The sequence below is a fragment of the Halobacillus sp. KGW1 genome, from assembly GCF_001592845.1.
Taxonomy (GTDB): Bacteria; Bacillota; Bacilli; order Bacillales; family Halobacillaceae; genus Halobacillus.
Genome location: NZ_LSOC01000004.1, coordinates 488,781 through 534,668 on the forward strand (window position 1 = coordinate 488,781; position 45,888 = coordinate 534,668).

At 45.2% G+C, this 45,888-nt stretch carries 39 protein-coding genes, 2 tRNA genes, 1 rRNA gene and 1 pseudogene (1 of these 43 cut by a window edge); 15 read left to right on the top strand and 28 right to left on the bottom strand.

Annotated features, from left to right (window positions below):
• On the bottom strand, positions 1–1,095 hold the 5' portion of the coding sequence (locus AXG56_RS17185) for a BglG family transcription antiterminator (RefSeq protein ID WP_062515668.1). It extends 951 nt beyond the left edge of the window; only the first 1,095 of its 2,046 coding nucleotides appear in the window; the start codon lies at positions 1,093–1,095; its stop codon lies beyond the left edge, outside the window.
• A 239-nt stretch (positions 1,096–1,334) separates the two neighbouring features.
• Here AXG56_RS17185 and AXG56_RS17190 point away from each other — a divergent pair, with 239 nt between their 5' ends.
• Positions 1,335–3,869, top strand: a complete 2,535-nt coding sequence (locus tag AXG56_RS17190) for a right-handed parallel beta-helix repeat-containing protein (RefSeq protein WP_062515669.1) — start codon at positions 1,335–1,337, stop codon at positions 3,867–3,869.
• 49 nt (positions 3,870–3,918) lie between these two features.
• Here AXG56_RS17190 and AXG56_RS17195 read toward each other — a convergent pair whose 3' ends face one another.
• The 3 genes from AXG56_RS17195 to betB all read right to left on the bottom strand — a co-directional run bounded on the left by AXG56_RS17195 (position 3,919) and on the right by betB (position 8,135).
• Positions 3,919–4,719 (bottom strand): metallophosphoesterase, encoded by an 801-nt coding sequence (locus tag AXG56_RS17195; RefSeq protein WP_062515670.1) that lies wholly within the window; start codon positions 4,717–4,719, stop codon positions 3,919–3,921.
• A 137-nt stretch (positions 4,720–4,856) separates the two neighbouring features.
• Positions 4,857–6,536 (bottom strand): choline dehydrogenase, encoded by a 1,680-nt coding sequence (betA, locus tag AXG56_RS17200; protein WP_008638953.1) that lies wholly within the window; start codon positions 6,534–6,536, stop codon positions 4,857–4,859.
• A 120-nt stretch (positions 6,537–6,656) separates the two neighbouring features.
• Positions 6,657–8,135: a betaine-aldehyde dehydrogenase gene (betB, locus tag AXG56_RS17205; protein WP_026578823.1), complete on the bottom strand. Its 1,479-nt coding sequence runs from the start codon at positions 8,133–8,135 to the stop codon at positions 6,657–6,659.
• A 286-nt stretch (positions 8,136–8,421) separates the two neighbouring features.
• On the opposite strand from betB, the gene AXG56_RS17210 reads away from it, so the two are divergent.
• The 3 genes from AXG56_RS17210 to AXG56_RS17220 all read left to right on the top strand — a co-directional run bounded on the left by AXG56_RS17210 (position 8,422) and on the right by AXG56_RS17220 (position 11,615).
• Positions 8,422–8,973 (top strand): GbsR/MarR family transcriptional regulator, encoded by a 552-nt coding sequence (locus tag AXG56_RS17210; RefSeq protein ID WP_008639647.1) that lies wholly within the window; start codon positions 8,422–8,424, stop codon positions 8,971–8,973.
• 257 nt (positions 8,974–9,230) lie between these two features.
• Entirely contained in the window at positions 9,231–10,559 is a 1,329-nt protein-coding gene (locus AXG56_RS17215; RefSeq protein WP_062515671.1) for an Nramp family divalent metal transporter, read from the top strand.
• 24 nt (positions 10,560–10,583) lie between these two features.
• On the top strand, positions 10,584–11,615 hold the full coding sequence (locus AXG56_RS17220) for an AraC family transcriptional regulator (RefSeq protein WP_062515672.1): 1,032 nt from the start codon (positions 10,584–10,586) through the stop codon (positions 11,613–11,615).
• Between the two features lies 1 nt (position 11,616).
• On the opposite strand, the gene AXG56_RS17225 is transcribed toward AXG56_RS17220, so the two are convergent.
• The 3 genes from AXG56_RS17225 to AXG56_RS17235 all read right to left on the bottom strand — a co-directional run bounded on the left by AXG56_RS17225 (position 11,617) and on the right by AXG56_RS17235 (position 14,442).
• Positions 11,617–12,402, bottom strand: coding sequence for a sugar phosphate isomerase/epimerase (locus AXG56_RS17225; protein ID WP_062515673.1), 786 nt, complete (start codon positions 12,400–12,402; stop codon positions 11,617–11,619).
• A 69-nt stretch (positions 12,403–12,471) separates the two neighbouring features.
• Positions 12,472–13,299, bottom strand: a complete 828-nt coding sequence (locus AXG56_RS17230) for a phytanoyl-CoA dioxygenase family protein (RefSeq protein ID WP_062515674.1) — start codon at positions 13,297–13,299, stop codon at positions 12,472–12,474.
• A 195-nt stretch (positions 13,300–13,494) separates the two neighbouring features.
• Complete coding sequence (locus AXG56_RS17235) at positions 13,495–14,442, bottom strand: LysR family transcriptional regulator (protein ID WP_062515675.1); 948 nt, start codon at positions 14,440–14,442, stop codon at positions 13,495–13,497.
• A gap of 257 nt (positions 14,443–14,699) precedes the next feature.
• On the opposite strand from AXG56_RS17235, the gene AXG56_RS17240 reads away from it, so the two are divergent.
• Genes AXG56_RS17240 through AXG56_RS17250 form a run of 3 tightly spaced genes read left to right on the top strand, consistent with a single transcriptional unit; the run spans position 14,700 to position 18,439 of the window.
• Complete coding sequence (locus AXG56_RS17240; protein WP_304439401.1) at positions 14,700–15,908, top strand: M20 family metallopeptidase; 1,209 nt, start codon at positions 14,700–14,702, stop codon at positions 15,906–15,908.
• 40 nt (positions 15,909–15,948) lie between these two features.
• On the top strand, positions 15,949–17,148 hold the full coding sequence (locus AXG56_RS17245) for a hypothetical protein (protein ID WP_062515676.1): 1,200 nt from the start codon (positions 15,949–15,951) through the stop codon (positions 17,146–17,148).
• A 16-nt stretch (positions 17,149–17,164) separates the two neighbouring features.
• Positions 17,165–18,439, top strand: coding sequence for an amidohydrolase family protein (locus AXG56_RS17250; RefSeq protein ID WP_062515677.1), 1,275 nt, complete (start codon positions 17,165–17,167; stop codon positions 18,437–18,439).
• A 169-nt stretch (positions 18,440–18,608) separates the two neighbouring features.
• Here AXG56_RS17250 and AXG56_RS17255 read toward each other — a convergent pair whose 3' ends face one another.
• The 4 genes from AXG56_RS17255 to AXG56_RS17270 form a co-directional block, all read right to left on the bottom strand.
• The gene (locus AXG56_RS17255; protein WP_062515678.1) at positions 18,609–18,899 is read right to left on the bottom strand and encodes a hypothetical protein; all 291 of its coding nucleotides are present in this window, start codon (positions 18,897–18,899) and stop codon (positions 18,609–18,611) included.
• A gap of 240 nt (positions 18,900–19,139) precedes the next feature.
• The gene (locus AXG56_RS17260; RefSeq protein WP_062515679.1) at positions 19,140–19,355 is read right to left on the bottom strand and encodes a hypothetical protein; all 216 of its coding nucleotides are present in this window, start codon (positions 19,353–19,355) and stop codon (positions 19,140–19,142) included.
• A 205-nt stretch (positions 19,356–19,560) separates the two neighbouring features.
• A complete protein-coding gene (locus AXG56_RS17265) occupies positions 19,561–20,313 on the bottom strand; it encodes an Ltp family lipoprotein (protein WP_062515680.1) in 753 nt (250 codons plus the stop codon).
• A gap of 489 nt (positions 20,314–20,802) precedes the next feature.
• Complete coding sequence (locus tag AXG56_RS17270) at positions 20,803–21,462, bottom strand: DUF1643 domain-containing protein (RefSeq protein WP_082794508.1); 660 nt, start codon at positions 21,460–21,462, stop codon at positions 20,803–20,805.
• 121 nt (positions 21,463–21,583) lie between these two features.
• Between AXG56_RS17270 and AXG56_RS17275 the strand changes: the two genes are divergently transcribed.
• From AXG56_RS17275 to AXG56_RS17285, 3 genes are read left to right on the top strand one after another with little or no spacing between them, the layout of a single operon-like run.
• Complete coding sequence (locus AXG56_RS17275) at positions 21,584–22,057, top strand: hypothetical protein (protein WP_062515682.1); 474 nt, start codon at positions 21,584–21,586, stop codon at positions 22,055–22,057.
• Between the two features lie 12 nt (positions 22,058–22,069).
• Positions 22,070–23,122 (top strand): serine/threonine-protein kinase, encoded by a 1,053-nt coding sequence (locus AXG56_RS17280; RefSeq protein WP_062515683.1) that lies wholly within the window; start codon positions 22,070–22,072, stop codon positions 23,120–23,122.
• A 22-nt stretch (positions 23,123–23,144) separates the two neighbouring features.
• A complete protein-coding gene (locus tag AXG56_RS17285; protein WP_062515684.1) occupies positions 23,145–23,330 on the top strand; it encodes a hypothetical protein in 186 nt (61 codons plus the stop codon).
• A 220-nt stretch (positions 23,331–23,550) separates the two neighbouring features.
• On the opposite strand, the gene AXG56_RS17290 is transcribed toward AXG56_RS17285, so the two are convergent.
• The 4 genes from AXG56_RS17290 to AXG56_RS17305 all read right to left on the bottom strand — a co-directional run bounded on the left by AXG56_RS17290 (position 23,551) and on the right by AXG56_RS17305 (position 30,897).
• A complete protein-coding gene (locus AXG56_RS17290) occupies positions 23,551–26,301 on the bottom strand; it encodes a site-specific DNA-methyltransferase (protein ID WP_062515685.1) in 2,751 nt (916 codons plus the stop codon).
• Between the two features lie 26 nt (positions 26,302–26,327).
• Complete coding sequence (locus tag AXG56_RS17295) at positions 26,328–29,315, bottom strand: BPTD_3080 family restriction endonuclease (protein ID WP_062515686.1); 2,988 nt, start codon at positions 29,313–29,315, stop codon at positions 26,328–26,330.
• Between the two features lie 464 nt (positions 29,316–29,779).
• Positions 29,780–30,394, bottom strand: coding sequence for a hypothetical protein (locus tag AXG56_RS17300; RefSeq protein ID WP_062515687.1), 615 nt, complete (start codon positions 30,392–30,394; stop codon positions 29,780–29,782).
• A gap of 11 nt (positions 30,395–30,405) precedes the next feature.
• Entirely contained in the window at positions 30,406–30,897 is a 492-nt protein-coding gene (locus tag AXG56_RS17305) for a DnaD domain protein (protein WP_153017448.1), read from the bottom strand.
• Positions 30,898–31,069: 172 nt separating this feature from the next.
• Here AXG56_RS17305 and AXG56_RS17310 point away from each other — a divergent pair.
• Positions 31,070–32,282 (top strand): annotated as a pseudogene (locus tag AXG56_RS17310) (tyrosine-type recombinase/integrase).
• A 96-nt stretch (positions 32,283–32,378) separates the two neighbouring features.
• Here the strand turns inward: AXG56_RS17310 and groL are convergent.
• Positions 32,379–34,010: a chaperonin GroEL gene (gene groL / locus AXG56_RS17315; RefSeq protein WP_026578832.1), complete on the bottom strand. Its 1,632-nt coding sequence runs from the start codon at positions 34,008–34,010 to the stop codon at positions 32,379–32,381.
• A gap of 57 nt (positions 34,011–34,067) precedes the next feature.
• Positions 34,068–34,352, bottom strand: coding sequence for a co-chaperone GroES (gene groES, locus AXG56_RS17320; protein WP_008637806.1), 285 nt, complete (start codon positions 34,350–34,352; stop codon positions 34,068–34,070).
• Between the two features lie 285 nt (positions 34,353–34,637).
• On the opposite strand from groES, the gene AXG56_RS17325 reads away from it, so the two are divergent.
• Positions 34,638–35,348 carry a CPBP family intramembrane glutamic endopeptidase gene (locus AXG56_RS17325; RefSeq protein WP_008637807.1) on the top strand — a complete coding sequence of 237 codons (711 nt, stop codon included), beginning with the start codon at positions 34,638–34,640 and terminating at the stop codon, positions 35,346–35,348.
• 2 nt (positions 35,349–35,350) lie between these two features.
• Positions 35,351–35,557, top strand: a complete 207-nt coding sequence (locus tag AXG56_RS17330; protein WP_026578833.1) for a YdiK family protein — start codon at positions 35,351–35,353, stop codon at positions 35,555–35,557.
• Positions 35,558–35,732: 175 nt separating this feature from the next.
• Here the strand turns inward: AXG56_RS17330 and AXG56_RS17335 are convergent, their stop codons facing one another.
• Positions 35,733–37,136: an MDR family MFS transporter gene (locus AXG56_RS17335; protein WP_062515689.1), complete on the bottom strand. Its 1,404-nt coding sequence runs from the start codon at positions 37,134–37,136 to the stop codon at positions 35,733–35,735.
• A 185-nt stretch (positions 37,137–37,321) separates the two neighbouring features.
• Between AXG56_RS17335 and AXG56_RS17340 the strand changes: the two genes are divergently transcribed.
• Positions 37,322–38,143: an SDR family oxidoreductase gene (locus AXG56_RS17340; RefSeq protein ID WP_008637812.1), complete on the top strand. Its 822-nt coding sequence runs from the start codon at positions 37,322–37,324 to the stop codon at positions 38,141–38,143.
• A gap of 38 nt (positions 38,144–38,181) precedes the next feature.
• Here the strand turns inward: AXG56_RS17340 and AXG56_RS17345 are convergent, their stop codons facing one another.
• Positions 38,182–38,832, bottom strand: coding sequence for a redox-sensing transcriptional repressor Rex (locus AXG56_RS17345; protein ID WP_008637814.1), 651 nt, complete (start codon positions 38,830–38,832; stop codon positions 38,182–38,184).
• 18 nt (positions 38,833–38,850) lie between these two features.
• The gene (gene moaC, locus AXG56_RS17350; RefSeq protein ID WP_008637816.1) at positions 38,851–39,336 is read right to left on the bottom strand and encodes a cyclic pyranopterin monophosphate synthase MoaC; all 486 of its coding nucleotides are present in this window, start codon (positions 39,334–39,336) and stop codon (positions 38,851–38,853) included.
• Positions 39,337–39,503: 167 nt separating this feature from the next.
• Here moaC and AXG56_RS17355 point away from each other — a divergent pair, with 167 nt between their 5' ends.
• Positions 39,504–41,441 (top strand): ABC-F family ATP-binding cassette domain-containing protein, encoded by a 1,938-nt coding sequence (locus AXG56_RS17355; protein ID WP_062515690.1) that lies wholly within the window; start codon positions 39,504–39,506, stop codon positions 41,439–41,441.
• 269 nt (positions 41,442–41,710) lie between these two features.
• Here the strand turns inward: AXG56_RS17355 and tsaD are convergent, their stop codons facing one another.
• From tsaD to rrf, 8 genes are all read right to left on the bottom strand, one after another.
• Positions 41,711–42,742, bottom strand: a complete 1,032-nt coding sequence (tsaD, locus tag AXG56_RS17360) for a tRNA (adenosine(37)-N6)-threonylcarbamoyltransferase complex transferase subunit TsaD (protein ID WP_062515691.1) — start codon at positions 42,740–42,742, stop codon at positions 41,711–41,713.
• The gene (gene rimI, locus AXG56_RS17365; protein ID WP_062515692.1) at positions 42,739–43,182 is read right to left on the bottom strand and encodes a ribosomal protein S18-alanine N-acetyltransferase; all 444 of its coding nucleotides are present in this window, start codon (positions 43,180–43,182) and stop codon (positions 42,739–42,741) included. Before rimI ends, tsaD begins: the two co-directional genes overlap by 4 nt.
• Before the next feature lies 1 nt (position 43,183).
• Positions 43,184–43,870 (bottom strand): tRNA (adenosine(37)-N6)-threonylcarbamoyltransferase complex dimerization subunit type 1 TsaB, encoded by a 687-nt coding sequence (gene tsaB, locus AXG56_RS17370; protein WP_062515693.1) that lies wholly within the window; start codon positions 43,868–43,870, stop codon positions 43,184–43,186.
• A complete protein-coding gene (gene tsaE, locus AXG56_RS17375) occupies positions 43,867–44,322 on the bottom strand; it encodes a tRNA (adenosine(37)-N6)-threonylcarbamoyltransferase complex ATPase subunit type 1 TsaE (RefSeq protein ID WP_062515694.1) in 456 nt (151 codons plus the stop codon). The genes tsaB and tsaE overlap by 4 nt, the downstream gene beginning before the upstream one ends.
• Before the next feature lie 4 nt (positions 44,323–44,326).
• The gene (thiL, locus tag AXG56_RS17380) at positions 44,327–45,307 is read right to left on the bottom strand and encodes a thiamine-phosphate kinase (RefSeq protein ID WP_008637825.1); all 981 of its coding nucleotides are present in this window, start codon (positions 45,305–45,307) and stop codon (positions 44,327–44,329) included.
• A gap of 126 nt (positions 45,308–45,433) precedes the next feature.
• A tRNA-Asp gene (locus AXG56_RS17385) sits at positions 45,434–45,510 on the bottom strand.
• 47 nt (positions 45,511–45,557) lie between these two features.
• A tRNA-Met gene (locus AXG56_RS17390) sits at positions 45,558–45,634 on the bottom strand.
• A gap of 41 nt (positions 45,635–45,675) precedes the next feature.
• A 5S ribosomal RNA gene (gene rrf, locus AXG56_RS17395) occupies positions 45,676–45,789 on the bottom strand.
• Positions 45,790–45,888: the final 99 nt, after the last annotated feature.

A 45,888-nucleotide genomic window follows, 5' to 3' on the forward strand; every position in this document is an offset into this window, starting at 1 on the left:
TTCCGCCAGAGGCTTCAGCGACCTTCTCACAAACTGGAACAGCTCCCCATACTCCCCCTTGATCACTTCTTTCATCGGGTTGATCAACGGAATATCGAACATTAGGCGGTAATAGGTCGGGACAAGGTGGTTGAACAGGCTTTGAATCAGGCTCGCTTTATTCTCGATGGGAAGAAGCGTATTCTTCTCAAATGCTGCAACGATTTTCTTTCCCATCTCCATGAGCAGCGGATGCGCATCACTGTTCACTTCTCCTTGTGAGGTCAACAGCTGAACAGCTGTAAAATAAACATCCTCCCCTGGACCTTCCGGAAACAGCTCAAAGGCTAACTCTTCCGCGGCCGGGTAAATATGCTCCTCTTCCAGCACCCTTTTTTCTTCGGACGTATAGAGAAGGTCGTCTTTCCGGCTTCGAGTCCGCATGAACACGAGATGATACACCATCTCCACCTTCCTGCTCCTCACAAGCCGGATTGTCTGCCAGCGGTCTAAAAACGCTTCCATGATTGAAGTCGTTTCTTCGACCATCTCCTCCTTATGCCAGGCACCCAGAGTCCGGTCGATGATTTCTCTACCGAGCGGCTGAGAAAGTAAGTAATCCAGACAGTAGAGGGCGAAGCGCCGCTTGTCCATCTCGGCCCCTTGGAGATGATACCCCTCCATCCGCTTGTAAACGAACTCCACATTCCATTCCAGGCACCATTCCCGAGCCTTCTTCACGTCGGCTAATGCCGTGTTTTTACTTACATTCAACAACAGTTGAAAATGGTAGCCGGATATCGGTTCCTGTTTGATGAACGTATAAAGATAGATCATCAGCGGACGATTCTCCTCTGAAATTATGAGATCGTTCCCATTAATATCCAACGGACCCCCGGAAGCTACGAATTCCTTCACCCTCTCATCCGCGACGATCCACTGATTTTCCATTTGTAGAGGCGGCAGATCCACGAAGGCCAGACTGTTATTCACTTTTTCTAAAAGGTAGTCGAATCTTCTTTCTGTCAAATCCAGTTCCAACATCATTTCAGGCTTTGTAATTTGCTTATACTTCATGATTCTCTCCAGAAACTGATAGGTTTTTTGATCAAGCAAAGCAAGTACCTCCGTTTCTAATTTAAATTATAAAACGCTTACATTATGATAACAACGCTATTCGAGCCCAACCTTTGTAGGAAGACTCCACACAGATTGGACTCTTCCACATAGTCATCCCCTCTATCTGCCTATTCTCATTCCTTTCACCCATTTTACCAGACGCCCTCCCCACCCTATCCAACTCCGCATATGGATACTATATCGATATCTATATAGATGATAAAAGGAGGAACGACATGGTACGAAGAGTAAGCCGATACAGGGCGTCCCTGCGGCAGCAAGCAGAGGAAGGACCTTCCTGTATGGTGACTGATTTGAATTATGTAGAAATCCCCCAGCCCGGCGGAAGAGAAGAAAGAGTGTTCACACTCCCGGATGGCACCCAACTGGTCCTTCAACGCGTAAACATACGCATCACAGGGACCGTGACTGTCCTTTTGGAAACGGGAACGACGGATTCTACCGACTTTACGATTTGTGAAAGCTACTACTTGTGTGCGCCTACAGGAACCGACATTGAAGTCCGGGCCGCAGAAGCAGGCTGTCGGATTTGTACGGTTTCGACAAGCGAGGAAGGAACAGAGGTGACCATCACCATCGATCTCTGCCAGGATGTGCAGTCCGTCGCTTCTGTCGTTGTAGACTTAGAGGCAGGTTTCTGCAATCCGAGACAGCAGGAAGTGGAGCGCACGTGCCTCCCCCCTGTCCGTCCAAGGCAGTGCCCTGCCGTCTTCGGCGAAGAAGAGACGGATCCGGAACCAGAAACGTTTCCGACCCTTCAGTCGAGCTGCGTGGAAATACAACCTCAACAGGAGGAGAACCTCTGCATCCGCACGAACAGCGTTTATGATTGGATCAGAAGCAGAGTGGACGCGGAATTCACCGTCCTCTTCCCGCCGGTGTTCTGCCTTTATACCGTGACAGATACGGAAGGGGATTGTGGAGGAATCGTCGTCGGGGACACCATCTGTTATCCATGTGAAACCCCTTGTCCCCAAACGCTGCAATGCTCGAACGGTGTTTGCTCCTTGCTGCTTGAACTGACCGATGACGGATGTGTGACTTGTCCACCGGAAGCTGTAACCTTCCCGGCAGGATTCGCTTGTGAAGTACCCGGCCTTTCGTGTATTTATGTAGTGACAGAAGCGGACGGCGATTGCGGAGACCTTGTTGTCGGGGATTTGATCTGCCTGCCATGCGAGGCAGCCTGCGAGGATATCCTGCAATGCTCGAACGGGGATTGCACACTGATCTTATCCTTAACAGACGAAACATGTACCGTCTGCCCACTGGATGCCGTCCCGCTTCCTGCAGGGTTCGCATGTGAAGTACCTGTCCTTTCCTGCGTCTATGAAGTGACAGAGGTCGAAGGAGACTGCGCAGAAATCGTGGTCGGAGACGTACTTTGTTTCCCTTGTGAGGAGCCGTGTGAGGAAGTACTGCAGTGTACCAACGGCGTTTGCACACTTGTACTGAGCAGAACGGAAGAAACATGTGTATTCTGTCCACCGAATGCTGTGACCCTCCCCGAAGGCTTCTTCTGCGGCGTACCTTCCTGCGTGTATGCGGTCGGACTTATCGAAGGGGATTGCGGAGGTCTGGAAGAAGGCGATTTAATTTGTTTCCCTTGTGAGGAACCTTGTGCAGAAACGCTGATTTGCGGAAGCCAAACGTGCAGCCTCACATTGAATAGGACATCCGAAGAATGTGTACCTTGCCCTGCCGATGCGGTTCCGCTCCCTGCAGGAATTACCTGCAGCATTCAAGCAGGCCGCATTTACAATGTGAATCAACAGACGTTCTATGACTTGATCGCCGTCGCCGTTGCAGATGCGAACGACGGAGATACGTTGATTGTTACACCTGGAACCTACACCCAGACGGCTGCGCTTACCATCGATAAACCGTTGACCATCCGCGGCTTTTCCGCAGGCAGTACACTCGTAGACTTCCCAGCACCCTTTACCGCTGAAACAGCCGTTTTCCTGCAGGCAGATGCGATTACACTGGAAAATCTCAGCTTCACTCGTACGTTCAGTGATGTGACTGGTGATGAAACGTTAATCCGAATTCCTCCGCAAGGCGTCGGCGACTATTACAGCGGCATTGTCATCCGGGATTCCAACTTGACCGGCGGGGAACGGACGCTGATTGTAAACGTCGATGATTTCACGTTGGAGAACAATACCATCACCCACACAGGTGATGAGCAGTCCCTTGATATACGTGGAACGTCCGGGAATATTACTATTACTGGAAACTCTTTCATCGGAAACAATGCAAGCCTTGCCGCCATTCGTTTCCAACCTAATACTCCTACAGACGCATTAAGTGGAAATTTCTTCGTGGATGATAATACCATGCAAAGGCACACCCAGTTCGTATTCTTCTCGACAGCCGCTTTTACTAATGTAAACATTTTTGTACGTCGCAATGTAATCAATCACTTAAATCGTGCAGGAAGTTCTATCATCTTTGAACCCTTTAATTTCCCTGGAGTCGGGACAATTCTTATTGAAGAAAACGACATTACCAATATTAACACCCAACGTTTAGCCGTGTATGTCGACTACAGGGATGGAGGTACCACTGCTCCTACCGCAGGGCAGATCCAAGTGGTACGTAATACGTTGGCAGTCGCCTTGCCGTGGGGAAGAGCCTTCGATACCGTTTCTCCCGATGCGCCTGTTGGTTTCACTACCATCGGCATCCCATTCGGAATGTCGCTCACAGCCTTTGATTTAGTTGATAATACCATTATTCCTATTTAAGAAAAAAGAACTGTTAAATAATGAAAAAAAGGATGAACATTAAATACGTTCATCCTTTTTCTATATTCCCACCATAAGAAGATACATAGGCAGCAGGCGGCTTGCTGCTTAGAAACGTCTGGACAATGAAATCCCGCTTGGGCACTTCTAAACGGTAGAGCGCCTCCACAACTTTCCCTTTATCATATGGTATTTCTCTTAGCTCGACCGACGCCTGCCCTTCCCCCAAATGAATCAGCGCGTAACGAGCCAGCGGCTTATGGTAACAACCAAGCGCCCCCGGATTGAAATACATCCGCTTCTCCGTTTGAAAAAGATGCACCGGATGATGATGCCCGAAACAGACAATATCCCAAACGCCTGCCCTTCCCTCATAAAAATCATCCAGCTTCCGGGCGGTCGGATGATAGTCCACCGGTTCAAAAGGATTCCGCCATATAGGGAATTCCCGTCTCGTTTCCTTCATATGATAATGCTGAAGAAGGATGTTGACCCCTTCTCGTTCCAGCGTGAGCTGCCTTGGTAGGGCGGTGAGCCAAGGGATGTAGGCGTCATCCAGGGATGCTGCCACCCATTCGTGATGAGCCCTGATGGTCTCACTCCGCTTCGGATACGCCTCTCCATGGATCAAAGCCAGCACCGCTTCTTCATGATTTCCACTTACGACCTGGACGTTCTCTCTTGCACAGATACAGGCCAGCACTTCATTCGGATGTGGACCAATGCCGATCAAATCGCCCAGGCAGAAGATTTCCGTAACGTCCGCGTGCTGCTCCATGTCTGCAAATACAGCCTCCAGCGCCTCCAAATTCCCGTGAATATCTGCAAGCACAGCGATTGTTTTCCTCATGGACAACCTCCATTTTCCGTATAGGACCTACCTCCATTATATTTGCCGGGAAGTAAGATTATGTAAACACAATGATCTGAACACTTTTTCCCCATAAAAAAAGAAGGCCTCCGAAGAGACCTTCCATCATAAAGTATTTATTCTACTGTACCAGCATCGGCAGGGTGTACACCATGACGATAGAAGTCAGCATCGATTGGATCAAGCGGCTTACGGCCAAGGATAAGGTCCGCAGCTTTTTCAGCCAGCATCAATACTGGAGCGTGGATGTTACCGTTGGTTACGTAAGGCATAGCAGATGCATCGACAACGCGTACGTTATCAAGACCGTGAACTTTCATTGTGTTCGGGTCAACAACAGCCATCGGATCGGAAGCTGGTCCCATTTTCGCCGTACAAGACGGGTGAAGGGCCGTTTCCGCATCTTCACGTACCCAATCCAGGATTTCTTCATCAGATGTGACAGTTGGTCCTGGAGAGATTTCTCCGGCATTGTATTTCTTCATAGCAGGTTGCTGCATGATTTCACGAGTGATGCGGATCGCTTCGATCCACTCACGCTTATCTTGTTCTGTAGAAAGGTAGTTGTACACCATGCTTGGGTGTTCTTTCGGATCTTTGGAACGGATCTTCAAGGAACCACGTGCATCGGAGTACATTGGTCCGATGTGGACTTGGAAACCGTGATCTGTCGGTGCTTTTTGTCCGTCGTAACGTACGGCAACCGGCAGGAAGTGGAACATCAAGTTCGGATAGTCGACTTCGTCGTTGGAACGTACGAATCCGCCACCTTCGAAGTGGTTCGTCGCAGCTGGACCTGTGCGTCCAAGCATCCACTGAAGACCGATCCATGGGAACTTCTTGATATCAAGGTTCGGCTGTTCAGAAACAGGAACCGGGCAAGCGTGCTGTACGTACACTTCCAAGTGGTCCTGAAGGTTTTCACCGACACCAGGAAGGTCTACGACCGGCTTAATGCCAAGAGACTTCAGGTGTTCCGCATCACCGACACCGGAAAGTTGAAGCAGTTGTGGTGTATTGATCGCACCACCGGCAAGCACGATTTCTCCTGCTTTGACCGTATGCATCTTACCGTTACGCTTATACGTCAATCCTTTCGCCTTCGTACCATCGAAGTCGATGCTTGTAACGAATGCACGAGTCTTAACTGTAAGGTTCTCGCGGTCCATTACAGGGTGTAGATAAGCGCGGGAAGCAGATAGACGCTGTCCTTTGTACACGTGCTTATCGAACGGTCCGAATCCTTCTTGACGGAAGCCGTTTACATCTGGAGTTTTGTTATAACCAGCTTCTACAGCTGAGTTAAAGAAGGCTTGGAATAGAGGGTTTTTAGCTGGTCCGCGCTCCAATTTAATTGGACCGTCGTGGCCGCGAAGTTCATCATCCGGTGATCCTAGAGCATTTTCCAGACGTTTGAAGTATGGCAGGCAGTGTTTCCAATCCCAGTTCTCCATACCTTCATCAGCGCCCCAGCGCTCATAGTCCATCGGGTTACCACGTTGGTAGATCATACCGTTGATGGAGCTGGATCCACCCAGTACTTTACCGCGGGCGTGCTTGATGCGACGACCGTTCATGTGTGGTTCAGGATCTGATTCATATTTCCAGTCATAGAGGCTCTTACCTGCAGGGAACGGCAGGGCAGCTGGCATTTGGATCAACAGGTCCCAGTTATAGTCACTGCGTCCAGCCTCAAGAACGAGTACATTTTTAGTTCCATCTGCACTTAGACGGTTACCCAGTACGGAACCCGCACTACCGCCACCAACAATTACAATATCATATGCTTCTGTCATATCTGTTCCTCCTTGGTGATGATTAGGATGAAGGGATGCAGGTCCATCCTGCTCCCTCCCCCTTCTATTTAAAAAAATAATTTACAAGAGTGTCTTCCTTAACCGGATAGCTGCTCGGAATTAAAACCAGTTGATTTGTTCCGGTTTAAGGTTTTGGAAAATGTGTTTTGTTTCCGTGTATTCTTCAAGCCCAAGTTTACCAAGCTCACGACCGATACCGGACTGCTTGAATCCACCCCATGGTGCGTGTGGGAAGTAAAGGTTGAATTCATTGATCCAAACCGTACCCATGCGCATCTTAGCAGCACAGCGCTCGGCTTTTACGATGTCATTCGTGAACACACCGCCGGCAAGACCATAAATAGAATCATTGGAAAGTTTCACAGCTTCTTCTTCTGTGCTGAATTTCTCAACAGTGATGACAGGTCCGAATGCTTCGTCCTGTACCACGGTCATGTCTGTCGTACAATCTGTGAAGATCGTAGGCAGATAGAAGAATCCTTTCTGCAGTTCCGGATCTTCCGGACGTTTACCACCGGCAGCAAGAGTCGCACCTTCTTTGATTCCTGCTTCTACATACTTCTCCACTTTCGCAAGGTGCTCCGCAGAAATCAGCGGCCCCATTTGTGTATCTTCATCAAATCCGCTGCCGAGTTTGAAGTTGTTCACACGGTCAACCAGTGCCTGAACGAAGTCATCATGAATGCTTTCTTCCACGATCAAACGTGTACCTGCAGAGCAGATCTGGCCTGCGTGGAAGAATACGCCGTTCAACGCCTGATCGACAGCCAATTCGAAATCAGCGTCGGCGAAGATGATGTTCGGGTTCTTACCGCCAAGCTCAAGTGCCAGCTTCTTCACGTTGGAGCTTGCCGCCTGCATGATCTTCTTACCTGTCACGATTCCGCCTGTGAAGGAAATAAGATCAACGTCTTCGCTGCTGGAAAGCTCCGCCCCGATGGTGTCTCCTGCACCAAGGACAAGGTTGACAACACCGGCCGGTACTCCCGCTTCCTCCATCAATTGGAACGTCTTGATCGTTGTAAGTGGTGTGATCTCACTCGGCTTCATAACAAGCGTGTTTCCGGTAACTAGTGCCGGAGCAAGTTTCCATGAAGCTTGTAACAGAGGATAGTTCCAAGGAGTGATTTGACCACAAACACCGACTGGTTCATGTACGACTCTGCTGACAGAGTTCGGAATTGGAGAAGGGATGATTTCGCCGCCGTCCTTATCTGCAATCTCTGCATAATAACGGAACACGCCTGCGATGTCGTCCATATCTCCGCGGCTTTCTTCTACTGTTTTACCTGTGTCCAGAGACTCAAGGTAAGCAAGTTCTTCCTTATCTCTTTCAATAAGTTCCGCAATCTTACGTACGATTGCTCCACGCTCTGTAGAAGGAGTAGTCGCCCAGTCCCCTTGATCGAACGCTGCTCTCGCTGCTGCGATCGCTTCTTTCGCTTCGGTTTCATCGCCTTCCGGTACGGTCGCGATTACTTCCTGGTTATATGGGTTAATGATGTCACGCGTCTTCTCGGAATCCGCGCCTACCCATTTCCCGTTAATATAATGCTGCATTTGTAATTTAAGATCCATTTTTATCAACTCCACCTTTGAAGTAGATTAACTTTGTTAAGAATTTATTTAACGTTTTTAACACTAACACGAGAAAAAAATCATGTCAAACGTATTTCGGCATCAAATGTGCTTTCTTCGAAGATAACTCCTGGAATCCTTCTCTTATGCGAAAAAGTGGACAGGTCAACTTCCTGAAAGTTACAATTATATTTGACATTCTCTCCAAACGAGTTATTATGAAGTTCGTTAAGAAGATTTGAAAAAAATTTAACACGATTTACTTTTTATCTGAAGGAGCGACCCTATGAGTGAATCTAAAGTAAACCCAAATGACAAAATAGAAGAAGCCAAAGATAAAGTCATAGGCGCCATTGCAGAGACGATGGATACGTACGGGGTGACCCCGGCTGCCGCGAACCTTTATGCGACCATGTACTTTGAAGATCAAATGACGCTTGATGAAATGCGTACAGAACTGGGCATGAGCAAACCGAGCATGAGTACCAGCGTCCGCAAACTCCAGGAAATCGAAATGGTCAAAAAAACATTTACACGCGGATCCAGAAAACACACCTATATAGCAGAAAAGAATTTCTTCCGTTCCTTTATGGCGTTTTACTGTCAAATGTGGGAACGGGAAGTGAAAACGAACCTGGCTGCAATAGCAGAAGCACAAGAAGATTTCATCGATGTCATGAAAGACGCCAAAAGCACGCAGGACGATGTGGCGAAAGCAAAGAAATACTACGATCAATTGGAAGAATCAAAAACCTATTACCACTGGCTGGATGACTTGGTCGAGAGGATCAGGAGCGGTAAGATCTTCGATTTCTTACCGAAAGAGCATAGAGAGTAAGTATAGACCGGACAGAAACGCTTCATACAGGCTCTTTGGCTGTATTAATGTTCCTTTTGTACGTAAAATTTATACCCATCAACTATGGCATCTAAACAGTATTATTTTTACAAATAAAGCCTGGAGCACATCTCAATGTGCTCCAGGCTTTATTTGATTCCTTCTTATTGTAAACTGCCGTTTCCCGGCCTATGGAAACCTCGGTGAAAATAATACGTAAGATAACCTGACAACAAAACTGAATTTTCAGAACATTCATGGTTAACTATGGTTACATTGCATACATAGGAGGAATAGCCATTCGAAACGAAGCAGAAATACATAAAAGACAGGCGCAATCGAAACAACTCCAAGAACCCCCTGTTGGTTGGAGGGAAAGAATCAAATCGCTCGGTCCTGCCCTGATCGTCGCTGCGTGCATCGTCGGTCCCGGAACGGTTACGACCGTCTCCATCGCCGGAGCAAGCTACGGCTTCCAAGCGATGTGGATTCTCATCATCGCCTGCTTGACGGCCTACTACTTTCAGAAACCGGTCGTTAAGTTCACCATCAAAACGAAAATGTCCGCTATGGATGGAATCCGTCTCTATATGGGGAAATGGTGGTCCGGCACGATTTATTTCGCCCTGCTGCTCGGAGCGATCGCTTTCCAGGCCGGTAACTTCACCGGAGCGGCACTGGCACTGAACTTCTTCCTCCCCTCCATCTCCATCCTGACATGGGTCGCCATTCTTGCCGTCTCCGCCATCGTCGTATCCTGGATCGGCATTTACCGGTTACTCGAAAATATCAACCGCGTCTTCATCGGACTTATGGTCCTTTCCTTTGTTCTGACCGTATTCCTTTCCGGGCCCGATTTCGGAGCATTGGTCACCACCGGATTCTCCTTCCAGGTTCCGGATCAGAATTACTGGCTCGTGCTGGCGCTGATCGCAACGACCCTGCCACCCAATACCGCTCTCGGGCTGTCCGCATTTATTAAGAACAAATATAAAGAGGAGCAGACCCTTTCCAAAGCAGCACAGCTGAAGCTCGCCCACTTTGACTTACGGACGAACCTCAGCATCGCAGCGATCATCTCGATCTCCATCCTGATTTGCGCCGGAACGGCCATTTACGGCACAGGAACCGAGATCACGAGCGCTGCAGACATGGCTTATCAATTGACCCCGCTTCTCGGTCAATACGCAGGCGTACTATTCTCGTTAGGGTTATGGGCCGCCGGGTTTTCTTCCGGACTCTTCAACATCTCCGTCCAACCCGCCTTATACGGTCAGGCGTTCGGAAAGTCGGAAGACACAAGAACATCTACGAACCGCGCGCTTATGCTGATTGCGGGCATCACACCGATTGTGGTTGTCATGGCTTTCGGTCAAATGCCGATCCAATTGATTATAGGAGCACAGGCATTGAACGGGCTGCTTCTGCCTATGATCGTCGGTTCGATCTGGTATATCTGCAACAAGCCGGGCGTTTTAGGCAGCCACCTCAATACGCGGGGACAGAACATTATGTACGGGATCGTCATGCTGATCGTCTGCTTCCTTACGCTGAGAGTCCTTTTAAGTGTTACCGGATTGATTTAAATGGAGGATTAGCCCTATAAAGAAATGCCCTGCCGAAGCGAAGACGGCAGGGCATTTTCTCTGGATACGTACTTGGAGCGACTGCACCAAAACTCCGGCTCCGATAATGATATACTGAAGTATAAGAACCGTTCCATCCGCACAACCGTGGTCGATCTTTTTAAACGGAGGTATTATACATTGGAAGCTGTTTTAGAAAAGCATGCTTATGACCCCCTGTTCCCTTTCGTCTATATGTACAGGATCGCAGGCAATACAGAGGATCCTCTCGTTTCTTTTCATTTTCACGATTGGTATGAGCTTGTCGTCGTTCACGAGGGCCGTGGACACTTTTTCATTGATAAGCACGTCTATCCAATGGAAAAAGGACAGATTTTTCATATTTCCGGGGAAATTATACATAAAGCGATCCCTGATCAAAAGGAGCCCTTCCTTTGTTCTGTGCTTCTATTTAAACCGACCCTGATCCACTCGAAAGAACTGAATGAACCCTTTTCCTATTTCGATCCATTCCTTAAGAATGGGTTTACCAGCCGTCTTCCCCAGACAGGTTTCAAAGAAATAGAATCCTTCCTTGAACAGATGGACGAGGAAAAGAAAGAATGGAAAGGCAAGGGCTCGAAACACGCCCTTCAGCTCTATCTGCACTGGATTTTACTGATCCTGAACCGTGAATCGAGGGAGCTGCTTCCACCCGAGGCTTCCACAACTTCTTCGAGAAGGGAATCATGGATGAACGAAGTCCTTTTGTTTATCGACGAAACGATGTGGAAAGAGCAGCTCACCCTGGAGAAGCTGGCCAAAGAAGCACTCGTCACACCGGAACATTTCAGCCGCACGTTCAAAAAAACGACCGGATTCACCCTTCCTCAGTATATAAACTTGAAACGTTTGATAAAGGCGAAGGAATTATTAAAAACAACGGACTACTCCATTTCTTATATTGCCGACATATGCGGATTTAAGAGCCTGTCTTATTTCCATACGCTGTTCCGAAAAGGGATCGGCACGACACCAAGAAAATACCGGACAGACCATTCCGACAAACAGCCTTAACTTATCCGAGCTCCTTCTCTACGAAGGATTTCATCCATAGGCAGACATCCCAGAGATCTGCAGCAGGCGCTTGAGTATAAGGCAGCGTCTGCATGTAAGGCGAAGGCCCGTATTCCGGTGTAAAGGTAGTAAACGGATGGCCTTCCTTTTTCCTCTCCTCCGCCACGCGCTTCCACCACCCCAAATGAGAGTGGAGTTCCTTTTGATAATGACTGTCCCGGGGGGCCGGTACCTGCGGGCCCTGCGCATACCCTACCCGCGAATGCACATGGATCGTTCGTTCACATGCCGTTTGAACAGCCTTCCCGTATCTCTCCAACAAGGACTCTGTCACACATACCCAGTGACTGAAATCAGCCGTAATCTTCAAATCCTCTATAGTGTTCAACAGCTTTTCGGTCGTCCAAGGTGTAAACAGCGGCCTGCTGCGATGCGTTTCGTGCCCCACAATAAGTCCGAGTCCCTTCTCTACTCGAACCGCTTCCGTGAAAAAATCGAACTGTTCCCGTTCATCCATATCGTCGCGCCCGCTCTGCGCATTGACGAGTAAGGGTGCGTATTCCACACAGGCAGCGGCCTGCGCTTGGAACGATTCTTTTGTTTCTGCGAAGATTTGAGCCACGTAATCCAGCTCATAAGAATGCAGCAGCTCTTTGAATAAGGCCGCATCCTTCTTGGACGGCAAGGGGGCCTCTATTCCCTGGTAGCCACTCTCGGCAATTTTCCGCACTTGTTCCTCCAAGGAACCCGTCATCCCCCACAACGATTTAATCGATCTCACTTTCATCCTGGACACTCCTTTTTCTTCAAAAAAAGAAACGACCCCATCGAGCCGCTTCCCTTTTTCTACCTATACTTATTTCTGATAAACAACCGGGTTCAATCGACTGTCTACCAAGTCCCCTTCGCCAAGTCCCGGCAGCCACTGCTGCTGATCTTTTTTCCTTGCCGCGGTATCGATGGCGGAGACCTGCGCTCCGTCCGCTACGTAGATGACCGTCATCACTTCCCGCGTTTGATCGGTCGGGTTCCCCGGCGCGCTGTGGAGCGTCCACCCGTTATGGAAGGTCGCGTCCCCCGCCTTCATTGCCCCATGCGTCACAATGTCATAGGCTTTCTCCTCAATACGCCGGCCTAAAGTGGCATGGGAGTCATCCGAGATTCCCAGTTTACTAACATATCCCTCCAACTGGGACTTGGAAGCGAAGGATAACGATCCCATCTCTTCGCTTATATCCACCAGAGGCATCCACATGGTGATGGTGTGGTTTGTATCCAAAGGCCAGAATGTCTGGTCCTGGTGCCACGGAGTGTGACCGCCGCCCGGCTCTTTATAAAGGGCTTGATCATGATAGATCCGAACTCCTTCTACCCCTAACAGGTCGGCCGCAACCTTACCGAACCGCTCCGCCAGTACGAATTTCTCCACTTCCTTCGACTTTTCCCATAGATTCATGACCTGCAGGAAGGCCTTACCGAAAGTATCCCTTTCTTCTAACGGGGCGGCCTGCTTGGCATAATCCTGTACCGCATCTTTGATTACGTTCCTGTACGTCCGGATCTCCTCCTGTGCGGCCAGGTTTCGAATACACACATGCCCCTTCTCCTGGTACTCTTCCACAAGCTGCGCGGACAACGGGAACTCATTCTCCAAATCAGGTAACGAAGATATTCCACCATTCATTTTCTGTTTCCTCCTTTATATTTGCTACACCCTTATTTTAAGAAGAATACCCGGAGCATTGTTTAAGATAATTAAGGAAAAAAGTGCTCATTCTTGATGTTTTATCAATCAACAAAAAAGTCCCGGCGGAAGTCGTCTTATCCCTTCCGCCGGGACTGAAAGATTATGAGATAGAAGAAACCATGAAACGATGGCTTAACTGACGTTCACTTTATTAAAGAACTGGAGCAGATTGTTTTGAATCGATTGGATAGGACCTTTGAAGAGAGCATCGGGATCGGACTTGTATTCCAGATGAATAGGAAGCGTCCATAGACTGCCGGAGAACGGGACCATTTGGGTGGAAGCTGCATAACTCTGCAAAAAATAATGCTGGAAGATCGATGCAGGGAGAATAGAGTAGCCGATGCCTTTGGATATGCAGGAAGCAAGGATATTCAAGTCATCTACTTCCTGAAATCGATGAACGTCCAAGTGGCTGATCGCGCTGGTTATAAAACGTATATTATTGGCAAGAACGGGATTATCAAAAACCAAATACGGTTTATTCAGGAGCCCTACATTCTTCGGGTCCCCCTTGATCGCTGCATAATCCTTCTTCGAACAAACGAGAACCATTTCATCTTCATAGATAGGCGTACTCGTAAACGGTGTCTCCTTCTCGTTCTGATAGAAGATATTCACGTGCGTGCATTCATACTCCATCAGATCCTTCAATATATTCGTCGGCCGCGTCACGAACCGGTATTCGATGTCGGGAAAACTCAGCGCCATCTCTGTAATGATCTGCTCGGTGAAAATCGGCGCCAGCCATATGTTCATTCCGATTCGAAAGACCTTCGGATCGTTGGATATCGTTTTGAAGGAATAGTTATGCTGGGTCGCATCGGCACCGGTCAAACGGAAAGAAGCGTTACTCAGTTCCTGAAGCAGCTGCACAGCATTCGGCAGGAAATGGTACCCTTCCTTGGACAAGGTGACTCCCTCCCAGCTTCTAGTAAGCAGAACAAAGCCGAGCTCTTCTTCTAATTTGCGGATTCTCGTACTTAACGTAGGCTGGGTAATATGTAATAGATTCGCTGCTTTGGAAATGCTCTTTGTTTTGGCCACGGACAAAAACGACTCTAATCCCTCAAAATCCATTCAATATCCCCCTTAAATATTTCAGAATATTCTATATATAATAGCCTAAGTTCCTATCCTGCACAAGCTCTCCCACCAAGATATTAAAAAAATCTATATCCCCGCTCCGCCCTTTCCCTGTACACAAGACGCAAGGTATAAAAATTATCTATTACTTCCTCCCACCCACGGCATGCTACGATTTTTTATAGAAAAAGATGTCGATAGAGACGCTGGCCTGCATACATTCGCTTCATTAAATAGAAGGAGGAATTACATTGACGAATCCACACGACGAGAAGTTGATCGGTGACATGAAAGAACAGGTCATTACTTGGAGAAGGCACTTCCATGAGTATCCGGAATTATCGTTCGAGGAAGTAAACACCTCGCAATTTGTCTACGATACGCTGCAATCCTTCGGAGGACTGGAGGTCAGCAGACCGACAAAAACGAGCGTCGTTGCCAGATTGAAAGGCAAATACCCCGGCCGTACGCTGGGACTCCGGGCAGATATGGATGCTTTGCCGATCCAGGAAGAGAACGATGCCGATTTCCGTTCCACCGTGGACGGCGTCATGCATGCCTGCGGACATGACGGCCATACCGCCATGCTTCTCGGTGCAGCGAAAATACTAAGCGGCCAGAAAGACGAACTCAGCGGAGACATCAAGTTCATCTTCCAGCATGCCGAAGAGCTGCCGCCCGGTGGTGCACAGGAACTTGTCCGTGCCGGTGTGATGGATGATGTCGATCTTATCGTCGGCCTGCACCTTGCCTCTACACTTCCACGCGGGAAATTCGGCATCGGTTATGGTCCCGTTACATCCAACTCCGACACCTTCGATTTGAAAATCATCGGCAAAGGCGGCCATTCGTCCCAGCCTGAGAATTCCATCGATCCTATCGTGATGGGAGCACAAGTCATCAACAACCTTCAGCACATCGTTTCGAGAAACACTTCCCCGTCAGAGAAGCTCGTCGTATCCACCACCACATTAAAAGCGGGAATCGCCAAAAACGTCATTCCCGGACATGTGGAAATCGGTGGATCCGTTCGATCGTTCGACAAAGAAGTCCGGGAGAATGCGGTCCAACTCATTGAACGGATTGCCCGCGGCATCACAGACGCTCATGGAGGCGACTATGAATTGGATTACCATTATGGATATTCTTCGGTCATCAACGACGAATCCTTAACGAAGACCGTCGAAGAAACCATCGTGGAACAGTTCGGAGAAAACTGGCTGCAGAAGACGGGATCCATCATGGGTGGAGAAGATTTCTCGGCATATTTGACCGAGGCCCCCGGATGCTTCATCCCCGTCGGCGCAGGTAACGTAGAGAAAGACATCGTCTACCCCCATCACCACCCTAAATTTTCTGTAGATGAAGATGCACTGGAAGACGGGCTTCGCTTATTAATAAGCCTCTCGAAGAAAATACTCACCAAGGACAGCCAAAAGACGTTACTGACCAAAGCCTGATCCAAAATCCTAAGCACCTTAACCTAGAGAGGGGTATTCTATGAGTCCGGTAACAGCAACCTTAATCATTCTGGCTATCATTACAGTCGGCGAAGTCGTTTCCATCCGTTCCAGAGCAAAAATTCCGACGTTATTAGTCGTGATGATCGGGTTTTTCGTCTTAATTCAGACAGGCGTCCTTCCAACCAATATTATCGAAGCGTCCACCTTCGCTATTGTCGGCGCTGTTCTACAGCCGGCCCTGCTCGTTCACATGGGAACGTTGATCCCTATGAAAGTGATGAAAAGCCAGTATAAAGCCGTACTCATCACGCTGATCGGCTTAGTATTCTCCGTCGCCTTCATCCTGTTGATCGTCCCGCCGATCTTCGGCTACAGCACAGGCGTCGCCGGAGCCGGTCCATTGACAGGCGGGCTGATTGCCTACCTGGTCACGGCCGAAGCGCTGCAAAAAGCAGGCTTGGTCTCCTTATTAGCGATTCCTATCATCGTACTGACGCTTCAAGGGTTGGTCGGGATGCCGCTGACGTCCATCCTCTTAAGAAAGCACGGCTTAAAAATCCGCACGGCCATGGAAGGCCGCACGATGACGGCTGCCGCTACAGCAGCGGAAGCGCTCCCTCCTGCCAATCTATTGGACGAGGAACAATCGGAAGAAAAACCGAAAAGACAGCTCATCCCTGAACGCTACCAGCAATCAAGCTTCATCCTTCTGTTCTTAGTCTTCGTCGGAGGAGCCATCGCAGTAGGATTGGAGAGCCTGACCGGCATCAGCTACAGCTTGTTCGGATTAGTGATCGGGATCACAGGCGCCTACCTCGGCATCTACCCTGCCAAAGTATTGGAAAAAGCCAACGGATTCAGTATCGCGATGCTCGGCTTGATCTTCATCGTGACCGGTTCCTTGGTCGGCATCACGATCGCTGATATCACAGCCGTCCTTCCGGCTGTCGCCACCATCATTGTCGTCGGAACCCTCGGTCTGATCGTCGGCGGAACCATCGGGTCGAAAATTTTCAAATGGGACCCTGCCAAAGGCATATCCGTCACCTTGACTGCTATGTACGGCTTCCCAGGTGATTACCTCATATGTGAAGAGGTCAGCCGGAGCATCGGCAGGACGAAGGAAGAAGAAGAAGCCATCCTCAACGAGATCCTGCCCCCGATGCTGATCGGCGGGTTCACCTCCGTAACGATCGGGTCCGTCATTATCGCCAGCATTCTTGTCCAAACCATCTGATGAAGGAGAGATACATGTGAGCTACAAACTAATCAAAAACGGCACCCTCCTTGACGGTACGGGTGCCGAGCCCATCCCCGATGCAGTGGTTCTCATCAACGGGACGAAAATCGAAGCCGTCGGCAGCGACATCCACCTGCCGGAAGATATTGAGGTCGAGGTCATTGATGCCGATCAAGGCTATATCCTCCCCGGCCTGATTGATACACACGTGCATATGGTCATGGAGTTGAAGGACATCGGAGAAAGCCTCAATGAACCGTTCACCTTGAAATTCTACCAAGCAATCCACTACATGAAACGAACGCTCGACGCCGGAGTAACAACGATCCGCGATGCCGGATTCACCGACGTCGGAGTGAAAACAGCCGTCGAACAAGGCCTCGTCGCAGGTCCAAGAATGCAGGTCAGCATCAATCCCCTCACCATCACCGGCGGCCACGGCGACTCCTGGAGACACTCCGGCATCGACGCCACACCGAAGAGCTACCCGGGTCTCCCGAGCGGCATCTGCGACGGTCCCGAACAAGTCCGGAAAAAGGTGAGAGAAATGCTGCGGGCAGGCGCCGACGTCATTAAAGTCCACGCCACCGGAGGAGTGATGAGTCCCACCGACCATCCCGAATTCACCCAGTTCTCCGAAGAAGAACTGGCGATCATCGTCCAGGAAGCCACCTATCGCAAAGGCGTGAAAGTCATGGCCCACGCCCAAGGGGCAGAAGGAATCAAAAACGCCGTCAAAGCCGGCATCCACTCGATCGAACACGGCATCTTCCTTGATGACGAAGCCATCGAACTGATGCTCGAGAACGGCACCTACCTCGTACCTACCCTGTTAGCTCCCGTTTCCGTCCTGGAAGCCAGCGAACAGAATGATGACATGCCCGATTTCGCCGTCCAGAAAGCCAAAGAAGTCATCGACATCCATAAAGAAAGCATTGCCAAAGCCTATCAAGCAGGCGTGAAAATAGCGATGGGCACCGACGCCGGCGTCATGGCCCACGGCACCAACCTGAGAGAACTCGGCTTGATGTGCGACATCGGCATGACGCCAATGGAAGCCATTACCGCCTCCACGAAAGTCGCAGCCGAATGTATGGGCTGGGGCGACAAGCTTGGAACGATAGAGTCAGGGAAACTCGCAGACCTGATCATTACGAAGCACAACCCGCTGGAGGATATCAGATCGCTTGAAGATCCGGATGCGATTGTCACGGTTATGAAGGACGGGGTGATCGAGAAGAATTTGTTGTCTGTGGGTACGGAGAGCTTGACGTACAGTTCTTTATGACATAATTGATAGAGAAAAAAAGCCTGGCATGAGTTCAACAGACTCGTGACAGGCTTTTTCTTTCAGTTAATACCGACATTATTTGCTTAGACAATAAAGAAACTCCTACACTAACGCCACTGACAGAGCGATAGAGTAAGAGGTTAAAATTAAAATATCATTTTCAAAATTAATTTAGTAAGAACATTGTCATACCAGAAGCTGTTAATACCGCTAAACCGAACGCTCCCATGGCAAGCCAGCTTGGTGTGCTATTTTTTTTCTTTACAATTAAATATTCGCATACTCTCACCACAGTGTAAATAAAGAAAGCCGGAATAAAAAGTGTTTCAAATGTAATGGGACCGTTAAATGCAATCATTAACGAAACGAAAATCATTCCATAGACTATGACTGACATAAACCCATTACTAATAGGATTTAAAATGCCGTTTTCTCTTCGAAAAGAATTAGTAGCCATGCGAGATATCACCTACCTTTGTTAGCCAAAGCAGTATCTTTTAACGCCTGCAATGCCAAGAATTTCAGCTGCTGCTCCTCCACCGATAGTTAACCAATCATCCACATTGGATGCTCCAGCCAATAATTTCACAGTGTTCTTGACGCCTCCAAGCGCTTTAATAGCTCGATATGCCTTTGCACCTGGAACAAATACAACGGCAATAGACGCTGTGCATTTAGTTGCATCCCAAACGCCGCCCTAGAATCCAAGCGAAACAACTTCAGAAGTTCCTGTTGATTTAGAGGCAACAAGCTCCCCTTGTTTTTCCACTTTAACTGATTCAACGTCTGATGAAAATTGTACAGAAGACCCAAGAACTTCAAACATCTTATTCAATTCTGCAATTTCTTCCTTGTCCTTAGCCAGTATAATATCCTCTTTAAATTCTTCTTTATCAAAGTTCGGATCAAACAAACCATTTAGAAATGTTTGTTTATCTTCTTCTTCTAAGTTCTCTAAAATTCCATCAATGGCTACGTATTGCTCCCATAATTCACAACTACTTATCTAAAAAAAAGCCTGATATGAGATAAGTAGACTCATGTCAGGCTTTTTAAAATATAATTTATTGATCCGCAAACTATGTGTGATAAGGATTTCACTAAAGAAGTTTCATACCCTAAAAACCAACTTGGCTTACAGCATATGTGGCATGCTCTGCACTGAATCCTTCAAACGTTAATTGATCGATCAACCCTTGTCTTGAAAAAGAGGTGTAGTCAAGATAATCCTGCGCCATCATAACCGCCTGCTCCTGCCAATCCACCGTAATATTCTCCACAGCAAAAGCAGCTTCCTCCTGGCTGAACCCCTCAAACACTAACTGTTCCATCAATCCAGACTTGGAAAAGGCCGTGTAATTAAGGTAGTCTTCCGCCATTGAAATCGCCTGTTCCTGAGAAAGAGTTAAGCTGTTTTCTTCCGCTTCTGCAGCTTTACGCTCCTCTTCAGCCTTTCGTTCCTCCTCTTCTTTCCTGGCTTGCTCTTCTGCCTCCTTCGCTTCCTGTTCTTTCTTTGCCTGCTCCTCTGCTTCCTTCGCTTCCTGTTCTTTCTTTGCCTGCTCCTCTGCTTCCCTGGCCTCCTGCTCTTCCTGCTTTTGTTCTTCAGCTTCCTCAGCCTCTAGTTCTTCCTGCTCCGCCTTATCTTCCGCCTCCGTATCCTCTTCAGAAGCATCCACTGCTGCATCTTCAGAAACAGGAGAATCTTCCTCCATGGATCCAATAACAAACACCAGGACTAATACTGCTAAAAGGCAGCCGCCCGATTTGGCGAAGTTACCGCGTTTGCTCCCCTTGCCTGCCAATGCCAAGACAACAAAGAATACCACACCGGCTAAAGCAGCTAACAATAAAAGTACTAAAAACGTATCCACTGATCCATCTCCCCCCATTAGAAATGAAACACAAATACAACTATGGATATATATGCTTACGTCATTGAGAAAATTAAAGGAAAAGTCCCCAGAAGTTCAAGGAACTTCTGGGGACTGGTTATAATTCTCGTATTTTATCTTAATCGCCCATAGAAAGGTTATATGAATAACACCTTTTCAAACAAGGGTTGGCGGAAAGGTTACATCATGCCGCCCATTATCCCCTTTACTGTAATATCTTTGGTTATGGTTTATTAGCGCGCGTCAGAATAGGTTTTTCTAAACTAGGCTTGTAACATCATTAAGTTTGTTTCACTTAAAATCAACGCCTTATGTTACTCGTATGTTACCCTGAAAAGTTATCATTTGTTATCATTCTTCATCATTTATCATCAATTTTTAAAAATTCACTTAAGTCACTCTTTAAGTGAAAAACATTTATCTGTCAAAAAATACAGTTACGCTTCCATAAAAGTAAAAACTAATGGGTTATAAACGCGGGTCTGAGAATCGTACCATACGCTCATAGTCATACCATACTTTTCCATGGGGAGGAAACTTTCCATCAGAAAGATTTTCACCCACTTTGTATGTTGCTCTATCTCCAATCATACTTAGTACTTCATTTATTCGTTGTTTATACATTGTCCTAATAAGATCTCTTTCCTCTTTAGTAAGATTATCACCCATGTTTGGATAACCTCCCCATGCAAGAATTATCTTATGTGGTACATTTCTTATAGAATTTAGAACCTGCATAATCACTTCATTATTTCTTTCATTATTTAACTCTTTACCTAGTAGTACATTGGGGTCGTCAATAATCAGACTTTTAAATGTAGGTCCAAAAATCGGAAATAGATTTAAAATAATAACTTTAGAAAAATCAAACGAATCTTTATAAAGATAATCACAAACTTTGTATATAGTATCATCCGATATCTTTCTCTTCATTTTTGCGTCATGAATACCTGCTCTACTTGGGTTTTTCATAATTACTACCGCTACTCTATCACTTAATCTCGTTTTAAAAGGAACAGTTATTGAATATCTATAGTGATTGCCTTTAATACTTAAATCAATTTCTTTTGGATTAGTAGAAATACCTTCTTCATCTATATACGAAGAAAACCAAATTTTTTTACTAATATTATCCCTCCTAGTATATTAAGCGGTTTCAAAAGACTTAGTAACCATATTCGCCCAATTAATAATGTGAAATTTCCCATATTTATAGTAGGATATTAATGTAGAAAGGATGTGACCTATAATGTATTCAATCGGCATTAGAGTATCACCGAACAAAGTCTCACCTAAGATTTATTACACTGTAATTTTACTTACTGACGGTGGTCGATTCGATATTGTTAGATCTTCAGAACTAAATATCCCAACGACCCTTGATTTACCTGAACAGCTAGCATATTTAAGGACTAACTTATTAGCAATTATTCTTGAGTACAATATTATCTGTGCAGGATTAAGAATTTCAGAAACCATCGCAAAGACACCATCGATTTATAGGATGAATATAGAAGGTGTAATACAAGAATTATTTGCAAATAGTTCAATAGAGAAATACTCAGTAATGAAAATAGCTCAAATGAGCAAGTATTTAGAAGATGGTGATATTAAATCATATTTAGATGGTGACCTTAACTTTGCAGAAATAAAAGACTGGGATCAGTTAAGATTAGAACTACGTGAAAGTACAGTTACTAGCTTAGCAGCAACTTGTATATAAGGGGAGTACAACATGTTAATGGTTAACACTTTATTAAGGGTAAGTTTGGAAGAGGATATAGGACAAGAAGGCAGGAATTCAAACGTTCACATAGCATTCGATCCACAGCTTGATGCACGCTTAGTCATCAAAAAAATTCCCAAGAGTGACTTTACTCAGGCTGAAGATTTTTTTAATGAAGCTAAAATGTTGTATGCTACTACTCACCCAAATATTATGGGGGTAAGATATGCCACCCAAGATAAAGAAAACATCTACATATCAATGGATTACTACAAAAATGGGTCATTAAATTCCTTAATGAGTAAAAAACACTTAACGGTAAAAGAAATAGTACGTTACTCATTAGAATTTCTCTCAGGTTTGCATTTTATGCACACTAAAAACTTAGTCCATTTTGATATTAAACCAACAAACATACTTCTAAATGATGCTAACAGGGCAGTAGTAACAGACTTTGGCTTGGCAAAATACTTAAATGAGAACGGATTCGCAAATCCTGATAAATCGTATCCACTTCATATACCTCCTGAGACATTCAAATTCAACAAGTCATCGACCTTTTCAGATGTATATCAGGCAGGCTTAACAATTTATAGAATGTGTAATGGCAATGAATTTTTCCACGATCAATATCGTAAACTAAATATAACAAATAGTGATGAATTAGCAGAGGCAATAATAAAGAATAAATTCCCTAAGCGAAATTCTTTTTTACCCCATATCCCTAACAAGTTTCAACAGATAATTAAAAAAGCAATTAATCCAAATGTTGAAGAGAGATACGAATCCGTTCTAGAAATGATGAATGATTTAAGTACAGTTGATTGTAAGTTTGATTGGCGGTATAATCAACATACAAACACACATTCGTCTTGGACTCGTGAAAATGAAACACATATTTTCGTTTTAGAACTAAAAAAAGATGACGATGAATGGTTCACTGAAGGGCGACGAATTAGAAAATCTGATAATAAAACAAACAAAATGAACAAATGTTTCACTAATGGATATAATACTAAAGATGAAGCTTTCAAAAGCGTAAAAGCTCTCTTAGAGGTTTAGCTTATTAAAAAGGAGGTACACCATGGCTAAATTTGTTGTAAGAAAATCATATACAAATCAGTCTGCTGCCCCTTTTCCTCTTGATACGCTTAAAGAGCGTCTTATTAAAGACACAGCCGTTGATATGCGAGATAATTATAAAATTATGGAAAAAGACAATGGTTATGTTAAAGTATTTCCTATTGATGAATCAAAACTATATAAATAATTTTTCCAGGGTGTCCCTTAGAGGATGCCCTATTTTTTATACAAGTCACGTAGCAAACAGGCTAAATATATAAGTTAGGATATTAAAAAAACTTTTATTACTTTATCACATAAGTGACTATCAACTTGTTTAGACAAAATATTTTTTGTCCCAATAAAGTCTAAAGAGTTCCAAATAAAGTATATGTATTTGGAACTCTTCATATTTGTTTATTCTAATTTTACACTTCGTAGACCCTTAGCACTTCATCTCCATAGTAATTTATTACCTTTACAGCTATTTTACCTGTAGGTGGTTTAGAAAATTCTCTACTTTTAGTTGAATGTATAGTTTCAAGTACGTGTGGTTCGATTTCAGCTTTTAATGCTTTCTTTAACTTAGTTAACTGTTTATCATTACCAAGAAAGTATGCATGCCTTACAAAGAAGCTCTCTCCATTGTATGAAGTATCTATAAACCAACATGCTATGTCACTAACTGAGCTACTCTTTACTTGGCCTGTTGTAGGATCATAAATATCTAGCCCATTAATTTCGACCGAAATTTTATTCCCATCGTTTTTGAGGATATCAATATCCGGCTCACCAAAAACAGTGAATAGATTACCTGCACCAGTCTTCTTTAGTTTATTTTCCATAAGAATATCTGGATTCATTCTAGTAATCAACACTTTCAACTTACCATAATTATTTATTTCATCGTTAACGTAGGGATCAAATGCAAAACCACAAACTATTAGAATATCAAACCCAATACCTTTTACAGCTTCCTTAGCTGCTTCTTTTACAAGCTCTGTTCCTACAGTTCCATTCTCAGGGCCAATACATATTGCTGCTCTTTTTATTGAATCTTTTTCGTGATACTCTCCTTCAGCGTTGATATAAGTTCCAGCGTAAGGTTCGAGATATGAAAATTTAAGCCTCTCATCTTTCTTAGTATTCTGCACTCCTGCAATCTTTAAGTTATCCAGAACGATTTGCTCATATTGTACACCACTATCAGTCTTACTTTTCGATTTGTTAATTGAATCATTTCCTTCTTGAAAATCTGATATTATTCTGTGGGGTGATATACTTTCAACTGTGAATGGCCCTGAAACTCTTACTTTTTTTCTATTTTCATATGGCTTATCAATACGGTATCTAACCCCAGCAGTCTCTTGTAAAAGAGCAGTTAATTCTCGTGATTTTTCTTCTGTTTTTTCTTGATATAACTCTAGTATTTGTTTTGCTTTCTGAGACCAATTTTTTTCAGGCTCTTTAGGGATTTGCCAAGATTTAAGGTTAAATTTTAATTCACTATTAAGATTCGCAACAATATCGTTCAGCTCTTTTTCCCATTTATCATTAATTTCATCTATACCTTCATTATTAGATATTTTTGATAAAGTGGTATACGGAGATCTCTTATAAATAAACCCCTTTGAAATATCATTACTTACTCCTGTAGAGTTTGGAGCTTCTCCAGAAATGGATTTTTCCTTTTTAATACCTTCATTTGAGTCAGCTAATAAGTAATATGGATATTTAGCGTTCATTAATCTAGTTCTTGCAAGGGTTAGTGCTACTCTACTAGTATCAATGCCTATCCACCTACGTCCCCACTTTTCTGCAACAAAAGGTGTTGTCCCGCTACCACAAGTAGGATCTAAAACTAAATCTCCCGGATCCGAGCTCATTAATATGCATCTCTTTACAACCTCTGTATTCGTCTGCACAACATAAACTTTATCGTCTGCACCTACAGTGTCAAACCAAGGGGTTGTTAAAGATTTAGCTGTATTTTCATCTGCATACATAATAAACGTAAGACGGTTGCCTTCTACTTGTAAACGTCGCATAGCTTTTAACCTATCCATACCTTGTTTGTTTGTAGCGTAACCATTCTTTGGATGCTTATATATATTTCCCTCAAATTCATAATCAAACATTCCTGAGTCCATCTTTCCTGATGGCTCTAAAGATTTCAGACGATAAACTCTTGCGTCTTCAGGTAATAAAGCATGATTGTCTATTTCCCGCTGAGTCATTCTATGTCTAGTTCCATCTGGTAACTCATACCAACAATGATGAAACTCTCCTTCAACACTTTGATCTACATATAATTGATTATACTTAGCATGTACTTTCCCTTCAGAATCAAACTTGTTTTTAGAATACCAAATTATAAAATCTCCCATTTGTTCTAAAAAGTTTGCACCAAAAGGCATGGTTTTCTTTCTAAAAGGAATTAATGCGATGAAATTCTCCCTTCCAAAAACTTCATCCATTAATGACCTTACCAAATGCTCATTTTCATCACTTATTTGAACGAATATACTACCGGTTTCCGTCAATAAGTCACGAGCAACTGTCAACCTATCCCTAAGGTACGGAAGGAAGGAATGAATTCCCAGTTGCCAAGTATCTCTATAAGCTCTAATTTGTTCAGGCTGTCTAGTTAAGTCTTGTTCCCTTCCATCTTTTACAACTTTATTTCGAGTATCTACTTGCCAATTTGAATCAAACTTTATACCATACGGTGGATCTAAATAAATAGTTTGCACCTGACCAGAAAGTCCTTCTTTTTCTGCTAAACTGTTCATTACTGTTAAAGAGTCTCCTAGAATTAATCTATTACTCCAATTCTGATCATGTTTATAAAATTCTACAAGGTCTTCGAAACCTATATTGTTAAACTCTGAAAATAAATCCATTTGTTCCTCAGCTTTAACACTTTCTGTTCTCATCCCCTCTATAATTGCTTGAGGGTGTATTTGCTCATGAATATAAATAGGATAAGTCGAAACAACTAAGTCTTCTTTATCCTGAGAATCTTTCCCCTTCCATACAAGCTGTGGATCCTTTGCTATATTTCTAGAATAAATAATATTTGAGGAGTTAATATCATAAGGTGTCATAAAATCTCTTAATTCTCCTGTAGGAATATTTTTTCTTTTGTTTTTATACTTTATAGAATCCAGATTACTCATTCTAAATAACCGCCTCCGTTGTATATTTAAAAATTAGGATGATATTCAGTCAAGTATTCTCTAATTTGTTCAACCGGATTGTCCCAAGGGTCAGTTATTTCGATAAAGCCCCAACGTCCAAATTCACCATAATTATTAATTGACTTAACCCATAAGTTTTTTGCTGTACTAACCTTTATTTGTTTGTCTTCCATCTTTTGGCCAGAGACCTCTACAATTAAGCTAAGTTGTTGATTGTCATTTCCTATTTTAACTATAAAGTCAGGAACATAGTTTCTTTGGTGACCACCTATTGTATAAGGAATTGTAAATCCCAAATTTTCATTTTTAACATATGATCTTACCTCATCCATATCTTCAAAGACTTGTGCCATTTTCTGCTCCCAAGAATTTGTATCTGCAACAACATGTGATATATGACATTTTCTTTGGTCTGTTTTGTAAGTCTGTTTTGAAGTTCGAAAGTCAACTTCTTTAGTAGAACCTACATATTCATACGGTTTTAAGATAGGATTTAAGATTCTTTCACCTTCTTCTGAAGCAATAATTGATAAATAAATTTTATCCACCGCTCTATAGGCTAAATCCGTTAAAAGTAATAATTGTGGAAAGGTATTATGTTTACAGATTAAAGAAGAATCCATCCACTTTTTTGTTATCATTAATAACTGTGGAAATAACCAATGTTTTCTATTTTCAGCTTCTTCCTCAAAATATTTTTCAAGAGTTATTTTTGTTAACTTAAAAGCGACCTCTTGCAACCTACGCTTTTCTAGGTCTTCTAAGCTGTGATAACTGGATTTTCCAACGATAGGAGCGGATTCGGTAGTTGTAGGAAAATCTCTTGTTGTTAATACCAATTCAGTTTCCTCACTAAATTCTGCATCAATTTTGTTCTCGGTCAATCTATACCTGTACCCTACTACTTTCGGGTATTCAATCATGGAGTCTCTTCTTTCAGGGATTGAACGTATGTGTGTATAATTCTTATTTCTTTTTCTTCTCTTAATTGAACCATTTGTAGGAATAAACGAAAAAGGAACACCGTATACTTCTGCGTACTCAGGTTCAAACATACCGTTCTCGTCTGCAATATAATTAAATCTCCTTAAGGCTCGTCCAACTACTTGCTCGCATAATAACTGGGAACGAAATGCTCTTACACCTAAGATATGAGTAACATTATTGGCATCCCATCCTTCAGTAAGCATAGAAACGGAAATCACACACTTAACAGTTTCACCTAGCTTCCCTTTTTTTCCTACAGTATTCATTACTTCTCTTAATAGGTCTTCATCTTTTAGATTACGAATATCTCTTCCTGGAAATCTTTTTTTATATTCAGCTTTAAAGTCCTCTATTTGGTTGTAAGACAACTTCTTAAATTCATCTGACATAGAATTACCTGATTCAAGTTGTTCGCTATCTATAAGTATGGTATTAGGTTTTCCAGACCAATTCCCATTTTCTTCGTTATTAAATATGGGTAGTTGACCGGGAACCACTACAGTTGATTCATCAGTTAACTGTTTCTCCCAACCGGACACATAATCATAAATTAATTTTGAGACTGTAGTATTATTACAAACAACAATAAAAACTGGAGGAGGATCTTCCGTTAAATTTCTCTCTTTATCAATTTCCCAATCACGATAATATTGCTGATAATTTCCATATAAACTGATTAATGCAGCCTCTAGCTCTTTAGGTAATTTGGGATCTCCTGTTATATCGTTTTTCTTCCTCCCTTTCTTTGGTAAGTCATCACTTATTCTAAACCACAAGTCTCTATATGTAGGTTGATCACCGACCATAGAATTATCTGACACAGGTACCCTCGGAACCTTGACAATACCACTTTCAATTGCATCGATTAGTGAAAAATCTGTAACCACCCAAGGAAAGAGCTTACCTTCAGGATATCCAGACCCCTTTAAAAAAAAGGGTGTAGCTGACAAATCATACACATACTTAATCCCTACTATTTTATTTATAATTTCAAGACCATTAAACCAAAGTTTTGCTGCCTCATTTTGTTTTTTTGCTTCTTCCTTCTCATCATTATCAAAATAATCCTCTTTTGAATCAGGCTTGCTATGATAACAATGATGAGCTTCGTCGTTTATCACAATGAAATTTTTACCTAATTCTCTACAAACTCGATTTACCATTTCTTCAGGAGTTTCTTTATTGAAGCCACTATCTTGTTGACCTGATACAATTTTCGCAAGCCTGCTTCCTTCACTCAAATCTTTCATTGCGAAAGTATGATAATTGGTAACAACTATTGTTGCCTTTCTCAAATCTGACATCCATTGAGTAGGAACTATATCCCTTTCCAAATAATAATTATTGCTATCAGTAGGTAGCAATACTCTTAACCTATCTTTAATTGTTATTCCAGGAGTAACTATTAGAAACGACTTTGTAAATCTTTTATCATAAGGATTAGAGATTTTATTAAGAGTTTGCCATGCGATTAACATTGACATAACTACAGTTTTACCAGTGCCTGTAGCCATTTTAAATGCAGTTCTATATAACGAAGAGTTCACATTTCTCTGCTCATTTATTAACTTTTCTTCAATAAATTTTCCATCATATTTTTTTGCTACTTCTGCGATGTAGATAGCTGTTTCAACAGCCTCTAGCTGGCAATAAAATAGTTTTTTGTCTCTTTCTTTATTATTCCAATACTCTAATAACCTAGCTGTAGTTCTAGTGACACCTACATATCCACCTTTTCTCCACTTGTTTACTTTTTCTCTCATTGTATTAATAAATGTATGTTCTTCTTTAACATGAGACTCAAACATATCATCTTCGTACATGTTTAATTGTTCATTAAAAACATTACTTTTTTTTCTAGAAGAAGGTATCGGAACAAAATATGAGCTTTTTCTTCTTGTATGTATTATTTCATTTGTTATTCCGTCTTCATCAAAATGAAAATGTTCGTTTGGTTCTAAATAGGGTGAATTAATAACAGGGTTCTCAATTATTACTTTTTCCACTAAAATTCCCTCCAACATAATACTGTATCTAGTATATCATGTACGTACTTACCGTTTTTTTAGATTACATTAAATAATAAATATAGGATAATTTCCCTGTTAAATAGATTCAACAAAAAATAGGATTTTACCTCCTATGTTTCAAAACACAGAAAATCAACAGCCCCATAAGAGATATAATATCAGGCTGTTGATTTTCTTATATTAGAAGTTTTCTAGAATTTCTGTCTCTATAAAACATGACTGATACGATGATCTGGCCCTTCTATGTTTACGATCTTAGCCTTATTAAACATTCTTGACAAAATTCTCTCTCCCTGAACCTCTCCATATTTCTTTTTTAAGTCACTACTAGAGTAATTCGTATTAAATAAGTTTTTACCATTTTGCCTTTGATCTAGTATCTGATAAAGGATATCTCCACTCCATGTTTCAAATCCATATGGGTCAGCTTTTGATCTTTCTCAACCAATTTCATCTAATATAAGGTAGTCAACATGAAATATGGTAGTAAGTATTTGTTGCTCTCTTAAACCGCTCCCATTACTGTATGTGCTTTGTATGACTTTCATAAGCTTGGGCACTTTTAAAAATAAAACTGTGTGCGGGACTTGGTACATATTGCCATCCTCTTCATATACAAATTTCTGCTCTTCAAGATTTCTAACTGCACACCTAAAAAGGTGAGACTTTCCAGTTCCAGGCTTCCCCTTGAAAACAATTGATGAAAAATTAGTGTCGCCTGCCTTGCTATAGTGAGTTATTACATCTAAAGCTTCTTTTTGTGATTTTGTTTTTGGAATATAGTCACTTAGAGTGACATCTAATAATTCATTGGGAATTTGTTGAATTTGCTGTACACGATTTACTAGTTCCCTTCTCTTAGGAGGAACATACCCTTTCGACTTTTCTATTGATAGCTTTCTATGATCACATTTCATACATACGCTAATTCGTTGTCCAGCACGCTCATATATCGGTACTTCATTTTTGCAAACTTTACATGTTCTTAATCCGACTTGGTTAATATTTATAATACTTAATAAGTTAGTTTCTTTAGGCTTTTTAAACCCTTCCACCTCTTAGCCTCCTAGACTAGTTTGTCGTATGGATTATCTTCGTTTCTATCTGTTAAATTAGATAAGTTCCGGCTTTTACGGAATTCAATTATAGATGCTTCTGCGTCTTCAATAGACCTAATATTGCTATTAAGCCAGTTATTTAATATTGCTTTTGCATACCCCCAGTGCTTTTGCTTTTCAAGAGCTAATTTTAATGCCTTAAGTACTAGAGCATCAGACAAATCATTACAATAATTCTGTATCTCTTCCGCAATGAAGGGGTTTAGTGGCCCTATATTACTTTGATAGAAACTATGAGGACTTTCTAACGCGATATTTAATGAAGTTTCACTGTGATTATTATGTTTTTGTTTTTGTTTTTCTTTTTCTTTTTGGCTACGAATCGTCGACGACTCGTTAACGTGTCGTGAAAATTCCTCATAAACAGATTCTTGCTTTATACTTTTCATAATTTCTAGCAATAGCCTCTCATCTCTTACTTCATTCAATTCTTTGTGCACGCAATCTATAACCGGTTTCCCAGCTTTATTAAGGTTATATTTACCCCAATTCTTAACAGCTAGCTCTCTAGTTTCTTCATTAGAGCACAGTAATAAGCTGGGCGAAAAATAATGAAGCTGAAATTTAAAAAATGAAAGCCAAATTGAAGAGTAAATAAGGGGTGATAGGAAGATGAACCATATTTATAGACCGCGATGTAAATGCAAAAATAAAAAATGCACCTGTGGAGCTAGTTGGGCTTACATCGTCAACATTGGAAAGGAACCTAAAACAGGGAAAAGAAAACAGAAGAAGAAAAGTGGTTTTAAAACCAAGAAGGAAGCTGAAAAGGCAGCCGCTTCTCTTTTAAACGATATGAACCAAGGGACATATATCCAAGAGTCCCACATATCGTTTGAGGAATTTTCAATAGGATGGCTTTTAATATATGAGAGCACAGGCAAAGTAAAAGAAAGTACTATACGGGTTCGTAAACATGAAATAAAAAGGCTTCTGGACTACTTTGCGAAGCTAAAATTAAAAGATATCACCAGAAGACAGTACCAACATGCTTTAAATGACCTTAAAACAAGAGGCTTTGCTCAGAACACTATTGATGGAGCTCACCGAACAGGGAGAATGATTTTAAAAAAAGCTGTTGAAATGGAACTCATAAAAAAAGATCCAACAGAGTTCACTTATGTCCCACAGAAACAATTAACCATTCAAGAATTAGAAGGGCAAAAGACTATCCCAAATTATTTAGAAAAAAATGAGTTGCATCTTTTCCTTCAGACAGCTAAAGAACATGGGTTGGATCAAGACTATCCAGTATTCTTATTGCTTGCTTACACTGGATTAAGGGCAGGTGAACTATGCGCGTTAAAATGGAAAGATCTTAAATTCAGGTGAACAAACAGTCAACGTCACTAAAACGTATTACAATCCTACAAATAATAAAAAAGAGTATAAGCTACTAACGCCAAAAACATTAACTTCTGTACGGGAAGTGGATATTGATGAAAAGGTAATCAGTGAATTGAAACATCATAAGTCTTTTCAAAATAGCATCAGTATGAGATATCGAGATAAATACCATAAAGAGGACTTCATATTTGCACACGTGGATGGAAAAACCCCCGGATATCCTCTTTATATTAAAAAGATAGAAAATCGGATGAAACGCTTGTTGAAGTTAGCAGATTTAAACCCTAAGCTTACTCCTCACTCGCTTCGACACACACATACCTCTCTACTTGCAGAAGCGGGTGTTAGCCTACCACAGATCATGGAGAGATTAGGTCACAAAGATGAAGACACTACCAAAAACATATATCTTCATGTGACTAAAGAAATGAAAAAAGAGGCCTCCCAAAAGTTTAAAAAACTAATGGAAAACCTCTAATTTTAAGCATTATAAGGGTGAAAGTTACCCGAATGTTACCCCTCAAGATGAAATCCAGATAACATTACTATTAAACCAAGGGATATTAGGGCGATATTACATCATGCCGCCCATTCCGCCCATGCCACCCATATCAGGCATGCCGCCGCCTGCATTCTCTTCAGGAATGTCTGCGACTACCGCTTCTGTTGTCAAGAACATAGCGGCTACGGAAGCTGCGTTTTGAAGTGCAGAACGCGTTACTTTCGTTGGGTCGACGATACCTTGTTCGACCATGTTCACCCATTCGCCTGTTGCTGCGTTGAATCCTACGCCTACGTCTTCGCCTTTCAGACGTTCAACGATGATGGATCCTTCCAGACCGGCGTTGTGAGCGATTTGGCGGACCGGCTCTTCCAAGGCGCGAAGGACGATGCTTGCACCAGTCGCTTCATCGTCGGAAAGCTCAAGGCCTTTGACAGAGTTAATGATGTTGACTAGAGCTGTACCACCACCGGCAACAATACCTTCTTCTACAGCTGCTCGTGTAGAGTTAAGGGCGTCTTCGATACGTAGTTTACGCTCTTTCAATTCTGTTTCTGTCGCTGCTCCTACTTTGATGACAGCTACGCCGCCGGAAAGTTTAGCAAGGCGCTCTTGCAGTTTTTCTTTGTCGAATTCAGAAGTTGTTTCTTCTGACTGGGCACGGATTTGTGCAACGCGGGCAGAGATCTGCTCTGGGTTGCCGGCACCTTCGACGATAGTAGTGTTTTCTTTTGTGATGACGGCTTTGGACGCGCGCCCAAGCTGGTCGATTGTTGTATTCTTCAGATCAAGTCCAAGGTCTTCTGTGATCACTTGGCCGCCTGTAAGTGTCGCGATATCTTCAAGCATCGCTTTACGACGGTCACCGAATCCTGGAGCTTTGACAGCTACAGCGTTGAATGTACCGCGCAGTTTGTTGACGACGATCGTCGCAAGTGCTTCGCCTTCTACGTCTTCAGAGATCAATAGAAGCGGCTTGGACTGCTGGACGACCTGCTCAAGGACAGGAAGAACTTCCTGGATGTTGTTGATTTTCTTATCTGTAATCAAGATGTACGGATCTTCAAGAACCGCTTCCATCTTGTCTTGGTCTGTGACCATGTATGGAGAAGCGTATCCGCGGTCGAACTGCATACCCTCCACCACTTCAAGCTCCGTGTTGAATCCTTTAGATTCTTCGATCGTGATGACACCGTCGTTACCAACGCGTTCCATCGCTTCAGCGATCAGCTGGCCTACTTCGTTGTCGGCAGCAGAGATGCTCGCTACCTGTGCGATAGACTCGCGGCCTTCGATCGGCTTGGAGATTTTGCGAAGTTCTTCTGTAGCAACAGCTGTTGCTTGTTCAATTCCACGGCGGATTCCTACTGGATTCGCACCGGAAGTGACGTTCTTCAGTCCTTCACGGATCATTGCTTGTGCAAGAACGGTCGCTGTAGTCGTACCGTCCCCGGCTACATCGTTTGTTTTGGAAGCTACTTCAGAAACGAGCTGTGCTCCCATGTTTTCGAACTGGTCTTCCAATTCGATTTCTTTCGCGATAGTCACACCATCGTTCGTGATCAGTGGAGAACCGTATTTTTTATCCAAAACGACGTTACGTCCTTTTGGTCCGAGTGTTACTTTTACAGCATCTGCTAATGTATCAACACCACGAAGCATGGAGCGTCGTGCGTCTTCACTAAATTTGATTTCTTTAGCCATTTAAAAATGCCCTCCTCATTAAAATCGTATTTCTAAGTATTTATAGAAAGAAAGTGACTACTGGATGACAGCCAGTACATCTGATTCGCGCAGAATCAAGAATTCGCTGCCTTCGTATTTCACTTCTGTACCTGCGAACTTGGAGTAGATGACGCGGTCGCCTTCTGCAACTTCAAGCGCTACTTTTTCTCCGTTTTCTGTCACACGGCCGGAACCGACAGCGACGACTTTACCTTCGAGCGGCTTTTCTTTCGCTGAATCCGGAAGTACGATTCCGCTTGCAGTAGTTTGTTCTTCCTCAACTAGTTCAATAACAATACGATCACCAAGTGGCTTTAACAATTAGGACACCCTCCTTGATATGGTTGTTTCAAATTTTTTGTCGTTTATTAGCACTCGATGTTGGTGAGTGCTAACACAGTTATTATAATAATAAATCTGCCTTCGTTTTTCAAGTAGGAACTACACAATTTTTTTGCTTCTTTTTCGACAATATTCGTACGATAACCCTTATTTCTTACGTGAGGTTTTGAAACTGTGATAAAATACATAAAGTATGGATATTGAGGTTCACGGGCGGACGTTGTCTTGACCCGTTTACTGTTATATAAAAGGAGCCGTGAATTTATGCCAAACCGTTATTGGTATATCATTCTGACTTATGTTATTACACAGTTATCCGCCCTTGCCGGTGCACCGCTTCTGGTGGCTCTCGGTATGGGAAGGTATGATGCCGTCGCCGTCTGGTCCGTCGCCAGCTTCACGATCGCGACGATCATCATCTTGATTCTGCTGAAGCCTGATCTTCGGGAAGAAATGACGAGAAGCGATCGTTCTTCGGCCGGGTCTGTCGTGCTTTGGTCGATTGCGGGTGTATTCCTGGCGTTGTTCGCCCAGGCGATTGCAGCTACGATCGAATCGCAGCTGTTCGATGTGCCGGCAGGGTCCGAGAATACGATGGGATTGATGGAGATTGCGCGTCAGTCGCCGCTGTTCATCCTGCTTCCGGTCGTGTTTGCACCGATTACGGAGGAAATCCTCTTCCGTAAAATCATTTTCGGGTCGATCTATAAACGAACGAACTTTTTCTTAGCCGTTCTCGTATCGTCCTTGATCTTCGGTGCTTTTCACTTTGATTTCACCCACATGCTAGTCTACTTCTCCATGGGAGTCGTATTCGCCTTCCTGTATGTCAAAACAAAACGAATTATTACACCAATCGTGGCACATATGGCGATGAACTCGTTCGTTGTCATCACGCAGTACTTCCTCACGGAGGAAGACATCAGAAGGATGCAGGAACAATTGGAGACCATCTTTATTGGAGGCTTTTTATAATTATGAGAACATCACCAATGTTCATGGCCATGCTCTACCTTTCCATGGGCGTCGCCTTCACGTATATTGCGGCCCAGTCGGCCGGTGAGACCGTGTGGAATGCGATGACCATCATCCTGGCGTCGGTCGCGACCGTCAACATCGCCGTCGCCATCCGGCTGTTTAATCTTCACAGGAAAATACAGCAGGCAAAAAATAAGAAAGAATAACAAAAGCAGGAGCTGCGGAGCTCCTGCTTTTTTATGTCTTGTATAGTGGGCATCAGACGTGAGAAGCGGGCTCCGGGAAAGGAAAGGCTTTCCCGGAGCCCTTTATGTCAAACACAGCACCACAATACCAGTTCCTGCCCTTCGCTATCTTTATCTTCATACCTTCCAAAACCTCCTATTCCTTCGAGTCGGCCTGTGCTCCTTTTAGTATAAAGGAGAAAGGAATGGCAAGGACGAGGACGACGCCGGAGACGAGGAAGGCTTCATTCAGCGTCTGCAGCGTGGCGGCCTGGAGGTCGATGTCGGAAGCCGCCTGGATCTGCGCCCTCCGCACTTCATAATAGACAGAGAAAAAGACGATGCCTATCGAGGACGACATCTGGCGGATGATGTTGTTCATCGCGGACCCTTGCGCGACGAGATGATCCGGGATGCTGTTCATGCCGGACGTCGTCGCCGGCATATTGCCCATCCCCATCCCGACGCCGCGGACTGTATTCAACAACAGGATCAGCCAGTAGGGTGTCGACAGGTGAAGGAAGCCGAGGGCGAACGTCGCTGCCGCCATGATGGCAAGCCCCGGCGGGACGACATAGCGCGGCCCCTTTTTATCAAGGATTCTTCCTCCGAGCGACATGAATACACCGCTCGCAGCCGCTGCCGGCAGGAATAAGAGCCCCGTCATCACTTCACTCCAGCCGTAGACGTTCTGGATCAACAGCGGCAGCAGGAAGATCCCGGAGAAGAGTCCGATCGAGGCGGCGGATGTAACGACAATCGACGCCGCATAAGTCGGGACCCGGAACACCGACAAGTTCAACAGCGGATCGTCCTGTCGGTTCTCGTAGAAAACGAACAGCACGACGGCTGCGAGTCCGACGACGATAAGGACGATGTTGATCGGGTCCAGGAGATGATCCAGCGTCCTCCCTCTTCCGAGTGCAAACAGCAGGCCTCCGATGCCGAGCGATACAATAAGAAATCCGACAAGGTCGAATTTCTTTTCGGGATGGGTTTCCGTCCGCTCCAGGTATTTCGAAGAGAGGACGAGTCCCGTCAGGCCAAACGGAATGTTCAAGGCGAAGAGCCAAGGCCAGTCGACGTATTGGATGAGAAACCCGCCGATCGTCGGTCCGATTGCGGGGGCGACCATAGCGGCGATGCCGTACACGCCGACAGCAAGGCCCCGTTCGTGCCTGGGGAAGGACTGGAAGATGAGCGCCATGGCGATCGGCAGCATCAGACCACCGGCTATGCCCTGGATGGCCCGGGAGACGATTACCATCGAGAGCGTCGAGGAGAAGAAGCCGCACAGTGAGCCGACAAGGAAGAGACAAAGCCCGGACAGGTACACCTTTTTCTTCCCGAACCGGTCGCCGAAGTAGCCGGTCAACGGCATCGTCATCCCCATCGCGACCATGAAGATCGTCAAAATCCATCCGACAGAGACGGCATTGGAATCGAATATTTCTATAAAACGTGGCAGAATCGGATTCAGCATGCTGTTGTTCAGAATGACGGTGAAGGTTCCGAACAGGACAGACACGACGACGAGCCACTTATTAGGTAATCGTTTCATCGTACCTTACCTCCTTAATTACCTAGTTACTATACCACCATCCTGCAACTCTAATCGCCGCTCGACCGATTTACGAGAGCGGAATCTTTTTTTCTTTGTAATCGCTTCCCTTCTCCCGCCTATGTTTATAACGTTTTTCAAGGTGGGTATAACAAAGAAGAATCACACAAGGAGGCGAACCATTTATGGGACGTTTAGATAACAAAGTAGCTGTCGTGACCGGTTCTGCGACAGGAATCGGAGCGGCAACCGTGAAATTATTCGCAAAGGAAGGCGCGACGGTGGTCTGTGCCGACATCAATGTCGATGCCGTGAAGAAGACGGTGGATGAAATTCATAACGAAGGCGGCGAGGCGGAGACGTACACGCTCGACGTATCGAAAGAGGACAGCGTTTCAGCATTTGCTGATTACCTGAAGAAGACATATGGCAACATCGATGTCCTGTTCAACAACGCAGGGATCGACGAAGAAGGCGGCAAAGTGCACGAATATCCTGTCGATCTCTTCGACCGGATCATCGCTGTCGATCTGCGCGGAACGTTCCTGACGAGCAAATACCTGCTTCCATTAATGATGGATAACGGCGGATCGATCATCAACACATCTTCCATGTCCGGAAGAGCTGCTGACCTCGACCGCTCCGGCTATAACGCGGCGAAAGGCGGAATCACGAACTTCACCCGTGCGATGGCAATCGACTACGCCCGGGACGGCATCCGCGTCAACTCCATCGCTCCCGGTACGATTGAGACACCGCTTGTAGACGGCCTTGCCGGTTCGAAGGAAGATAAGGAAGGACAGGAATTCCGTGATGCCAACAAGTGGATCACTCCACTCGGCCGACTTGGAAGCCCGGATGAAATCGCATCCGTCGCCCTTTTCCTCGCCAGTGACGACAGCTCCTATGTAACCGGAGAGGACATCACGGTCGACGGCGGCATCATGGCCTACACGTGGCCGGGTAAAATGCTGATCGATAAGAAATGGAAAGAAGAAACCGAATAAGAATAACAAAAAAAGATGCCGGAGCCGGCATCTTTTTTTCAATCCTCTATTTTTCCATCCAACGGATAATGCTTCAAAAAGTAGACGAGCGCTTGAAGCTCAATCGCAAGATCGATATGATGCACCCTCACATCAGACGGCACGTTGATCCGGGCCGGCGTGAAGTTCAGGATACCCGATATTCCGCCCTCGACGAGACGGTCGGTGATCGCCTGCGCCTCTGAGGCAGGAACCGTCAGAATCGCGACCTTCAAATCGCCGATCTTCTTCTCCAGATCATCGATGTGATGGACCTCCACCCCGCCGACTTCACTCCCGATCCGATTCTCACTCGCATCGAAGGCAATCTCGATCTTTGTATTATTGTTCTTCGTGAAATTGTAATTAAGGAAAGCCGTTCCCAGGTTCCCGACACCAATCAGCGCGACACGTGTCGTCTCGTCCTGATCCAGCGTCTTCCGAAAGAAGGAAAGCAGGTACTCGACATTGTAACCATAACCTTTCTTCCCGAGGGCTCCGAAATAGGAGAAATCACGGCGGATGGTTGCGGAATCGACTTTGACCGCCTCACTCAATTCTTTCGATGACACCCGCAGTTTCCCCTGGCTGTGCAGGTTGTTCAGGAAACGGTAATATAACGGAAGCCGCTTCGCTGTCGCCTGAGGGATTTTCGCTTGTTCTATATCCATTGTCGTCTCTCTGCTCCTTTACTCGTCATTTCTTCGGTAATCTCCGTTCTTCCCTCCGGTTTTCTCTGCAAGGTAAGTCGGACCGATGACCATGCCTTTATCTACTGCTTTACACATATCATAAACCGTCAATGCTGTGGCAGAAGCGGCCGTTAGCGCTTCCATTTCTACCCCGGTGCTTCCCTTCGTCTTCACGGAAACCTCGATCAGCAGCTTTTTCGTTTCCCCTGTTTCCCAATCGAAGGATACATCGATTCCCTTCAAGGAAAGCGGATGACACATCGGAATCCAATCCGACGTTTTCTTCGCTGCCATGATTCCGGCGACTTGGGCGACCGCGAGCACGTCCCCTTTGGCCATTGTCTGGTTGGTAATCTTCTCGTATATTTCTTCCTTCACTTCCACACTCGTTCTCGCAACAGCCGTCCGGACCGTATCGTTTTTCTCTGATATATCGACCATCCGTGCCCGGCCCTGCTCATTAAAATGACTGAATTCCGCCATCTCCAACTACCCCTTTTATGTGATTGGTCATGCCGCAGGCGGCAACACTAGTTTCATTTTAACAAAAAATCACAGGGAAGTCGTTAAAGTTTTCACAATCTCGCGAGGGCTTCTGTTGCTAGCAGGCTCACCGATGATATACACTTGATTTATCGAGGTGAAACGACATGATTCTCATGCAGTTGAATCAATTGGAAAAGCGTTTCGGCGCTGAATTGATTTTATCTAATATTAAACTGGAAGTACAAAAGAACGACCGGATCGCCATTGTCGGCAGAAACGGTGCAGGAAAGTCGACCCTGCTGAAGATGATGGCCGGCGAGATGAGCTATGATGAAGGAAACATCTTCATGCCGAAGGAAACGACGCTCGGATATCTCGCTCAAAACACAGGCCTGCAGTCCGACGAAACGATCTGGAATGAAATGGAGAAAGTCTTCCTCCATCTGAAGGACTTGGAGAAAGAGCTGCGCGCGATGGAAGCGAACATGGCAGACCCTGACCTGATCTCGGATCAGGAGCGCTACCAGCAGTTATTGACCGATTATGACCGCAAGCAGGAATACTTCAAGAACGCAGGCGGATACCAATACGAAGCGGATATCCGCTCGGTACTGAACGGGCTGAATTTCCAGCATTTCAACTGGGATACACCGATCACGTCCTTAAGCGGCGGCCAGAAGACGAGGCTGGCACTCGGGAAGCTGCTGTTGAAGAAGCCGGACGTGCTTATTCTCGATGAACCGACCAACCACCTGGACATCGATACGATCTCCTGGCTCGAAGGGTACCTGCAGGGCTACCAAGGTGCGGTCGTCATCGTTTCCCACGACCGCTACTTCCTCGATAAGATCGTCAACACGGTCTACGAGATCGCCTTCCAATCCTCTAAGAAGTATCACGGCAACTACAGTAACTACCTGAAACAGAAAGAAGCCGACTTCGAGCAGGAAATGAAGCGATTCGAGAAGCAGCAGGAAGAGATCAAACGGATGGAGGACTTCATCCAGAAGAACATCGTCCGTGCGACGACGACGAAGCGCGCCCAGAGCCGGCGCAAACAGCTGGAGAAAATGGACCGGCTGGAAAAACCGAAAGACGATAACCAATCCGCGAAGTTCAGCTTCCAAGTGGCGAAGCGCAGCGGAAACGATGTGCTGAAACTGAGAGACTATGCGTTCCGTTATCCGGACAGCGATACGAACCTTTTCGACAAAGTATCCCTTGATCTGAACCGAGGCGATTCGGTGGCCCTCGTCGGTCCGAACGGGGTCGGAAAGACCACCCTCCTTAAGACGATCATCGGCGATTTGGAAGCCGTCAAAGGAGACAAGCTGATCGGCACGAACGTCCAGATCGGTTACTACGATCAGGAACAGAATAAGTTGAATTCCACGAAGACCGTTCTGAATGAGCTATGGGACGATTACCCGATGAAAAATGAGAGGGATATCCGGACCATTCTCGGAAACTTCCTTTTCTCAGGCGAAGATGTCCTGAAGCCGGTCTCTGCCTTGAGCGGTGGAGAGAAGGCACGTCTCTCCCTCGCCAAGCTGATGATGCAGGAAGCGAACTTCTTGATTCTGGATGAGCCGACCAACCACTTGGACCTCGACAGTAAAGAGGTGCTGGAAGCCGCACTCGTCGACTATCCAGGAACGTTACTGTTCGTCTCCCACGACAGATACTTCATTAACAAAATCGCGACACAGGTCGTCGAGATGAATCCGGAGGAAACGAGACTGTTCCTCGGAGATTACGACTACTATGTGGAGAAGAAACAGGAAGAATATGAACTCGAGCAGCTGGAAGCCGAAGAGCGCCGCCTGAAAGAGCCCGCCAAGCACGAGCCACAGGCCAAGAACAGCTTCCAGGAAGATAAAGCTGCGAAGCGGGAAGAGCGGAAGAGAAACCGCCGTATCGCTGAAATAGAAGCGGAGATTGAACAGATCGAGCAGCAGCTGGAAGAGAATGAAGCCTTACTCTGTGATCCGGAAGTCTACCAGGACCATGAGAAGTCCCTTCAGCTCACGCAGGACAATGCCGAAAAGCAATCTGCTCTCGAGCAGTTGATGGAAGAATGGGAAACGCTGCACGATGAATAAGAAGAGAGCATCCACAGATGGTGGGTGCTCTTTTTTCGTCCTTATTTCTCTACAGATTATCAACAAAGTTACTAACAGCTGTGTATTTGATTTATCGGTTTTCAACAGGGTTATGCACATTATCCACAATAAAACCCGACGTTATCCACAAAATGGTATCGCTTTCTTTTAAGATCACACATATCCACAACCTGGAAACCAAACGCATACTTATACACATGTGGATAAGAAAACAAAAACCCTCCGTGAAGGAGAGCTTTTGTCACCTCTTACTTTTTCCTTGCGCCGAACTGTTCTAAATCGAGCCCAGGGTTCGCATTGAGATCCCACTCGGACCGATGTCCTTGGTTAAAGGCAACTGCCCCTGCTGCTGCAATCATTGCTGCATTATCTGTACACAGCGACAGTGGAGGAATGAGCAGTTCTGTATCGATATCCACAAACTTCTCCTGAAGCGCCTGACGCAGCCCTCTGTTTGCAGCCACGCCTCCGGCGACGATCATTTGCTTGACGCCGTATTCCTCAGCCGCGCGGGCCGCCTTCGTCGATAAGACATCGACGACGCTCGCCTGGAAGCTTGCCGCTACATCGGCATCCTTCAGCACTTCTCCCCGCTGCTTCGCTTTATGAAGCCGGTTGATGACGGCAGATTTCAAACCGCTGAAACTGAAGTCGTACGAGCCTTCTTCCAGCCAGGCACGAGGGAAGTCGATCGTCTCTTCTCCTTCTTGTGCCAGCCGGTCGATTTGAGGGCCGCCTGGGTATAGCAGCTTCAACGTACGTGCCACTTTATCATAGGCTTCCCCTGCGGCATCATCCCTCGTTTCTCCGATGATTTCATAGGAGCCATGCTCTCTCATCAGGACAAGCTCGGTGTGCCCTCCGGAAACGACCAGGGCGAGCAGCGGGAACTCGAACTCTTTCTCCAAACGGTTGGCGTAGATATGGCCGGCGATATGGTGGACGCCGACGAGCGGTTTCTGCTTCGCAAAGGCGACGGCTTTTGCTGCATTCACCCCTACTAAAAGGGCTCCTACCAATCCCGGTCCTTCGGTAACGGCGATCGCATCCATGTCATCGATCGTCATCTCCGCCTCGTCCAACGCTTCTTCCAGTGTGATCGTCATCTGTTCGATATGGTGTCTTGAAGCGATTTCCGGAACGACCCCGCCGAACCGCTTATGGCTCTCGATTTGAGAAGCCACGACGTTTGCTACCAGTTCTCTTTCATTTTTTACGATGGCGACAGCTGTTTCGTCACAGCTTGTCTCAATTGCCAGTATATATTGATCCTTCGTCATTTTAATCCCACCCACATTACTAACGCATCTTCTCCGTTGTCGGAGTAATACCGTTTGCGGATTCCACCCGGTACCAGTCCGAACTTCCGGTACATATGCTGCGCGGCTGTATTTGATACCCTCACTTCAAGGGAGAGTTGAATCGCTCCATGTTCAATCGCTTGTTCGCACGTATGGCGGAAGAGGTTCTCCCCGTGCTTTTGTCCCCGGTAGTCCGGATGGATGGCGATATTGGTGACGTGTGCCTCGTCGATGATCAGCCACAAACCGCAATATCCGATAATCCTGCCCCCTTCTTCGACGACATAATAGTGGGCGTACGGATTATCATCCATCTCCTTTTGAAAGGTTTCCTCCGACCACGGGACAGGGAAGGAAATCTTCTCTACTTCCATGACCCCTTCCACATCCGCAGGCGTCATCTGTCTGATTGCTGCCATGTCACTGCTTCTCCTGCTGTTCCAGCCATTTGACTTCGGCCTCCGGCAGACGCAGATAATTCGGTACCAGATCATGCAGCGCCCCAGGTTCCCGGTCCACTGCGACGTCTGCAAGGATGGATGGACGAGCAAATTGGTAGGGAGCAGCCGGGATGACCGCTTTTTCCCCGAGGACCTCTTTAATCCTCTCTTCATGGACGGCGATATCCTGACTAAGGAACAGAACAGGACGATCCAATTCTTTCAATTGGTTCAGCCAGTCTTCCATAAGTATGTTCGTCTCCTCCATCACGACCGTCATGGATGAATCGTAAAGCCCTGTGTACACAAGACCACGGCGCGCATCAAAGAAAGGACATACATATCCATCAAAGAATGCGCCTTGACGGGCAACAGCCTCCAGACTGGAAATGCCGACTACAGGAATGCCGAGTGCCCATGCCATCGTTTTCGCCGTCGTAAGACCGATACGCACGCCTGTGTAAGAACCGGGTCCGTGTGCGACAGCAATTCTGTCCAGCTCTTCCGGTTTCGTACCCGTTTCCTCCATCAGCTGGTCGATCGCAGGCATGAGGCGGATCGAATGGTTTTTTTTCATATTCGTAACATATTCACCAGCGACGGTGCCGTCTTTCAGAACGGCCACCCCCATCACATAATTGGACGTGTCGATCGCAAGTATATTCATAATAAAATCTCCTTACATATCGCATCGAAATGTTCCGATTTCGCATCGAGTTTAATGGAACGGGTCGATTCGTCTTTGTAGTGGATCGTGATGTCGAGACGCTCCTCCGGCAGGTACTCCCGGATGAACTGCGCCCATTCGACGACCGTGACGCCTTCGCCTTCAAAGTACTCTTCAAAGCCGAGGTCTTCCTCGCTGTCCTCCAAACGATAAACGTCCATATGATAGAAAGGCATCCGTCCCTGGTACTCCTTCATGATCGTGAACGTCGGGCTGTTTATATTCCTCGTTACACCGAGGCCTTTTCCCAGTCCCTTCGTAAACGTCGTTTTTCCAGCGCCGAGATCTCCTTCCAGCGTCAGCAGATCTCCAGGTACAAGTCGTTCTCCAAGCCGCTCTGCAAGGCGCTGCGTCTCTTCTGCAGAAAAGCTGATGCATTCATATATAGCCATAGGTTCATTCACTCCTCAAATGCGTGTAACCGGACTTTTCCAGCCGTTTTCTTTGTCCATGTTCCTGTAAATAGACAGAAGCTTCCGCCTGACGTTTGGAAGTAACACTTCCAACCCGGGTAATACGAAGTTTCAGCTGCTCCGCAATCTGCTGAACGCGTTCCCAATCCTTTTCCGGGACGGTTCCGAGCAGCTCAAAATCTTCCCCGCCGGAAAGCATCCACTCTTTATATCGATCCGGATATACATGCATCAATGCATCCGAATACGGGAGATAGTCCGCATCAATAATCAAATCGACATCACTTGCTTCTGCTATTTCATTTGCTTCGTTGGCAATACCGTCACTGATATCGTTCAACGCCACTCGTTCCAAATTGGAGAGTCCTGCTGCGAAAGAAACCCTGGGTAACGGCATCCGGTGTCTTTCCACAAGAAAAGCCGTCTCCTTGTCCGGATTCTCCCCTTCTTTAAGGAGCCATTCGAGTCCTCCGCGCGAATCTCCGAGCGTACCTGTGACGAAGACAACATCAGCAGGCTGAGCCACTGAACGATACCTTGCTTTATTTTTATCGACCATCCCGATCACCGTAACCGTCACAGATAGCTCCTGCCCGGAAACCGTATCCCCGCCGATCAAATCCATATGATAACCAGCAGCAAGAGCATCCATGCCTGCATACAAGTCATGAAGCTCCTGCTCTTCCCAATGGGAAGGGATCGTGATGGAAACGAGATAATAAGCAGGCGTACTCCCCATTGCAGCCAAATCACTTATATTGGCTGCCAACACCCGGTGACCGACATGATAAGGAGCCATTGTATCTTTCGTGAAATGGACCCCCTCCACCATCGTATCCACCGCTGTTACGATATCACTTGCGGGAGCGCGAAAAACAGCCGCATCATCCTGAATTCCTTTAATCAGAGAAGACTGCCGATAAAACTTCGGTTGAATTGATTGAATAAACGAAAACTCATCCATACATACGTCCCTTTCAATAAAAAAGTCTTTCTTCTTCTATTATACCAACAGGACGCTTAATATAAAAAATTCCATAATAAAAGCCTTAGGAAAGCATCCTAAGGCTGGAAGTTTAATTTTAAATAGTGGCGGTCCGGACGGGACTCGAACCCGCGACCTCCTGCGTGACAGGCAGGCATTCTAACCAACTGAACTACCGGACCAAACATTTAAAGACTAAAGTAAAATCGACACAGTGATCGATTTAAATTGGTTGCGGGGGCAGGATTTGAACCTGCGGCCTCCGGGTTATGAGCCCGACGAGCTACCAGACTGCTCTACCCCGCGATATTGTGGGAATATATATCCCATTATAATGGTTGTAATGAATGTGGCGACGTCCTACTCTCACGGGGATCTACCCGACTACCATCGGCGCTGAAGAGCTTAACTGCTGTGTTCGGCATGGGAACAGGTGTGACCTCTTCGCCTTCATCACCACATCAATATACATTTGAGGTGAACCCTCAAAACTGGATAAGGAAACATCTTTATCGAAAGAAACGTTTTTCACGCGATCTATGATCAGATAGATAAGTCAT

Excerpts from the sequence above, each read along its gene's own strand:
- AXG56_RS17255 (WP_062515678.1), bottom strand. The coding sequence starts at position 18,899 with ATGGCTACTAATTCTTTTCGAAGAGAAAACGGCATTTTAAATCCTATT.
- AXG56_RS17235 (WP_062515675.1), bottom strand. The coding sequence starts at position 14,442 with ATGGATTTTGAGGGATTAGAGTCGTTTTTGTCCGTGGCCAAAACAAAG.
- AXG56_RS17210 (WP_008639647.1), top strand. The coding sequence starts at position 8,422 with ATGAGTGAATCTAAAGTAAACCCAAATGACAAAATAGAAGAAGCCAAA.
- AXG56_RS17330 (WP_026578833.1), top strand. The coding sequence starts at position 35,351 with ATGAGAACATCACCAATGTTCATGGCCATGCTCTACCTTTCCATGGGC.
- AXG56_RS17355 (WP_062515690.1), top strand. The coding sequence starts at position 39,504 with ATGATTCTCATGCAGTTGAATCAATTGGAAAAGCGTTTCGGCGCTGAA.
- AXG56_RS17195 (WP_062515670.1), bottom strand. The coding sequence starts at position 4,719 with ATGAGGAAAACAATCGCTGTGCTTGCAGATATTCACGGGAATTTGGAG.
- AXG56_RS17290 (WP_062515685.1), bottom strand. The coding sequence starts at position 26,301 with ATGAGTAATCTGGATTCTATAAAGTATAAAAACAAAAGAAAAAATATT.
- tsaE (WP_062515694.1), bottom strand. The coding sequence starts at position 44,322 with ATGGCTATATATGAATGCATCAGCTTTTCTGCAGAAGAGACGCAGCGC.
- AXG56_RS17225 (WP_062515673.1), bottom strand. The coding sequence starts at position 12,402 with ATGAAAGTGAGATCGATTAAATCGTTGTGGGGGATGACGGGTTCCTTG.
- AXG56_RS17280 (WP_062515683.1), top strand. The coding sequence starts at position 22,070 with ATGTTAATGGTTAACACTTTATTAAGGGTAAGTTTGGAAGAGGATATA.
- tsaB (WP_062515693.1), bottom strand. The coding sequence starts at position 43,870 with ATGAATATACTTGCGATCGACACGTCCAATTATGTGATGGGGGTGGCC.
- rimI (WP_062515692.1), bottom strand. The coding sequence starts at position 43,182 with ATGGCAGCAATCAGACAGATGACGCCTGCGGATGTGGAAGGGGTCATG.
- AXG56_RS17285 (WP_062515684.1), top strand. The coding sequence starts at position 23,145 with ATGGCTAAATTTGTTGTAAGAAAATCATATACAAATCAGTCTGCTGCC.
- groL (WP_026578832.1), bottom strand. The coding sequence starts at position 34,010 with ATGGCTAAAGAAATCAAATTTAGTGAAGACGCACGACGCTCCATGCTT.
- tsaD (WP_062515691.1), bottom strand. The coding sequence starts at position 42,742 with ATGACGAAGGATCAATATATACTGGCAATTGAGACAAGCTGTGACGAA.
- AXG56_RS17325 (WP_008637807.1), top strand. The coding sequence starts at position 34,638 with ATGCCAAACCGTTATTGGTATATCATTCTGACTTATGTTATTACACAG.
- AXG56_RS17190 (WP_062515669.1), top strand. The coding sequence starts at position 1,335 with ATGGTACGAAGAGTAAGCCGATACAGGGCGTCCCTGCGGCAGCAAGCA.
- betB (WP_026578823.1), bottom strand. The coding sequence starts at position 8,135 with ATGGATCTTAAATTACAAATGCAGCATTATATTAACGGGAAATGGGTA.
- AXG56_RS17230 (WP_062515674.1), bottom strand. The coding sequence starts at position 13,299 with ATGAATGGTGGAATATCTTCGTTACCTGATTTGGAGAATGAGTTCCCG.
- AXG56_RS17245 (WP_062515676.1), top strand. The coding sequence starts at position 15,949 with ATGAGTCCGGTAACAGCAACCTTAATCATTCTGGCTATCATTACAGTC.
- AXG56_RS17335 (WP_062515689.1), bottom strand. The coding sequence starts at position 37,136 with ATGAAACGATTACCTAATAAGTGGCTCGTCGTCGTGTCTGTCCTGTTC.
- betA (WP_008638953.1), bottom strand. The coding sequence starts at position 6,536 with ATGACAGAAGCATATGATATTGTAATTGTTGGTGGCGGTAGTGCGGGT.
- AXG56_RS17345 (WP_008637814.1), bottom strand. The coding sequence starts at position 38,832 with ATGGATATAGAACAAGCGAAAATCCCTCAGGCGACAGCGAAGCGGCTT.
- AXG56_RS17275 (WP_062515682.1), top strand. The coding sequence starts at position 21,584 with ATGTATTCAATCGGCATTAGAGTATCACCGAACAAAGTCTCACCTAAG.
- AXG56_RS17220 (WP_062515672.1), top strand. The coding sequence starts at position 10,584 with ATGCCCTGCCGAAGCGAAGACGGCAGGGCATTTTCTCTGGATACGTAC.
- thiL (WP_008637825.1), bottom strand. The coding sequence starts at position 45,307 with ATGGATGAGTTTTCGTTTATTCAATCAATTCAACCGAAGTTTTATCGG.
- AXG56_RS17215 (WP_062515671.1), top strand. The coding sequence starts at position 9,231 with ATGGTTAACTATGGTTACATTGCATACATAGGAGGAATAGCCATTCGA.
- moaC (WP_008637816.1), bottom strand. The coding sequence starts at position 39,336 with ATGGCGGAATTCAGTCATTTTAATGAGCAGGGCCGGGCACGGATGGTC.
- AXG56_RS17340 (WP_008637812.1), top strand. The coding sequence starts at position 37,322 with ATGGGACGTTTAGATAACAAAGTAGCTGTCGTGACCGGTTCTGCGACA.